This is a genomic window from Nocardia sp. NPDC004340 (genome assembly GCF_053602575.1).
Map to the genome: position 1 here is coordinate 1 of NZ_JBSGDW010000018.1, position 55738 is coordinate 55738.

Annotated in this window: 58 protein-coding genes (1 of these 58 cut by a window edge); 26 read left to right on the plus strand and 32 right to left on the minus strand. The window is 69.5% G+C overall.

The genetic code is table 11. From position 1 onward, the window contains the following. Positions 1–191 precede the first annotated feature (191 nt). Together ACWEOI_RS34390 and ACWEOI_RS34395 are read right to left on the minus strand one after the other, a co-directional pair. Positions 192–617, minus strand: a complete 426-nt coding sequence (locus ACWEOI_RS34390) for a DUF3040 domain-containing protein (RefSeq protein ID WP_357286701.1) — start codon at positions 615–617, stop codon at positions 192–194. 125 nt (positions 618–742) lie between these two features. After that, positions 743–1183, minus strand: coding sequence for an SAV_6107 family HEPN domain-containing protein (locus ACWEOI_RS34395; protein WP_379106485.1), 441 nt, complete (start codon positions 1181–1183; stop codon positions 743–745). Between the two features lie 208 nt (positions 1184–1391). Between ACWEOI_RS34395 and ACWEOI_RS34400 the strand changes: the two genes are divergently transcribed. The 5 genes from ACWEOI_RS34400 (at position 1392) to ACWEOI_RS34420 (ending at position 6418) form a co-directional block, all read left to right on the plus strand. Beyond that, on the plus strand, positions 1392–2003 hold the full coding sequence (locus ACWEOI_RS34400; RefSeq protein ID WP_357286695.1) for a GNAT family N-acetyltransferase: 612 nt from the start codon (positions 1392–1394) through the stop codon (positions 2001–2003). Further along, positions 2000–3616 carry a phytoene desaturase family protein gene (locus ACWEOI_RS34405; RefSeq protein ID WP_452362278.1) on the plus strand — a complete coding sequence of 539 codons (1617 nt, stop codon included), beginning with the start codon at positions 2000–2002 and terminating at the stop codon, positions 3614–3616. Before ACWEOI_RS34400 ends, ACWEOI_RS34405 begins: the two co-directional genes overlap by 4 nt. A 98-nt stretch (positions 3617–3714) precedes the next feature. Then, on the plus strand, positions 3715–4494 hold the full coding sequence (locus tag ACWEOI_RS34410) for a carotenoid biosynthesis protein (protein ID WP_452362279.1): 780 nt from the start codon (positions 3715–3717) through the stop codon (positions 4492–4494). A 21-nt stretch (positions 4495–4515) separates the two neighbouring features. Further along, positions 4516–5265: an LppM family (lipo)protein gene (locus ACWEOI_RS34415; protein ID WP_433666805.1), complete on the plus strand. Its 750-nt coding sequence runs from the start codon at positions 4516–4518 to the stop codon at positions 5263–5265. 10 nt (positions 5266–5275) lie between these two features. Next, positions 5276–6418, plus strand: coding sequence for a glycosyltransferase (locus ACWEOI_RS34420; protein ID WP_452362280.1), 1143 nt, complete (start codon positions 5276–5278; stop codon positions 6416–6418). A gap of 7 nt (positions 6419–6425) precedes the next feature. Here ACWEOI_RS34420 and ACWEOI_RS34425 read toward each other — a convergent pair whose 3' ends face one another. Together ACWEOI_RS34425 and ACWEOI_RS34430 are read right to left on the minus strand one after the other, a co-directional pair. Continuing rightward, positions 6426–7277, minus strand: coding sequence for a hypothetical protein (locus ACWEOI_RS34425; RefSeq protein WP_452362281.1), 852 nt, complete (start codon positions 7275–7277; stop codon positions 6426–6428). 113 nt (positions 7278–7390) lie between these two features. Next, the gene (locus tag ACWEOI_RS34430; protein ID WP_379280355.1) at positions 7391–8389 is read right to left on the minus strand and encodes a methylenetetrahydrofolate reductase; all 999 of its coding nucleotides are present in this window, start codon (positions 8387–8389) and stop codon (positions 7391–7393) included. A 259-nt stretch (positions 8390–8648) separates the two neighbouring features. Here ACWEOI_RS34430 and ACWEOI_RS34435 point away from each other — a divergent pair, with 259 nt between their 5' ends. The 4 genes from ACWEOI_RS34435 (at position 8649) to ACWEOI_RS34450 (ending at position 14075) form a co-directional block, all read left to right on the plus strand. Next, entirely contained in the window at positions 8649–9758 is a 1110-nt protein-coding gene (locus ACWEOI_RS34435; protein WP_452362321.1) for a polyprenyl synthetase family protein, read from the plus strand. A 40-nt stretch (positions 9759–9798) separates the two neighbouring features. Beyond that, positions 9799–11412 carry a phytoene desaturase family protein gene (crtI, locus tag ACWEOI_RS34440; protein WP_452362282.1) on the plus strand — a complete coding sequence of 538 codons (1614 nt, stop codon included), beginning with the start codon at positions 9799–9801 and terminating at the stop codon, positions 11410–11412. Positions 11413–11475: 63 nt separating this feature from the next. Continuing rightward, positions 11476–13158 (plus strand): alpha-(1->6)-mannopyranosyltransferase A, encoded by a 1683-nt coding sequence (locus ACWEOI_RS34445; protein WP_452362283.1) that lies wholly within the window; start codon positions 11476–11478, stop codon positions 13156–13158. Continuing rightward, the gene (locus ACWEOI_RS34450; protein WP_433666810.1) at positions 13158–14075 is read left to right on the plus strand and encodes a squalene/phytoene synthase family protein; all 918 of its coding nucleotides are present in this window, start codon (positions 13158–13160) and stop codon (positions 14073–14075) included. The genes ACWEOI_RS34445 and ACWEOI_RS34450 overlap by 1 nt, the downstream gene beginning before the upstream one ends. Positions 14076–14097: 22 nt before the next feature. Here the strand turns inward: ACWEOI_RS34450 and ACWEOI_RS34455 are convergent, their stop codons facing one another. Further along, a complete protein-coding gene (locus tag ACWEOI_RS34455) occupies positions 14098–14466 on the minus strand; it encodes an Rv2175c family DNA-binding protein (protein WP_433666811.1) in 369 nt (122 codons plus the stop codon). A gap of 108 nt (positions 14467–14574) precedes the next feature. Here ACWEOI_RS34455 and pknB point away from each other — a divergent pair, with 108 nt between their 5' ends. Continuing rightward, positions 14575–16602: a Stk1 family PASTA domain-containing Ser/Thr kinase gene (pknB, locus tag ACWEOI_RS34460; RefSeq protein WP_452362284.1), complete on the plus strand. Its 2028-nt coding sequence runs from the start codon at positions 14575–14577 to the stop codon at positions 16600–16602. A gap of 92 nt (positions 16603–16694) precedes the next feature. Here the strand turns inward: pknB and ACWEOI_RS34465 are convergent, their stop codons facing one another. Both ACWEOI_RS34465 and ACWEOI_RS34470 read right to left on the minus strand, forming a co-directional pair. Beyond that, positions 16695–18083 (minus strand): class II 3-deoxy-7-phosphoheptulonate synthase, encoded by a 1389-nt coding sequence (locus ACWEOI_RS34465; protein ID WP_357094978.1) that lies wholly within the window; start codon positions 18081–18083, stop codon positions 16695–16697. 169 nt (positions 18084–18252) lie between these two features. After that, entirely contained in the window at positions 18253–18465 is a 213-nt protein-coding gene (locus tag ACWEOI_RS34470; RefSeq protein ID WP_452362285.1) for an HNH endonuclease, read from the minus strand. Between the two features lie 376 nt (positions 18466–18841). Between ACWEOI_RS34470 and ACWEOI_RS34475 the strand changes: the two genes are divergently transcribed. Next, entirely contained in the window at positions 18842–19339 is a 498-nt protein-coding gene (locus ACWEOI_RS34475) for a polyadenylate-specific 3'-exoribonuclease AS (protein ID WP_433666814.1), read from the plus strand. A 75-nt stretch (positions 19340–19414) separates the two neighbouring features. On the opposite strand, the gene ACWEOI_RS34480 is transcribed toward ACWEOI_RS34475, so the two are convergent. From ACWEOI_RS34480 to ACWEOI_RS34525, 10 genes are all read right to left on the minus strand, one after another. Continuing rightward, positions 19415–20140 carry a lysophospholipid acyltransferase family protein gene (locus ACWEOI_RS34480; RefSeq protein WP_379279610.1) on the minus strand — a complete coding sequence of 242 codons (726 nt, stop codon included), beginning with the start codon at positions 20138–20140 and terminating at the stop codon, positions 19415–19417. Positions 20141–20316: 176 nt separating this feature from the next. Next, positions 20317–21321: an ROK family glucokinase gene (locus tag ACWEOI_RS34485; RefSeq protein WP_433666815.1), complete on the minus strand. Its 1005-nt coding sequence runs from the start codon at positions 21319–21321 to the stop codon at positions 20317–20319. Beyond that, positions 21318–22208 (minus strand): hypothetical protein, encoded by an 891-nt coding sequence (locus ACWEOI_RS34490; protein WP_452362286.1) that lies wholly within the window; start codon positions 22206–22208, stop codon positions 21318–21320. The genes ACWEOI_RS34485 and ACWEOI_RS34490 overlap by 4 nt, the downstream gene beginning before the upstream one ends. After that, complete coding sequence (locus tag ACWEOI_RS34495; protein WP_452362322.1) at positions 22205–23596, minus strand: ArsA-related P-loop ATPase; 1392 nt, start codon at positions 23594–23596, stop codon at positions 22205–22207. The genes ACWEOI_RS34490 and ACWEOI_RS34495 overlap by 4 nt, the downstream gene beginning before the upstream one ends. Continuing rightward, positions 23593–24030: an SRPBCC family protein gene (locus ACWEOI_RS34500; protein WP_357286651.1), complete on the minus strand. Its 438-nt coding sequence runs from the start codon at positions 24028–24030 to the stop codon at positions 23593–23595. The genes ACWEOI_RS34495 and ACWEOI_RS34500 overlap by 4 nt, the downstream gene beginning before the upstream one ends. Before the next feature lie 19 nt (positions 24031–24049). Next, positions 24050–24442, minus strand: coding sequence for an SRPBCC family protein (locus ACWEOI_RS34505; protein ID WP_357094963.1), 393 nt, complete (start codon positions 24440–24442; stop codon positions 24050–24052). 62 nt (positions 24443–24504) lie between these two features. Next, a complete protein-coding gene (locus ACWEOI_RS34510) occupies positions 24505–25659 on the minus strand; it encodes a glycosyltransferase family 4 protein (RefSeq protein ID WP_452362287.1) in 1155 nt (384 codons plus the stop codon). 35 nt (positions 25660–25694) lie between these two features. Then, on the minus strand, positions 25695–26699 hold the full coding sequence (locus ACWEOI_RS34515) for a peptidase MA family metallohydrolase (RefSeq protein WP_452362288.1): 1005 nt from the start codon (positions 26697–26699) through the stop codon (positions 25695–25697). A gap of 13 nt (positions 26700–26712) precedes the next feature. Then, entirely contained in the window at positions 26713–27711 is a 999-nt protein-coding gene (locus ACWEOI_RS34520) for an NlpC/P60 family protein (RefSeq protein ID WP_452362289.1), read from the minus strand. Between the two features lie 256 nt (positions 27712–27967). Beyond that, complete coding sequence (locus tag ACWEOI_RS34525; protein WP_452362290.1) at positions 27968–28591, minus strand: C40 family peptidase; 624 nt, start codon at positions 28589–28591, stop codon at positions 27968–27970. Positions 28592–29164: 573 nt separating this feature from the next. Here ACWEOI_RS34525 and ACWEOI_RS34530 point away from each other — a divergent pair. Both ACWEOI_RS34530 and ACWEOI_RS34535 read left to right on the plus strand, forming a co-directional pair. Then, positions 29165–30892: a DEDD exonuclease domain-containing protein gene (locus tag ACWEOI_RS34530; RefSeq protein ID WP_452362291.1), complete on the plus strand. Its 1728-nt coding sequence runs from the start codon at positions 29165–29167 to the stop codon at positions 30890–30892. Between the two features lie 36 nt (positions 30893–30928). Beyond that, positions 30929–31528, plus strand: coding sequence for a class I SAM-dependent methyltransferase (locus ACWEOI_RS34535; RefSeq protein ID WP_452362292.1), 600 nt, complete (start codon positions 30929–30931; stop codon positions 31526–31528). Positions 31529–31585: 57 nt separating this feature from the next. Here ACWEOI_RS34535 and qcrB read toward each other — a convergent pair whose 3' ends face one another. From qcrB to ctaE, 4 genes are all read right to left on the minus strand, one after another. After that, positions 31586–33208: a cytochrome bc1 complex cytochrome b subunit gene (gene qcrB / locus ACWEOI_RS34540; RefSeq protein WP_433666823.1), complete on the minus strand. Its 1623-nt coding sequence runs from the start codon at positions 33206–33208 to the stop codon at positions 31586–31588. Then, entirely contained in the window at positions 33205–34353 is a 1149-nt protein-coding gene (qcrA, locus tag ACWEOI_RS34545) for a cytochrome bc1 complex Rieske iron-sulfur subunit (protein ID WP_433666824.1), read from the minus strand. The genes qcrB and qcrA overlap by 4 nt, the downstream gene beginning before the upstream one ends. Beyond that, positions 34350–35210: a cytochrome bc1 complex diheme cytochrome c subunit gene (qcrC, locus tag ACWEOI_RS34550; RefSeq protein ID WP_357094943.1), complete on the minus strand. Its 861-nt coding sequence runs from the start codon at positions 35208–35210 to the stop codon at positions 34350–34352. Before qcrC ends, qcrA begins: the two co-directional genes overlap by 4 nt. Before the next feature lie 100 nt (positions 35211–35310). Next, on the minus strand, positions 35311–35922 hold the full coding sequence (gene ctaE / locus ACWEOI_RS34555; RefSeq protein WP_357094941.1) for an aa3-type cytochrome oxidase subunit III: 612 nt from the start codon (positions 35920–35922) through the stop codon (positions 35311–35313). Positions 35923–36106: 184 nt separating this feature from the next. Between ctaE and ACWEOI_RS34560 the strand changes: the two genes are divergently transcribed. After that, complete coding sequence (locus tag ACWEOI_RS34560; protein ID WP_357094938.1) at positions 36107–36514, plus strand: hypothetical protein; 408 nt, start codon at positions 36107–36109, stop codon at positions 36512–36514. A gap of 112 nt (positions 36515–36626) precedes the next feature. Beyond that, positions 36627–37682 (plus strand): anthranilate phosphoribosyltransferase, encoded by a 1056-nt coding sequence (gene trpD / locus ACWEOI_RS34565; protein ID WP_452362293.1) that lies wholly within the window; start codon positions 36627–36629, stop codon positions 37680–37682. Here the strand turns inward: trpD and ACWEOI_RS34570 are convergent. Continuing rightward, positions 37679–38218, minus strand: a complete 540-nt coding sequence (locus ACWEOI_RS34570) for a phosphoribosylanthranilate isomerase (protein ID WP_452362294.1) — start codon at positions 38216–38218, stop codon at positions 37679–37681. The genes trpD and ACWEOI_RS34570 overlap by 4 nt on opposite strands. 106 nt (positions 38219–38324) lie before the next feature. Here ACWEOI_RS34570 and ACWEOI_RS34575 point away from each other — a divergent pair, with 106 nt between their 5' ends. Then, positions 38325–38636 (plus strand): hypothetical protein, encoded by a 312-nt coding sequence (locus tag ACWEOI_RS34575; RefSeq protein ID WP_452362295.1) that lies wholly within the window; start codon positions 38325–38327, stop codon positions 38634–38636. Between the two features lie 9 nt (positions 38637–38645). Here ACWEOI_RS34575 and ACWEOI_RS34580 read toward each other — a convergent pair whose 3' ends face one another. Together ACWEOI_RS34580 and ACWEOI_RS34585 are read right to left on the minus strand one after the other, a co-directional pair. Continuing rightward, complete coding sequence (locus ACWEOI_RS34580; protein WP_213560441.1) at positions 38646–38921, minus strand: Lrp/AsnC family transcriptional regulator; 276 nt, start codon at positions 38919–38921, stop codon at positions 38646–38648. Further along, positions 38918–39376 carry a MarR family transcriptional regulator gene (locus ACWEOI_RS34585; protein ID WP_433666828.1) on the minus strand — a complete coding sequence of 153 codons (459 nt, stop codon included), beginning with the start codon at positions 39374–39376 and terminating at the stop codon, positions 38918–38920. Before ACWEOI_RS34585 ends, ACWEOI_RS34580 begins: the two co-directional genes overlap by 4 nt. An 85-nt stretch (positions 39377–39461) precedes the next feature. Here ACWEOI_RS34585 and ACWEOI_RS34590 point away from each other — a divergent pair, with 85 nt between their 5' ends. The 3 genes from ACWEOI_RS34590 (at position 39462) to ACWEOI_RS34600 (ending at position 42401) form a co-directional block, all read left to right on the plus strand. Then, positions 39462–40313 (plus strand): NAD(P)H-binding protein, encoded by an 852-nt coding sequence (locus ACWEOI_RS34590; protein ID WP_452362296.1) that lies wholly within the window; start codon positions 39462–39464, stop codon positions 40311–40313. A 102-nt stretch (positions 40314–40415) separates the two neighbouring features. Next, the gene (locus ACWEOI_RS34595) at positions 40416–40595 is read left to right on the plus strand and encodes a hypothetical protein (RefSeq protein WP_452362297.1); all 180 of its coding nucleotides are present in this window, start codon (positions 40416–40418) and stop codon (positions 40593–40595) included. Positions 40596–41111: 516 nt separating this feature from the next. Beyond that, the gene (locus ACWEOI_RS34600; protein WP_452362298.1) at positions 41112–42401 is read left to right on the plus strand and encodes an ATP-binding protein; all 1290 of its coding nucleotides are present in this window, start codon (positions 41112–41114) and stop codon (positions 42399–42401) included. Between the two features lie 155 nt (positions 42402–42556). Here the strand turns inward: ACWEOI_RS34600 and ACWEOI_RS34605 are convergent, their stop codons facing one another. Further along, the gene (locus tag ACWEOI_RS34605) at positions 42557–43024 is read right to left on the minus strand and encodes a carboxymuconolactone decarboxylase family protein (RefSeq protein WP_452362299.1); all 468 of its coding nucleotides are present in this window, start codon (positions 43022–43024) and stop codon (positions 42557–42559) included. Between the two features lie 348 nt (positions 43025–43372). Between ACWEOI_RS34605 and ACWEOI_RS34610 the strand changes: the two genes are divergently transcribed. Then, entirely contained in the window at positions 43373–44149 is a 777-nt protein-coding gene (locus ACWEOI_RS34610; RefSeq protein WP_433666834.1) for an ElyC/SanA/YdcF family protein, read from the plus strand. Between the two features lie 64 nt (positions 44150–44213). On the opposite strand, the gene ACWEOI_RS34615 is transcribed toward ACWEOI_RS34610, so the two are convergent. The 5 genes from ACWEOI_RS34615 to ACWEOI_RS34635 are packed head-to-tail and all read right to left on the minus strand — an operon-like array spanning position 44214 to position 49264. Continuing rightward, a complete protein-coding gene (locus ACWEOI_RS34615; RefSeq protein WP_433666835.1) occupies positions 44214–44666 on the minus strand; it encodes a MaoC family dehydratase in 453 nt (150 codons plus the stop codon). An 11-nt stretch (positions 44667–44677) separates the two neighbouring features. Continuing rightward, positions 44678–46162: a long-chain-fatty-acid--CoA ligase gene (locus ACWEOI_RS34620; RefSeq protein ID WP_452362300.1), complete on the minus strand. Its 1485-nt coding sequence runs from the start codon at positions 46160–46162 to the stop codon at positions 44678–44680. Then, entirely contained in the window at positions 46163–47320 is a 1158-nt protein-coding gene (locus tag ACWEOI_RS34625) for an acyl-CoA dehydrogenase family protein (protein ID WP_433666837.1), read from the minus strand. A gap of 17 nt (positions 47321–47337) precedes the next feature. Continuing rightward, a complete protein-coding gene (fabG, locus tag ACWEOI_RS34630; protein WP_452362301.1) occupies positions 47338–48087 on the minus strand; it encodes a 3-oxoacyl-ACP reductase FabG in 750 nt (249 codons plus the stop codon). A 25-nt stretch (positions 48088–48112) separates the two neighbouring features. Further along, entirely contained in the window at positions 48113–49264 is a 1152-nt protein-coding gene (locus ACWEOI_RS34635; protein ID WP_452362302.1) for an acyl-CoA dehydrogenase family protein, read from the minus strand. A gap of 141 nt (positions 49265–49405) precedes the next feature. Here ACWEOI_RS34635 and ACWEOI_RS34640 point away from each other — a divergent pair, with 141 nt between their 5' ends. Continuing rightward, positions 49406–50053, plus strand: a complete 648-nt coding sequence (locus ACWEOI_RS34640) for a TetR family transcriptional regulator (protein ID WP_433666840.1) — start codon at positions 49406–49408, stop codon at positions 50051–50053. An 81-nt stretch (positions 50054–50134) separates the two neighbouring features. Beyond that, the gene (locus ACWEOI_RS34645) at positions 50135–51214 is read left to right on the plus strand and encodes an alkaline phosphatase family protein (RefSeq protein WP_433666841.1); all 1080 of its coding nucleotides are present in this window, start codon (positions 50135–50137) and stop codon (positions 51212–51214) included. Positions 51215–51281: 67 nt separating this feature from the next. Here the strand turns inward: ACWEOI_RS34645 and ACWEOI_RS34650 are convergent, their stop codons facing one another. Beyond that, the gene (locus ACWEOI_RS34650) at positions 51282–51884 is read right to left on the minus strand and encodes a dihydrofolate reductase family protein (RefSeq protein WP_452362303.1); all 603 of its coding nucleotides are present in this window, start codon (positions 51882–51884) and stop codon (positions 51282–51284) included. Positions 51885–52087: 203 nt separating this feature from the next. Here ACWEOI_RS34650 and ACWEOI_RS34655 point away from each other — a divergent pair, with 203 nt between their 5' ends. The 3 genes from ACWEOI_RS34655 to ACWEOI_RS34665 all read left to right on the plus strand — a co-directional run bounded on the left by ACWEOI_RS34655 (position 52088) and on the right by ACWEOI_RS34665 (position 53468). Next, the gene (locus tag ACWEOI_RS34655; RefSeq protein ID WP_379278321.1) at positions 52088–52231 is read left to right on the plus strand and encodes a hypothetical protein; all 144 of its coding nucleotides are present in this window, start codon (positions 52088–52090) and stop codon (positions 52229–52231) included. 255 nt (positions 52232–52486) lie between these two features. Then, complete coding sequence (locus tag ACWEOI_RS34660) at positions 52487–52990, plus strand: DUF2231 domain-containing protein (protein ID WP_452362304.1); 504 nt, start codon at positions 52487–52489, stop codon at positions 52988–52990. 34 nt (positions 52991–53024) lie between these two features. After that, positions 53025–53468, plus strand: a complete 444-nt coding sequence (locus ACWEOI_RS34665; RefSeq protein WP_433666845.1) for a hypothetical protein — start codon at positions 53025–53027, stop codon at positions 53466–53468. A gap of 8 nt (positions 53469–53476) precedes the next feature. Here the strand turns inward: ACWEOI_RS34665 and ACWEOI_RS34670 are convergent, their stop codons facing one another. Then, positions 53477–54466 (minus strand): SDR family NAD(P)-dependent oxidoreductase, encoded by a 990-nt coding sequence (locus ACWEOI_RS34670; RefSeq protein WP_452362305.1) that lies wholly within the window; start codon positions 54464–54466, stop codon positions 53477–53479. Positions 54467–54597: 131 nt separating this feature from the next. Between ACWEOI_RS34670 and ACWEOI_RS34675 the strand changes: the two genes are divergently transcribed. Beyond that, positions 54598–55738 carry the 5' portion of a sensor histidine kinase gene (locus ACWEOI_RS34675; RefSeq protein WP_452362306.1) on the plus strand. 29 nt of this gene lie beyond the right edge of the window, so the window shows 1141 of its 1170 coding nt (coding positions 1–1141); its start codon is at positions 54598–54600; its stop codon lies beyond the right edge, outside the window.

Below are 55738 nucleotides of genomic sequence, written 5' to 3' on the forward strand. Positions count from 1 at the left end.
GGGCCCCGCGGGGGGTTGGTGTGGTCTATGGGGCCCCACACCCCCCCCCCCCACCCCCCACAACCAACAACCGCGGTCCCCCCACACCTCAAATCGGTGTGGCGTCACGGCGTGTCGTGAAGATCTTCAGTTGGTCGATCGTGGTCCGCTACCGTGCCGGTCCGAAAGCCGTCGGCCGCACGGTAGCCCGGTCAACTGTCCTGTTCGAACCTCTTGCGGAACCGGTCCTCCATCCGCGCGGAGAACCCGCCCTGCTTGCGGGGCTTGCCGCGGCCGGCGCCGGGAGCGCCGCCCTGGCTGGGATGAGCGTCCGAGGCCCGACCGGCCGAACCACCCATGCGGGGGCCACCGATCAGCAACAGCACACCCGCGCCGAACATGACGATGAAGCCGACGAGACTGATGATCGGGAAACCGCCGGGCTTGAACGGCGCGGCGATGCCGGCCACCAATAGAAACAGGCCGAGGACGAACAAGGCCGCCGCCTGGAGTCTGCGCCGACCGGTGGCAGAACGTAACCGTCCACCCCGAACAGTCGAGGCGAACTTCGGATCCTCAGCATAGAGCGCGCTCTCGATCTGTTCGAGCATGCGCTGCTCGTGCTCGGAGAGTGGCACGGTACCTCCCCCGGCACTAGGTGGTGGCTGTCGCCTCCGGGTAGACGACGGGTAGCCGACCTTGGCGGCTATCTGCCACCAATAATACGAGTTCGATCAGAACCGGACCACCTACTCGCCGATACTCACGCCAGCATTCCGTTCACCCACCCTGAACTGGGCCGGAGCCGCGACGCGGCGGCCAGCAGATCGGCCACGTCGTGCAGGAATGCGCCTACCCGCGAAGCGAACTCGTCGGCGCGGTGGTCGTCGATGGGCCGGGACAGGCCCGCTTCGAGCGCCGCGCGGGTCTCGGACTGGCCGGTGAAATAGTCCGTCCACATGACGAATTCCGGTGCCGCGCGCTGCATCAGGACCCAGGCGTTGCGCGAGCGGGCCCGGGGCGCCCGGTCGGCCCCCGTCAGTGCCAGCACCGCGCCCGCCCCGCGTAGCGCGGCCAGGTAGGCGATGCGGAAACGCTCCGCCGGATCGCGTTCTCCCCGTGCCTCCGACAGCAGCCCGTCGGCCTTGCGCAGCAGGTCGCCGGCGCGGCCCGGGTGGCCCGGACGTTCAGTTTTCCCGGTCATTTCGCGTACCTCCCCACTCGCACACCCGAATCACATCTATAAGGACAACGCGTCCCGATCAGGCATTTCACCCGAGTCGATGATCGAACAGGCATTCGAAGGTTTCTGTTGGGTTTGAATATAGAGAGACCCACCGACAAGTTGAGGCACCCACCGTGGCGCTACTGTCGATCCATCCGTCCGCGCCAACGAGAGTTGCGTCCAGCCGATGACCGCAGTCACCCCCAAACCGACGCCGGCACCCGTCGTGGTCGATCTGTCGGCCGCGACCCTGCGGCACCGGCTGCACGACGCCCTGGCGGTCTACGTCGCGGCCATGGACTACCCGCGCGGCACCGAACATCAGCGCGCGCCCATGTGGACCGAGCACACCACCCGCCCCGGCTGGCAGGCCGTGGCCGCGGTGCTGCCCGACGACGACGGACGACTGGACCTGCGCACCGCGCCCATCGTGGCCATCGCGTACGGCTATCACGGCGCGCCGCACCAGTGGTGGCATCAGCAGGTGTACAGCGGTATGCGGCGTACCGGCTGGCCCGAATCCGGCGCGCGGGAACTGCTTTCGGATTACTTCGAGCTCACCGAACTGCACGTGCACCCCGCCGCGCAGGGCCGCGGGCTCGGCGAGATCCTGCTCACCCGGCTGCTGCAGAACCGGCCCGAGCGCACCGTGCTGCTGTCCACCCCCGAGGTGGACCGCGAGTCCAACCGGGCCTGGCGGCTCTACCGGCGCCAGGGGTTCGGGGATGTGGTGCGGCACTTCATCTTCTCCGGCGACACCCGGCGGTTCGCGGTGCTCGGGCGGCGGCTGCCCCTGTGAGCAGGCGCGACAACGGTTCCCGCACAGTCGTAGTCGTCGGATCGGGGCACAACGCGCTGGTCGCGGCCTGCTACCTGGCCAAGGCCGGGCATCGGGTCGAGGTGCTCGAACGTGACACCGTGCTCGGCGGGGCCGTCTCCACCGTCGAACGGTTCCCCGGCCATCTGGTCGACCGGGGGTCCTCGGCGCACATCATGATCCGGCACACCGGGATCATCGAGGAGCTGGAGCTGGCCCGGTTCGGGCTGCGCTACATCGACTGCGACCCCTGGGCTTTCGCGCCCGCGCCCGCCGGGAGCGGGCCGGCGCCCATCGTGTTCCACCGGGATCTGGACCAGACCTGCGCGTCCATCGCCGCCGCCTGCGGGCAGCGTGACGCCGACGCGTACCGGCGGTTCGCGACCGTGTGGGGTCCGCGCAGCGCGCGGGTGATGCGGGCGTTCTCGGGCACCCCGACCGGCGGGCATCTGCTGAAGTCGTTCTGGGGCATGGATCCCCGCGAGGCGGCCGGGGCCACCGGGCGCGCCAGCGGCGGGGCCTTGTCCCGGGAGATGATGCAGACCGGAGACGCGCTGCTGGACAGCCTGTTCGACAGCGAACGGCTGAAGGCGGCGCTGGCCTGGTTCGGCGCGCAGTCCGGGCCGCCCATGTCCGAACCCGGGTCCGCGCCCATGGTGGGGTTCGCGGCGCTCATGCACACCTTGCCGCCCGGGCGCGCGGTCGGCGGCAGCGGCGCGCTGAGCGCGGCACTGGTGGCGCGGCTGGAGTCCGACGGCGGCGTCGTCTCCCCCGGCGACGCGGTGACCGCCCTGACCCGCCGCGGCGACCGGTGGGAGGTGCGCACCGCGAGCGGGCGAAACCTGTCCGCGGACACCGTGATCGCGGGCAGCCACATCCTCACCACCCTGAACCTGCTGGAACAGGGCGGATTCGACACCGCGACGATCGCCGACTGGCGACGCCGCATCCGGGTGGGACCCGGCATCGGCATGGTGGTGCGCGCCGCGATCAGCGAACTCCCCCACTATCCCGGGGCCGAGACCGCCGAATCAGCGCACGGGCTGCAACTCCTCGTCACCGACCGCCGCGAGCTGCGGCGCGCTCACGGCGCGGCCCTGGCGGGCGACCTTCCGCCGCGCCCGGTCGTGCTGGCCATGACGTTCAGCGCCCTGGACCCGACCATCGCCCCCGCGGGCGAACATCAGGTCACCCTGTGGTCGCAGTGGCATCCCTACGACCTCGCCGACGGCAGCGACTGGTCCGCGCACGCCGAGACCGAGGCCGACCGCATCATCGCCGAAGTCGACGCCCTCGCACCGGGATTCGCCGCCTCGATCACCCAGCGTCACATCCAGACCCCCGCCGACCTGGAACGCGAGATGGGCCTGCTCGGCGGCAATGTCATGCACGTCGAGATGTCCATCGACCAGATGTTCATGTGGCGCCCCCTGCCCGAGCTCGCCAACCAGCGCGTCCCCGGCGCCCCCGGCCTCTACCTCACCGGCGCCTCCACCCACCCGGGCGGCGGCGTCTCCGGCGCCAGCGGCCGCAGCGCCGCCCGCCTCGTGGAGCGAGACCTGCGCCCCCGCCGCCTCTTCCCGCCCCGCCGATGACCGACCCCGCCCTATCGGGCCCCCGCCACGAAACCCATCGCCGGCCTGCCACGACTGCCTCGCCGGAACGGACCACCCTCTCGACCGAGCGACGGGCGGTGACGATCTCGGCGGTGCCCGCGGTGTTGTTGGTGCTGGTGCAGATCGCGTATCCGCTGGCGCACGGGGTCGGGCGGGATCGGGTGACGGTGGCGGTCGTATTGCTCTCGGCCGGTGCGGCTTTGACGCACGCGGCGGTGACGCGCGGGGTGCGGTGGGCGGCCGGGGTGCTGGTGATCGTGTCCGGGGTGGGGTTGGTGGCCGAGGTGGTGGGGACGGCTACCGGGATTCCGTTCGGCGGTTACGACTACGCGAGCGGGCGGTTGGGGCCCGAGGTGCTGGGGGTGCCGGTGGTGGTGCCGCTGGCGTGGACGGGCGGGTTGTACCCGGTGTGGGTGGTGGCCGGGCTGCTGGCGAAGGGGGCGGCCGGGCGGGTTTCGCTGACCGCGGCGGGGGCGGTCGGGTGGGATCTGTTCCTGGATCCGCAGATGGTGGCCGATGGGCAGTGGACGTGGCGGTCGCCGATTCCCGGGCTGCCGGGGCTGGGTGAGATTCCGGTCAGCAACTATGTCGGCTGGTTCGCGGTGGCGGCGGTGATGGCGGGACTGCTGGAGTGGTGGGATCGGACGGCCGCGGGTTCGGGTGCGGCGCGGGCGGTTCCGGTGGCGGTGTTCGGGTGGACGTGGCTGGGGTCGACGCTGGCGCACGCGGTGTTCCTGGGGCTGCCGGTATCGGCGGTGTACGGGTTCTGCGGGCTCGGGGTGCTGGGGATTCCGCTGGTTCGGGGGCTGAAGGCCCGTCGAATCACGCTGTGGCCCGGGACGCATGGCACGATGTGAGCCGTGCAGCCGAGTCCGAACATGTCGACAGCAGAGGGAACACTCGAATCCGCCCCACCCCGGCGACGATCGCGGCGATGGGTGCGGACCGTGGCCGTGGTCCTGTTCGCGGGGCTGGCGGTCCTGTTGACCGGATGCCTGCGGGTGCAGGTGTCGATGGGCGTGTCCTCCAACGACCGGGTGTCCGGCCGCATCGTCGCCGCGGCCGTGCCGCAGCACGAGAAGGACAAGGGCCCGCAGCTCAAGGCCCCCGACGGCTTGTCCGGCAAGGTGCGGGTGGACTCCTACGCGCAGGACGGCTACGTCGGCAGCCAGGTGTACTTCGACGATCTCACCTTCGGTGAGGTGCAGCAGCTCGGCGGCCTCTCCGACCAGACCTCCGGCATGTTCAACCTGCTCTTCGCCCGCACCGGCGACCTGGTCACCCTGACCGGCCGGGTGGACCTGAAGTCGCTGCCGCCGCAGGGCTCCGACGTGCAGCTGACCGTCGCCTTCCCGGCGCGCGTCGCCACCACCAACGGCACCCGCGAGGGCGACTCGGTGGTCACCTGGAAGCTGCCGCCCGGCGATGTCAGCACGCTGCGCGCCGAAGTCGGCTACGCGGACCCGAACACGCGGTCCTTCGCCGGATGGGCGGGCATCGTCGGCGGCATCACCCTCGCGGTGGCCGCGGTGGTCGCGGTGCTGGCGTACATGACCCGCAACCCCGATCCGCCGGCCTACGTGCGCGCCGCGCGCTGGCTGCGCCCCGATCGCACCAACACGCGTTAGCACCCACCCCATGACTCTTGCCCCGAAGGCGGTGACGGCCGCGAGCGCCGTCGCCGCCTTCGGCGCATCGGTCGCCCTCGCCAATCGCCTCACCGTCCCCCGGCTGCGGCGCGGCGGGCCCACCGTCATCGAACCGGTCACCGTCTGCATCCCGGCCCGCGACGAGGCCGACCGGCTGCCCGAGCTCATCGCGGATCTGCGCGCCCAGCCCGATCTGCCGCGCCTGCGGGTCCTCGTCCTCGACGACGGCTCCACCGACGACACCTTCGAGGCGGCGCGCGCGGCCATCCGCGGCGACCACCGATTCCTGCTTTCCCGCAGCGACACCGATCCGGCGCCCGGCTGGACCGGCAAGACCGCGGCCTGCGCCCGGCTGGCCGAACTCGCCGACACCGCCGACGGCGTGCTGGTCTTCCTCGACGCCGACGTGCGGCTCGCGCCCGGCGCGCTGTCGGCCGCGGTCCGTGAACTGCGGTCGGCACGAACCGATCTGCTCTGCCCGTGGCCCCGCCAGCTCGCGGTCTCCCCCGCCGAACGCCTCGTCCAGCCGCTGCTGTGCTGGTCCTGGGCCTCGACTCTGCCGGTCGCGCTGGCGAATCGCACCCGGCGGCCGTCGATGGCCGTGGCGTGCGGGCAGTTCCTGGTCTTCGACGCCGCCGCCTACCGGGCCGTCGGCGGGCACGCCGCGGTCGCGGACAGCGTCACCGAGGATCTGGCCATCGCCCGCGAGCTGCGGCGCGCGGGGCGGCCCACCACGCTGGTCGCGGCCGGACCGCTGGCCGAGACCCGGATGTACCGGGACGCGGCCGAGGTGAGCGAGGGCTACACCCGCTGGCTGTGGTCGGCCTACGGCGGGCCCGCGGGCAGTCTCGCGATCGGTTCGATTGCGGCGCTGGCCTTCTGGGTTCCGCCCATCGCGGCGGTGTGCGGGCGCGGACGGATCCGCCGGACGGGGCTGCTCGGCTGTACCGCCGCCGTCACCGCCCGCCTGCTGGCCCGCTCCACCGAGAACGGCGGGCCGGTCGACGCCACGGATGCCGTTGCGGCGCTGGCACACCCGTTCTCGGTGGCCGCCTACCTGGCCCTGTCGGCCCGGTCCCACCGCGCGCACCGCACCCGCGCGCTGCGCTGGAAGGGCCGGACCGTCGCCTGAGTCCCGATCAGGGAACCGGCGTCATCCCGATGGTCGGCAGGAAGAAGCAGGTGGCGTCGCCATTGCGGACCGTGCCGAACATGGCCGCCAGCACCGTGCCCGATCCCGTGTTCACCGGCACCGCGCGGACGCCGCCGGCCGGCAGGGCCGCGGTGAAGTAGTCGTGCACGGCCTGTTCGACCATGGGCCGCAACTCGTTCGGGACCTGCGGCGGGATCATCGCATTGAGCACCTGGTTCAGCGGGCCCATCGGCACCAGGCCGCCGCGGCCGGTGGTGGTGTTGAACCAGGCGACCTGCATGCCGGAGGTGTCCGCGCCGTCGGGGGCGATGCCGTAGGGCACGAAGGCGAACATGGCCTGGCCCGCCTTGACGGCCGAAAGATCCAGGCCGGGAATGGAGATCGCGTAGTGCGGCCACGGGCCCGGGATGCTGCCCGCCATGGCGGGGGACAGGCCCAGGGTGGTGCCGCCGAGACAGAACGGCGCGGCGGTCGGGTACAGGAAGGGCTTGATGCCCAAGGTCTGGAGTCCTTCGACGGCCTGACCGTAGGCCGACAGCCAGTCCGTCGGAGCGGCCGCCGGCCCGGCGGCATCGGACCGGCCGGTGGTGTCGGGGCGAGCAGCGGCGTCGGGACGGGCGGTGGCATCGGCGCGGCCGGTGGTCTGGTTCACCGCGGTGATGGCGGCCAGCGCGGCGGCGGCCTCGGGGCTCACCGCGGCGACCGCTGCGGCGCCGGTATCGGCCTGCGCCGGGGCCGCGGCGGCGGGTCCCGCCAGGGTTGCCGGTCCGGCGGCGGCGAGCACGGCGCAGGCGCTGACAGCGCCGGCCACCCGGGCGAAGTGGTGGAACACGGACATGAAGGGCTCCCCTCGAGGTCACGAGTCGTGAGGGGAAGGTACTCCGCTGACCAGTGCATTCCGGTGATTTGCTCCGGCATGCCGGAGCCGATTCACGGTGCGAACCGGTCCGTTCAGGCGTTCGCCGGAGCGGCCGAGACCGAATAGCCCAGATTCGCCAGCACTTCGCTGGTGGCCTTGGCGAAATTCAGGGTGATGAAATGCAGGCAGGGCGCGCCCTCGGAGATCAGGCGCTGCGCCATCTCCGTGGCGATCTGGATGCCCTCGGCCCGGACCGCCGCGCGATCCTCCTCCGGCCCGGTGCCCGCGGCCTTGCGCAGCCGCTCGATCACCTTGGCCGGGAGCGGACGGCCCGACAGCTCCTCCGCGCGCTCGACCGTGCGCAGCGAGGTGACCGGCATGAGCTCGGGAATGATCGGCTTCGCGCCCTCGATCGGATCGGCCGCGATGGCCCGATCCCGCAGGCGCAGATAGTGATCCACGTCGAAGAACATCTGGGTGATCGAATACTCCGCGCCCGCGCGCAGTTTCGACACCAGGAAGCGGGTGTCGTCGTCGAGGTCGGTGGAGCGCGGGTGGCCCTGCGGGAACGAGGCGACACCCACGTGGAAGTCGCCCAGGTCGCGGACGATGCGCACCAGTTCCTCGGCGTATTCGACGCCCTCGGGGTGCTTGAGCCACTCGCCCAGCACGTCGCCCGGCGGATCGCCGCGCAGCACCAGCAGATTGCGGATGCCCGAGTCGGCGTACGCGCCGACGATGGAGCGCAGTTCGGCGACCGAGTGGTCCACCGCGGTCAGGTGGGCGACGGTCAGCAGCGTGGTCTCGCGCGCCAGCTCGCCGGTGACCCGGATGGTGCGGTCGCGGGTGGAGCCGCCCGCGCCGTAGGTCATGGACACGAACGCCGGATGCAGCCGCTCGAACTCGCGGGCGGCCCGCCACAGGCGCGCCTCGCCGGCCGCGTCACGCGGCGGATTGAACTCGACCGAGAAGGGAATCGACCCGTCCGGACGGGGGCCCAGCTGCTGCACCACGGAGCGAGTTCCGGACACATGGGGTGTGCGGGAAACTCGGCCAGGGGTCGAATATCCCCGTACATTGTCGAAACTCACGCCAGTATTTTACGGGCCCGCACCCGGGCCCCGGACCCCGACCTGTGCCTATCCCAGCAGGTGGGACCGGACCGGGCCCGACCGATTCCCGGCCGCGACCCGGTGGTCGGTAGAGTCGGGGCGAACCCCGCGCGCGGACCTGACGCCCGCGCGATCGGGCCGGTCATCGGGGGCGTTCGCCATCGTCGCACGCGCACCGGGACCGATCACCGGGGGAATCGCGCTCGCGCCGCGCCGCGCACTCACCAAGGAGGCTCCCCTGTCCGCCGGACCCGGTACCCCGACCCGCCACCCGGTCGGCGCGGGATCACTCGTCGCCGCCGTGGAGGACCGTCTCACCGCCTTCTTCCGCACCCGCGAACCGATCGTCGAACCCCTCGGCCCGGTCTTCGTGGACGCGGCCGCGGCCCTGGAGGACTTCGTCATTCGCGGCGGCAAGCGCACCCGCCCCGCCTTCGCCTGGACCGGCTGGCTGGGCGCGGGCCGCAGCCCCGAGGACCCGGACGCCGACGCGGTGCTCACCGCCTGCTCGGCGCTGGAACTGGTGCAGGCGTGCGCGCTCATCCACGACGACATCATCGACTCCTCGCGCACCCGGCGCGGCTTCCCGACCGTGCACGTGGATTACGAACAGCGGCACCGGGATCAGCACTGGACCGGTGACGCCGACCACTACGGCGTCAGCGTCGCCGTCCTCATCGGCGACCTGGCCCTGGCCTGGGCGGACGACATGACCCGCGACGCCGGGCTGCCCGCCGACGCCGCCGCCCGCTTCGCCCCGGTCTGGGCGGCCATGCGCACCGAGGTGCTGGGCGGGCAGCTGCTCGACATCCACGGCGAGTCCGCGGGCGACGAGTCGGTGGAGGCCGCGCTGCGGATCAACCGGTTCAAGACCGCCGCCTACACCATCGAACGCCCGCTGCACATGGGCGCGGCGCTGGCCGGGGCCTCCCCCGACGTGATCGCCGCCTACCGCGAATTCGGCACCGAAATCGGCATCGCCTTCCAGCTGCGCGACGACCTGCTCGGCGTGTTCGGTGACCCGGCGGTCACCGGCAAGCCGTCCGGCGACGACCTGCGCGAGGGCAAGCACACCGTGCTCATCGCCGAGGCCCTGCGGCGCGCCGACGCCACCGCGCCCGCCACCGCCGCGCTCATCCGCACCAGCCTCGGTACCGATCTCAGCGCCGAGCAGGTCGCCGAATTGCGCACGGCCCTCACCGACCTCGGCGCGGTCGACGCCGTCGAGCAGCGCATCGCCTCGCTCACCGAGCAGGCCCTGACCGCGCTGGACGCCAGCACCGTGACACCGGACGCGGCCCGGCAGCTGCGCGGTATGGCGCTGTCGGCCACCGCGCGGCACTACTGACGCCGGATCCGACGGACAGCACGGGCCGCAGGAGGGTGGCATGAAAACGGTTGCGGGACCGACCGATCGGGTGGTCGTGGTCGGCGCGGGACTGTCCGGGCTCGCCGCGGCGCTGCACCTGCTGGCGGCCGGACGGCAGGTCACCGTGCTCGAACGCGACGACCGCCCCGGCGGGCGGGTCGGGTCCTACAGCGGACCGGACTACGAGATCGACTCCGGGGCAACGATTCTCACCCTGCCCGAACTCATCGACGAGGCGCTCGGCGTGGTCGGGCACACCCGGGAGTCGGTCGGCCTGACGATGCTCGACATGGCACCGGCCTACCGGGCGCGCTTCGCCGACGGCACCCAGATCGGCGTCTACTCCGACGAGGAGCGGATGGCCGACGAAGTCGCGCAGGTGCGCGGCCCCGCCACGGCCCGCCGCTACCGGCGGCTGCGCGGCTGGCTGAAAGGCGTGTACGAGGCCGAGTTCCGCCAGTTCATGGACACCAACTTCGAGTCACCCCTGGACATGGTGCGGATTCCGGAGAAGCGGACCGCACTGGCGCGGCTGGTACGGCTCGGCGCGTTCGGGCGGCTCGGCCCCAAGGTCGGTCGCGTGATCCGGGATCCGGACATCGCCCGGCTGTTCAGCTTCCAGGCGCTGTTCGCGGGCATGGCTCCGAACAAGGCGCTCGGCGTGTACGGCGCGATCCCGTACATGGACACCTGCCTGGGCGTCACCTACCCCGAGGGCGGCATGCGGGCCATCGCCGCGGCGCTGGGCCGCGCGTTCACCGCCGCCGGCGGGACCCTGGAACTGAACGCCGAGGTGATCGGCGTCGACTACACGGGCCGCCGCGCTACCGCCGTGCACACCGCCGACGGCCGCGTCTTCGACTGCGACGCCCTGGTGGTGACCGCCGACATCGGGTCGCTGACCCGGTTCGGGCTGCGGCATCGCCGCGGACTGCGGGCCTCCCCGTCCGCGGTGGTCGCGCACGGCACCATCCCCGCGGAGGTGGCGGCCGCCTGGCCGGTGCAGGCACATCACACCATCGACTTCGGCACGGAATGGGACCGGACCTTCGCCGAGATCGCGGCCCGGCGCGGCCGCGGCGCGCTGATGAGCGACCCGTCGCTGCTGCTCACCCGGCCCGCCCTCACCGATCCGACCCTCTACATCGACCGCCCCGAACAGCACATCGACGCCGCGGGACACCTGCGCGACACGGTCCGCTACGAACCGCTCTCGCTGCTCGCCCCCTGCCCGAATCTGGATGCCGCGCCGCTGGCCTGGGACGAACTCGGCCCGCACTACCTGCGCGAACTGCTCCAGGTGCTGGAAGCGCGCGGCTACCAAGGCATTTCGCGGCACTTCCGGGTCGACCACCTCGACACCCCGCGCACCTGGCGGGCCAAGGGCATGCTCGCGGGCACCCCGTTCTCGGCCGCGCACCTCTTCCGGCAGACCGGTCCGTTCCGGACCCGGAATCTGGTGGCCGGGCGCGCGAATGTCGTTCTCGCAGGCTCGGGCACCGTGCCCGGCGTCGGCGTGCCGACCGTGCTGCTTTCGGGCAGACTGGCGGCGGCACGCATCACGGGTGACGTACGACATGCCGGTATCGGATCCGCCGACACCGGGGCGGTGGCGTCCGCGCACACGCACTAGACTGACCGCGTCCTGAACCAACGCGGCTGCCGCCGCTGACCTTTCCGGGGGGAACGACCGCCTATGCCGACCCCCGATATGGACGCAGCCACCCCCGACACCGGCGCTGTCGCCACCCGTCCCGCCGGCGCTCCGAGCACCACGGATGCCGCCGACCCGGACGCTCCGTCTCCGAGTGCCCGGACGAGCTGGCAGACCCGGGTGCGCCACGCCGCCGACTTCGCCCGCACCCCCGAGGGACACGCCGCGACGCTCGGCTTCTTCGGCGCCCTGCTGATCACCTTCGGCGGCTTCGGCGCGGGCGGCGTGCGGCGCAGCGACCCGCTGCTCGAGGCCATGCACCTGTCGTGGCTGCGGTTCGGGCACGGCCTGGTGCTGTCGTCGATGTTCGTGTGGCTCGGCGTGATCGCCATGATCACCGCGTGGGTCCGGCTGGGGCGCATCGTGATCGGCGGCCAGCCCGGCGCCTCGGTCACCCTCAACGAACTGCGCGGCATCGTCGGCGTCTGGACCTTCCCGCTGCTGTTCGCGGTCCCCATGTTCAGCCGCGACGCCTACTCCTACCTGGCGCAGGGCGCGATGCTGCGCGACAACATCAACCCGTACCTGTACGGGCCGGTGGAGTTGAAGGCCAACGCCGCGGTCCTGCTCGACAATGTCAGCCCCGTCTGGACCACCACCACCGCGCCCTACGGGCCGGTCTTCCTGCTCATCGGGCGCGCCATCACCACCATCACCGGTGACAACGTGGTGGCCGGAACCATCGCGCTGCGGCTGGTGATGCTGCCCGGGCTGGCGCTCATGGTGTGGGCGGTCCCGCACCTGACCAAGCACCTGGGCGGCAAGCCCACCACCGCGCTGTGGCTGGCCGTGCTCAACCCGCTGGTGCTCGTCCACCTCATCGGCGGCGTGCACAACGAGATGCTCATGGTCGGCCTGATGGCCGCGGGCATCGCGCTGGTGCTCGAACACCATCACGCCGCGGGCATCGTGGTGGTCGCCATCGGCGTGGCCGTGAAAGCGACCGCGGGCGTGGCGCTGCCGTTCCTCGTGTGGATCTGGATGATTCACGAACGCGAACGCCGCGCCGCCCAGCACGAGGGCGAACTGCCGCATCCGTTGCGCACCTTCGCCAAGATCGGCGCGCTCGGCGTGGCGGTGTTCGCGGCCGTGTTCGCCGTCGCCACCTTCGCGACCGGGCTGCGCGATCACCAGATCGGCTGGCTCACCGCGCTGTCGGGCTCCAAGAAGATCATCAACTGGCTCTCGCTGCCGACCATCATGGCCCACGTCGTCACCTGGGTGACGCCGCTGCCGATGGACAAGGTGCTGCCGTGGACGCGCATGCTGTGCGCGATCGCCATGGTCGCCATCCTGGTGTGGGCCTGGTGGCGGTTCAAGAACAGCGAGAAGGAGGCCGTGCTCGGCATTCTGGTCGCGTTCGTGGCCATCGTGATCCTGTCCCCCGCCGCACTGCCCTGGTACTACTCGTGGCCGCTGGCCCTGGCCGCGGGCTTCGCGCTGTCCACCCGGACACTGCAGGTCCTGGTCGGGTTGTGCACCTGGCTCATGCTGATCTTCCAGCCCGACGGCGCACCCGTGTCCGACTATGTGCACGGCACCCTCGCGATCGTCGCCGCCGTGGTGGCCGCGGTCTCGCTGTGCAAGGTGGATCCGCTGAAACTGCGTGCCGGACGCCCGCATTCCGATCAGCTCGCCGGCGCGCCCGCGCCCAGCCCCGCGTGATGCTGGACCGCGCCTACCGCGACTGCCGCCGCATCGCCGCCGCCCACGGACGCACCTACTTCCTCGCGACCCGGCTGCTGGAACCCGAGCGAAGACCGGCCGTGCACGCGCTGTACGCCTTCGCCCGCCTGGTCGACGACATCGTCGACGCGAGCGACGCGCCCAGCCGCGCCGCCGAATCCGCGGCCCGGCTCGACCGGATCGAACACGAACTGCGGGCCCGGCTGGCCGACGCGCCCACCGAACCGGGCGACAGCCACGAACAGCGGGTGCTGCTCGCGGTCTCCGACACCATCCGCCGGTACTCGATTGCCGCCGAACACTTCTGGGTGTTCCTCGACTCCATGCGCATGGACATTCCGGGCGCGCCCCAATACCGCGACCGCTACCCCACCATGGGCGAGCTCGAGGACTACATGCGCGGCTCGGCGGCCGCCATCGGGCTGCAACTGCTGCCGGTGCTGGGCACCGTCGTCCCGGTCGCCGAGGCCGAACCGGCCGCGGCCGCGCTCGGGGAAGCCTTCCAGCTCACCAACTTCCTGCGCGATGTCGGCGAGGATCTGGGCCGCGGCCGGGTGTACCTGCCCGCCGACGAATTGGCGGCCTTCGGCGTGGACGACGAATTGCTGTTCCACTGCCGCGAATCCGGCCGCACCGAGCCGCGGGTGCGGCGTGCGCTCGCGCATCTGATCGCGATCAACAGGGGTGTCTACCGTCGAGCCACCCCGGGCATCGAACTACTGGCCCCGCGCGTGCGCCCGGCCATCCGGACGGCGGCCACCCTCTACGGCGGCATCCTCGACGAGATCGAGCGCGCCGACTACGCCGTCTTCACCGGCCGAGCGGTCGTCCCCCAGCACCGCCGGCTCCGGGTCGTGGCACGCGAATTCGTCGCGGCCAGTCCCCTCGGGAACTGACCGCGTCCGCGGTCGGGCTATGTCAGAAGGGGTCCGCGGCGGCGCGGCGGATCACTTCGCGGGCCAGCGGCCCGTGGATGGCGTCGATGGGACGGCCGGGCAGGGTTTCGTCCTCGGTGTAGATCCACTCGAGGATTTCCTGGTCGGTGTACTTGCCGTCACGCATGACCGTGATCAGCGGGGTCAGGTGCTTGGCGACGGCGCCGGTGGAGTCGAAGAACTCCTTCGGGATACCGGCGATACCGTCCCGGCGGACCGCGATGATCTGATGGTCACGCAGCATCTGATGGACCCGGGTCACCACCATGCCCAGCTGCTCGGCCACGTCGGGCAGCGGGATCAGGGTCACCGAATCCGGCAGGACGTCTTCGCTGCAAGGAAAGGCACTCACGCCGACCACGGTAGTCTCTCGCGTCGCCACAGTCGCATCACACCCCGACGCGGCTACCATCGGGTGAGCCGCGCTGGGCGGCATTGACGAAAATCGGAAGGGTCGCAGTTGATCGGCCAGATGCTGGAAGGGCGCTACCGCATCGACGCGCCGATCGCGCGTGGCGGTATGTCCATGGTGTTCCGGGGGGTGGACACCCGGTTGGACCGACCGGTCGCCATCAAGGTGATGGACCCGAAGTTCGCCTCCGACCCGCAATTCCTCACCCGCTTCGAACTCGAGGCGAGAGCGGTGGCCAAGCTCAAACACCCCTCCCTGGTGGCGGTCTACGACCAGGGCGTGGACGGTGACCACCCGTTCCTCATCATGGAACTGGTCGAGGGCGGCACCCTGCGCGAACTGCTGCGCGAACGCGGCCCCATGCCTCCGCACGCGGTGCGCGCCGTCGCCGAACCCGTGCTCTACGCCATCGGCGTGGCCCACGCGGCCGGGCTGGTGCACCGCGACATCAAGCCGGAGAACGTGCTCATCTCCGACTCCGGCGAGGTGAAGATCGCCGACTTCGGTCTGGTGCGCGCGGTCGCCGAGGCCAAGATCACCTCCGACAGCGTCATTCTCGGCACCGCCGCCTACCTCTCCCCCGAGCAGGTCACCAGCGGCAGCGCCGACGCCCGCAGCGACGTGTACTCCGCGGGCATCCTGATCTTCGAAATGCTCACCGGCCGAACCCCGTTCACCGGCGACAACTCGCTCTCGATCGCCCTGCAGCGGGTCGAGAAGGACGTGCCCGCGCCCGGCCGCCTGATCGGCGGCGTGCCCGCCGAGATCGACGAGCTGGTCGCGCACGCCACCGCTCGCGAACCCATGCACCGGTTCTCCAACGCCACCGAGATGGCCGACGAACTGCGCCGCGTCGCCCGCGAACTGCAACTGCCCGACTACCGGGTGCCCGCGCCGACCGAATCCGCCGAGCACCTCAGCGCCAAGTACCGGGTCGGGCCCACACCGGCCCCGCGCGGCCCCGTACATCCCCCGTCGCGGCCGATTCCGGGCGCGGCGGACCAGACCACCCGGTTCCAGGCCGATGCCACCACGCGGCTGCCTGCCGACCCGCCGACCGTGTTCGCGCCGCCGCAGCAGCCCCAGCACACCCGGGTCATGACCGCGGCGCGCGAGATCCCGGCCGAGTACCGGCAGAACGACTACGCCCCGCCGCCGGGCGCCCAGCACCCCGGCTCCGATCTGATCGAGGACCGCGGCAAATCGCGGCGCCGGGTCGTCGTGTGGCTGAGCATCGTGGTCGCGCTGGCGGTGCTGCTGGGCATCGGAGGCTGGTGGCTGGGCGTCGGGCGCTATTCGCCGGTGCCCACCATCGCCGGCATGGACACCCAGCGCGCGGTCTCCACGCTCGAGGACGCGGGCTTCGAGACCGAGACCCGCAACAAGCCCTCCGACATGATCCCGGTCGGCAATGTGGTCGGCACCGACCCGCCCGCCGGCACCCGCGTCACCAAGGGTTCCCTGGTCGCGGTGCTGGTCTCCAGCGGCAAGCCGAAGGTTCCCGACGTGAGCGCGGGCCAGGACGTCAGCTCGGTCAACAAGGCCATCCGCGACGCCGGGCTCACCCCCGTGGACGCGGGCGAGGTGGGCAGTTCCGCTCCGAAAGGCTCACTCGCCAAGGTGGATCCGGCGCCCGGCACCGTCCTCCCGGCCAACGGCCAGGTGAAGGTCTACCGCAGCAAGGGATCCCTGCCGGTCAAGGTGCCGGACCTGCGCGGCAAGACGCAGGAGGAGGCCAAGATCGCCCTGCAGAAGGCCGGACTCACCGTCAGCTCCACCCGCGAGCAGTTCGACCCGAAGATCAAGTCCGGCCAGGTGATCGGCACCGATCCGGCCGCGGGCACCAGCGCCGAAACCGGCTCCGGCGTGGTCCTGATCCTCAACAGCGCCCTCGACATGCCGAATCTGCTGGGCGCCAATGTCGGCACCGCGCGCGGCAAACTGCAGCAGATGGGGCTCTCGGTCACCGTGCGCCAGCTGGCGAACAATGACAGCTCGATCGTCATCTCGCAGAGCACCGCCCCCGGCGACGCGGTCGAACCCGGCTCCACAGTCACCATCGTCGCCATCCCCTGACTCCCGTAGCGCACGACAGCACTCATAGAGCTCGGAAAACGAAGGAGCCCGAACCGCTTTCGCGGTCCGGGCTCCTCTCGTATCGCCGCCTGCTAGCGCAGCATCTCCGCGACCAGGAAGGCCAGTTCGAGGGACTGCTGGGTGTTCAGGCGCGGGTCGCACGCGGTCTCGTAGCGCTCCTCCAGATTGAGGTCCGAGATGTCCTGCGCGCCGCCGAGGCATTCGGTGACGTTCTCACCGGTGAGCTCGATGTGCAGGCCGCCCGGGTGGGTGCCGAGCGCGTGGTGCACCTCGAAGAAGCCCTGCACCTCGTCGACGATGCGGTCGAAGTGGCGGGTCTTGTAGCCGGTGGACGCCTCGTGGGTGTTGCCGTGCATGGGGTCGCACTGCCAGATCACCTGGTGGCCGGTGGCCTGCACCTTCTCGATGATCGGGGGCAGCACGTCGCGGACCTTCTGGTTGCCCATGCGGGCCACGATGGTCAGGCGGCCGGGCTCGTTGTTGGGGTCCAGGCGCTCGACGTACTCCACGGCCTGCTGCGGCGTGGTGCTCGGGCCGATCTTGAGGCCGATCGGGTTGGCGATCAGCTCGGCGAACCCGACGTGCGCGCCGTCGAGCTGACGGGTGCGCTCACCGATCCACAGGAAGTGCGCCGACAGGTCGTAGAGCACCGGCTCGCCGGTGACGGGGTGCTCGCTCAGGCGCAGCATGGCCCGCTCGTAGTCGAGCACCAGCGCCTCGTGGCTGGCGTAGAGGCGGGCGCTGGACAGGTTCGGGTCGTTGACCCGGCAGGCCTTCATGAACGCCAGCGCGCGGTCGATCTCGGTGGCCATCTGCTCGTAGCGGGCCCCGGCCGGGGACTGCGCCACGAACTCGCGGTTCCAGTCGTGCACCTTGTGCAGATCGGCCATGCCGGCCGAGGTCAGCGAACGCACCAGGTTCATCGCCGCGGAGGCGTTGGCGTAGGCGCGGACCAGGCGCGACGGGTCGTGCTCGCGCAGCCCGGCGTCGGCGACCAGCGAGTTCACCATGTCGCCGCGGTAGGACTTGAGGCCCAGCGAATCGACGTCGGCGGAACGGGGTTTGGCGTACTGGCCCGCGATGCGGGCCACCTTCACCACGGGCAGGCTCGCGCCGTAGGTGAGCACCACCGCCATCTGCAGCAGGGTGCGGATATTGCCGCGGATGTGGGGTTCGGTGTTGTCGGCGAAGGTCTCCGCGCAGTCACCACCCTGCATGAGGAAGGCCTCGCCGCGCGCTACCTCGGCTAAGCGTAGGCGCAGTTCCTCGACCTCGGCGGGCACGCAGATCGGCGGCACGCTCTCGAGGACGGTGCGCATCTTCTCAGCCTGCTCGGGATCCCAGGACGGCTGCTGTAGGGCCGGTCGGGCGAGCGCCTCGTCGAGACGCCGACGGAGCTCGTCAGGCAGCGGAGGAAGTTCCGGCAGGCGATCGATCGGTACGTCGACGGTCCAGTTCACGTGTTCAGAATACGGATTGCTCTTGGACAGGCGAAGCACACCCAGGGCTGGTGTCCTCTCACCCGGCGCTCGGCCCGTACAGTTCGACAGAGGCAGACAGAGTCGAGGGAACCGATTGAAACGCGTTGACGAACGGAAGGGCTTCCGGTGGTTGCCGCCGAATGCTAAGTCAGCGCGCTCCTTCCGGGTCATACCGAGCGATAATTTCGCGCGCCCGATCGAGCATATCCTCGACTCGCTGCCCGATCGGCTGACCCGTGATCCACAGTTCCAAATTCTCGGGCCTATTATCGAGCTTGTCACCATTGATATGGTGCACGTTCTCACCCCGATACAGCTTTCGGCCGAGAACCTGCTCCATGATCAAGCGATGCTCCAGCATCCAACCGCCTTCCGGAAGCCGGAGCAGCCGATAACCGAACGAAGTAATGCGACTACGACCGTCATGCGTACTCTTACGACGTCGTCCGGGCGCGCCTCGTCCCGGCGCGGCCTCGACCGAACCCCACCGGCGAATCTGCGTCTGATGAGGACGACAGACACCGCGCTTCAGGATGGCCGGGCGCTCGCAACCCCGCAACCGAGCATCGCGGATACACCTCTTGGAGCTCCTTGACATAATGCCGATGACACATGCCACGCGAGTAGCGCTCCGGCACCGTCCGAGAGCAATCGGAAACAACACAAACTGATTCCACCTGAATACCCCACGATCGATTTTACGCACCGCTCTTCAGGTTACTCGAAAGGACCATCGCTTGAGGTATTTTTACGATTCCGAATTCATTGAGGATGGGGTCGTAATAGACCTGGTGTCCATTGCGGTGGTCTGCGAAGATGGCCGCGAATTCTATGCGATCTCGAACGAATTCAATGCCGACAAAGCGGGCCCTTTCGTCCGGCGAAACGTACTGCCGAAACTCCCGCCCACCTCCTCGCCGCTGTGGCGTTCCCGTCAGCGCATCCGCGACGACCTCTACAAGTTCCTGGTCCCGCGCCCCGGCGTGGAACCCGAGCTGTGGGCCTGGGTCGGCGCCTACGACCATGTCGCGCTGTGCCAGCTGTGGGGTTCGATGGTGGACCTGCCCAACGCGCTGCCCCGCTACACCAACGAACTGCGCCAGCACTGGGACCAGCACGGCCGCCCGCCGCTGCCGCCGGTGCCGAAGGACGCGCACGACGCGCTGGCCGACGCCCGCCACAACCTGGCCAAATTCGAGGCCATCGAAGCCCACCGGCGGATCCGAGCGGTCTGAGCCGCGACACCGGGCATGCGAAAGGCCCCGGGAGACTTGGTCTCCCGGGGCCTTTCCGATTCCATCCGACGGGGACTAGCCCGCCAGGGTCTCCGGGACGCGGTCGGCGTCGGGGCGGCTGCCCGAGGGCACGCCCTTCTTCAGGCTCGCGGCGTAGACGTCCACGTACTCCTGGTCGCCCATCCGCATCAGCTCGTACATGATCTCGTCGGTGACGGCGCGCTCGACGAAGCGGTTGCCGCCCATGCCCTCGTAGCGCGAGAAGTCGATGGGCGCACCGAACTTCACGGTCACCTTGCGCGGCCGCCAGCGGAACGGACCGGGCGGGCACACCTCGTCGGTGCCGATCAGGGCGACCGGGATCACCGGCACTCCGGTCTCCAGGGCGAGGCGTGCCACACCGGTCTTGCCCTTGTAGAGGCGGCCGTCGGGCGAACGAGTGCCCTCGGGGTACAGGCCGACCAGGCGGCCCTCACCGAGCAGCTTGCGCGCGGTGTTGAGCGCCGACTCGGCGGCGTCCGCACCGGAACGATCGATGGGATACTGGCCGGTGCCGGAGAAGAAGAACTTCTGCAGCCGACCCTTGAGACCGGGGGTGGTGAAGTATTCGGCCTTGGCCAGGTAGGTGATCCGGCGAGGACTCATCAGCGGGGTGAACAACCAGTCGGTGAACGACAGATGGTTGCCGGCCAGAATGGCCGCACCCTTCGGCGGAATGTTCTCGACGCCCTCGACCTCGGGCCGGTTGATGAGATGCATCAGCGGCCCCACCAAGACGAACTTCAGCAGCCAGTAGAACATCGCGTCCTTTCCCCTGTTTTCGATACCCGGGACCGGCCTCATTGCGGGCACCACCACTCGCTTGCCTACCCTACCGCCGAGACAACTCGGCAACCAACCGTGGTGACCCGTTTCTCTGATCCCGGGACCAAAGTCCCACGCTCCGGAATACCCAAGTCGGTGAGCAGGTCCCGCGCTCAGCGTCGCGCGGGGGCGACCGACACTGCGTTCGAGTCGGCGAGCACCGCCGCGCGCGCCAGTTCCGCCGCGCCGATCATGCCCGCGGCCTCACCCAATTGGGCGGTGCGGATACGGGCCAGGCGGCGGTGGCGGGCGCCTGTGATGGAACCGGCGTAGTGCTCGCGGGCCTCGTCGAGGAACAGCGGGGCCGAACTGCTGACGCCGCCCGCCACCACGATCAGGTCCGGGTCGAAGATGTCGCTCACGAACGCCAGGCCCAGGCCGAGCCAGCGCGCGAAGTCCGCCATCACCTCGAGGGCGACCGGGTCGCCGTCCTGGGCCGCGCCCGCCACCCGGCGACCGGTCAGCGAGCCCGGGTCCCGGCCCGCCTCCCGCGCCAGCACGGTGGAGCGCTGCGGATCGGTGGCCAGCAGTTCCAGCGCGGTGTCCACCAGAGCGGTTCCGCTGCAATACCGTTCCCAGCACCCGCGCTTGCCGCACGCGCAGGCCCGGCCGTTCGGGACCACCTGCAGATGCCCGAGTTCCGGTGCGACGCCGTAGCTTCCGCGATACAGCTGGCCGTTGATCAGGAGAGCCGCGCCGATGCCGGTGCCGATGGCCACCAGCACCACATTGCGCCCGCCCGCCGCCGCGCCGAACCGGTATTCGGCCCACAGCGCGGCATTCGCGTCGTGCTCCAGGATCACCGGCAGGCCGAGCCGATCGGTGAGCCGTTGCGCGACCGGGGCGTCCTCCCACGGCAGATGCGGGGCGAAACGCACGGTGGCGCGGTCCTCGTCGACGAAACCCGCTACCGCCAGCCCGACCGCGCCGATGGCGTGGCGGCCGCGCAGTTCGCGCACCGCGCGGGCCAGGCCGTCCTCGAGGGCGCGCGCCGAATGCGGGGTCGGCGCGGTCACGGTGTCGAGGACCTCGCCCGCACCGTCGACCACCGACGCCCGAATATTGGTGCCGCCCACATCGATACCCACGGTCAACGGCACATCCACACCGCCCGTCATGCCTTGATGGTTACGTCGATCGGCACATACTTGCCCCGTGTGGGCCGCCGCCCGGACTGCGAGGCGCGACCCGGTGCGGAGGCCTCACGACCGGACGGTCCCGCGGCCGGATCGCCGGAGGTCGCCGATCGGCCGGGGTCGTCGGCGGGGCGTGCCACCGGCGGCCCGAACGGTTGCGCGGCGGAGTCGACCCGATCGTCCGTACCGTTCGTGGCGCGAAAGCCCGTGCCCGACACCGGGTCCGGGTCCTCTGGGCGGCGTGCCGCGCCGGGGCCCTGCCCCATCGAATCTTCGGACTCGTCGTCGTCGTGGTGGTCCCGGGCGCGAGCCGCCGCACGACCCTGCGCACCCGCGACGAACCGCGCGAACACCGCCGCGAGGTTCGCGGCAGCGCCGTGGTGGCCGGCGGATTCGGCTGCGCTCGCGGTGGATTCGGGCCCCGTCGACCCGTGCTCCTCGTCGTGTTCGCCGCGGGCGTTCGCGTAGGCGTCGGCGAACGGCAGATCGCCTGCGCCGGACTCGGTCCCGGCTCCGTGCGAATACCGGTGCCAGGCTTGATATTCCGGCGATTCGGGATCCAGATCGGGCGGGATCACCGGGTCCACCGGCACCCCCGCGAGCGCCTCGCGCAGCACGGTCACGATGGCGGTGCCGTGTTCGGCGATGGCGGCCACCACGTCGTGGTGTTCGCCGCGCACGATCGCGGCGGCCGCGCACACCGGGCACCAACTGCAACTGGACCATTCGGTGCGCCCGTCGGACGCGGTGCGGCGCAACACCGGTTCCACGCGTTCGAGCAGGGCTTCGGCGAGCAGCCGTAACTCCTCGGCGAATTCGCCGAGGTTCTCCTCCGGGTGGCCGGGGCGGGGGTGGTGCGTGGTGGTCATTTCGGCCAGACCTGCGGGTCGGGCCGGAAGCGGATCACCAGGTGGTCGCCGTCGAGTTCGGCGGCGTCGACCGTGCACCGCCGCAATACCGGGGCCAGCCGCAATCGCCGCCGGACCCCGTCCGCTCCCACGATCAAATCGTCCTCCACTCGTCCCAGCCGCAGTGTCGACGCATCGACCACCGGCAGATGCATGCGCATCGCGAACACCGAAGCCACCCCCGCCCCGGACTCGAGCCGGACCACCGGTTCGGCGGCGACGGGCGGCGCCCCGTCCGCGTCTGTGCCAAGCATAGGGACCGGACGCCATCCCACCCAGTTACCACTCGCGTCCACCGCGTAGGACAGTGCGGCCAGCGAGCCCAACCCCACCGGTTCGGTCCCGGCATGGCCCACCACCTGCACCGGAACCTCGCTCAGCCGCTTGCGCAGCTCGGTCACCACGTCGAGTTGCTCACCGCGCCGGTTGAAATACCACTGCACCGCCGGATGCTGCGGCGCGGCCGGGTGCGGTTCGGGCATCTCCGGCAGCACCTTGTTGACCAGCACCGCGTCCAGGCGCAGGCCCAGCAGCGCGGCGGCCGAACGCACCCGCGCCGATTCCGCCACCGCCACCTGTTCGGCGACGGTCACCAGGCGCGCGCCGGTGCGAGTCCGATCCGCCAGCAGGTCACGGGCTTCGGTCACCGCGTCCACGATCTGTTCGACGGTCACCGCCAGCACCGCCTTGCGGAAGTCGGCGCCGATGGCCTCCATGGTGCGAGAGTGCGCGGGCCACACCCGTTCCAGATAGCCGAGCAGGGTGTCGGGGGCTGTCACGATGCGCAGCATGTCCGCCGAGGGCGGGCAGTCCAGCACGATCACGTCCCACCGCTGGTCCTTCGCGAACTGCGTGATCTCCAGCAGCGCCAGCAGTTCCTGCACCCCGGGCAGCCCGGTGAGCTCGGCGGGATCCAGTGCGCCCAGATCGAATCCGTGCTCGTGCCCGGCGCCGGAAGCTATCATCAGCACCTGCCGGAACCGATCCTCCAGCAGCGCCAGCGAATCCACCTCGATGACGTCGAGGGCCGGCGCGGCGGCGGACCCGACCACCGGCAGCCCCGGATCGGTGGCCTCGGGGTCGCGGGCGAGATCCGGTGCGGCCGTGGCGAACACGGGCAGCGGCACGCTGGCCACCGCCGGTTTCGCGCCGTGGCGCAACCGGTAGCCGAGCGCGTCGCCCAGGGAGTGCGCCTGATCGAGGGAGGCCAGCAGCACCCGCCGCCCGGTCCGCGCGTAGGCGATCGCGGTCGCGCAGGCGAGGGTGGTCTTTCCGACGCCGCCCTTGCCGATGAACAGCTCGACTCGGGCGACGGGGCGGGTCGGGCGTTCGGTACCGCCGGCGGTCAGCCTTCGACCCGTTTCTTGAGTTCCTTGAGAGCGGTGTCGGTGATGACCTTCTCCGCCTTGCGTTTGAACATGCCGATCATCGGAATGTTCAGGTCGACGGTCAGCTCGTAGACCACCTGGGTGGTGCCGTCGGGCAGGGCGATCAGTTCGTAGGTGCCGTCCTGCGCCTTCTGCAGTTCCCCGGCGACCAGGCTCCAGCTGACCGCGCGGCCGTCGGGCCGCCAGGTGTAGGCCAGAGTGTAGGTGTCCTTGACGACCCCGGCGTCCAGCACGAAGCGCGCGGTGCGGGCCCGGCCGTCGGGTAGTTTGTCGAGGACTTCGACCGAGCGGGCCGCGGAGACCCATTCCGGATACGACTCCAGGTCGGCGATGACGGCCATCACTCGGTCCGAGGGGGCGTCGATCACGATCGACCGCTGAGTTCGATCGGCCATGGGCGGCAACGCTTCCTTTCTAGTGAGCGGCCGCGGGCGCGACCCCGGCCTTGCGCCCCGCCTCCAGGCGGGCCTTGATCTCGAACGACATGACCTTGCCCGCGACCCGGCGGGTGCGGTTGAGCGCCAGCAGGTCACGCCCGGACATACCGGCGACGCCGCCGCGCGGTTCGGCGTGCATGAAGTAATGCATGAGGACGCCGTCCAGCATCGGCTCGAGCCAGAGTTCCATGGTGCCCTCGGCGCCCCCGCTGACGGTCCAGCGGATTCCCTTGTCGCCCCGATCTTCCCGCACGTCCAATTGCAGGTCCGGCCACCACTGACGCCACCGCCCGCGATCGGCCAAGATCTCGGCCACGGCCTCGCCCGGCGCGGCGATGAAAGTCATATCGGCAACCTGGATACTGCTCACGCGGGTGAGCCTATCGCAGGATGCGTCACCCCTCAGACCCCGCGCCGACCTGGACCGGCGGCTCAGCCCAGGTGACTGGGGCGCAGGTTCGGATCCAGCAGCTGCTGTAGTCGCTGACCCATGAGGTCCCAGCGCCACTGCTGCTGCACCCAGGCGCGGCCCGCCGCGCCCATGGCGGCCGCGGCGTCACGGTCGGAGAGGATGTCGACGATGGCGTCGGCGAGCGACTCCAGCTTGCGGCCGTTGACCACCCGGCCGGTCTCGCCCTCGCGCACGGTCTCGGGCGCACCGCCCGAATTGCCCGCGATCACCGGCACTCCCGTGGCCGAGGCCTCCAGGAACACGATGCCCAGGCCCTCGACGTCCAGGCCCGCGCCGCGGGTCCGGCAGGGCATGGCGAACACGTCGGCGATGGTGTGGTGGGCGGCCAGCTCCTGCGACGGCACCCGGCCGGTGAACACCACACTGTCGGAAACGCCCAGGGCCGCGACCAGTTCGCGCAGCTTCTGCTCATAGGGTCCGCCACCCGCGATCACCAGCACCGCGCCCTTGACCCGCTTGCGGATATCGGGCATGGCCGCGATCAGCGAATCCTGCCCCTTGCGCGGCACCAGCCGCGACAGGCACAGGATGGTCGGCCGGTCCCCCAGCCCGTAGCGCGCCCGCAATTCGGCGCGCGCGCCCGGATCCGGCTTGAACACCTCGGAGTCCACGGCGGGCGGCAGATACTCGAGCGCCGACTGCGCGCCGAACGCCGCCGCGAACCGCCGCCGCGTGTACTTGCTGACATAGGTGACGACATCGGTGTGATCGCCGATGACCCGCAACGCCTGCCGCGCGCCGGGCAGCATCGACCAGCCCACCTCGTGGCCGTGGGTGGACGCGAGAATCCGTTCGGCCCCGGCCTTGCGCAGCACCGGCGACATCAGCGCCAGCGGCGCGGCCGCCCCGAACCACACCCGATCGCACTGCTCGTCACGTAGAAGTTTCCTGGCGCGGCGCGCGACCAGCGGCGTCGGCAGCATCAACGTGGTGGGATGCCGCACCACCTGGAACGGCTGCTGCGCGTCGAACTTCCAGTGGCTGTCGCCCTTCCATCGCGGCGCGTACACCACCAGCTCGTCGGCGGGCAGCTGTTGGGCGAGCGCGTGCAGATACGACTGAATCCCGCCGGGTCGCGGCGGGAAATCATTGGTAACCAGCAGAGTTCGCCCCATGCCACAAACCTACTGCACCCGCGGACCAGGCGGCTTTACGCGCCCTCGGTCGTGCGGCTGGTGAGCCAGGCGCGCCAGCCGCCGACGAGGTCGGTGTAGGTGGTGCCGAGCGCGTCGCGCAGCACGGCCTCCACGGCGGCCCGGTCCTTCGGTCCGGAGGCCAGCTGCCGGTACAGGTCGACCAGGGCTTGATCGCCGTAGCGGTCGGCGATGAAAGCGCAGGCGGACCAGCCCTGTTCATACGCGAGCGAGGCCTTGCCGCTGGAAGGTTCGAACATCGCGTCGGCGGGGAGATCGGCGGGCAGGTCACCGGCGCGGGCGCGGGCTGTGAGGGTCGGGGCGATCTGGGTGACGGGGTGACGCATGCCGCGGTGCGCCGAATACTCGGCGAAACCCTCGAGCATCCACATCGGCGAACCGTCGACGGTCACCGCGCGGCTGGCCATGTGGGTGAGTTCGTGACGCAGCACCGAGCGCAGTCCGTCCGCGCCCAGGCGGCGTCCGGCGTCGGGCCCGAAAACCACGCGCTGCCCGGTCAATTGCGTGCCGGGCCGGTACGGGTCGGCGACGGTGGAGGCGGCGACCTCGGCGGGCACGTCACCGGTGGCGCGGGTCAGCGCCGCGAATTCCGAAGGGCTGGAGGCTACCACCACGACCGGCGCCCGATTCCAGTCCTGGCCCCACAGCGCGGAGACCGCCGCGGTGGATGCCGCGAGTTCGCTCGCCAGCACATCGAGGTCGGCGCGCTGGCCCGGATGGCCGAGCACGATGCCGGTCCGGCCCGATCCGGTCGGCACCGGTTCGGCGACCACCTTCCCGTAGGCGTCCATGGACCGCTTCACCAGCGGCACCTGCGGATCGGTGGCCTGGCTCGCGTCCTGGCCCGGCACCACCGCCCGCAGCGTCGGCAGCACCGAGTTCGGCAGCATGAGCAGCGCGCCGCACGCGCCGGTCAGGGCGCTGACCATGACCAGGGTGAGCACGAACTGGAACCGCCGTTTCGCCGACAGCCAGCCGCGGACCTGCCGCAGAGCGCTCATCGCCGCCTCTCGTTCAGTACCGACGAGCCGAATGGAACGGGGTCGAACCCAGCGGCGCGACCTGGACGGGAACGCCGAAAGTCGACGCGTGCAGCATCAACCCGTTGCCGGCGTAGATGCCCACATGCGAGATATCCGAGTAGAAGAAGACCACATCACCGGGCTGCAGGTCCTTCTCGTCGACCGGCGTGCCGTATCCGGCCTGCTGCTGCGAGGTGCGCGGCACGCTCTTGCCGACCTGATGGAAGGCCCACTGCACCAGGCCGGAGCAGTCGAACTGGTCCGGTCCGGTGGCACCCCAGACGTACGGATCGCCGACCCGGGTCAGGCCCGCGGCCAGCGCGCTGGTGCCCGAACCCGGGACCAGACCCTTGAGCAGGCTGTCGCGATCGAAGCCGGGCGGGAACATGGAGCCCGCGAGCGCGGACTTGTCACCGGCCGAGAGCTGGCCCCACGCGGCGATGACCTGGGCCATCGAGCCTTGCAGCGCAGCGCGTTTGGCCTCCAGGTCCATGCGGACCCGGTCGGCGGCGGCGCTGGCGGCGCGGGCGGAGTCGGCGGCGGCGCGGGCGCCGGATTCGGCGGCGGCGGCCGCGGTGGTGGCCTTCTGATACTGGGCCAGTTGATCATTGGTGCGCGCGCCCACCAGGTCCACGATGGACATCTGGTCGAGCAGCTGCTGCGGCGAATTGCTGACCAGTAGCGAGGTGATCCGGTTGGTGCGGCTGCCGAGCAGCGCGGAGGTCGCGGCGCGTTCGATGACCGGTTGGTAGCGGCGGATTTCGGCCTTGGCGGCGTCCAGCGTGGCGGCCGCGTCGGCGGCGCGCTGGTCGGCGGCGTCCGCAGTGGCGGACTTGGCGTCGAGATCGGCCTGGGCGTCGAGCGCCTGCTGATTCATCTGCTCGGACTGCCGGGAGAGGTCGATGAGCTTCTGCACCGCGTCGCCCGCGGAAGCCGGTGCGGCCACCGGATCGGCCCCGGCGAAGCCGTAGCCGCCGTAGGTGCCGACCATGAGGGCCCCGACCGTGAAGGCTCCTCCTACCAGTCGCCTGGTCCGCTCACTGTGTGTCCGCTGATGTCGCTGTTGCGCTGCCACCGCTGGTGTCGTCCCGTTCTCTTACCCCGAGCCGGTCAGAAGGTCTCGGTAAGATTACGAAACGGCGACCGCTTGTGTCCAGCAGGCCACGGAAGCATTACGGTCGCCGTTTCCCCCGCGGGTCGCCCGCCCGCGGTCGGCTGGGGGACGAATCCCCCGGTAGAGCAAGGGATCAGATGCGCGTGGCGCCCGAGAACGGCATCGACGAAATCGGGGCGACCTTGACGGGCTGACCGGAGGTCGACGCGTGCACGACATTGCCGTCGCCGATGTAGATGCCGGAGTGGCCGCCGCCGTAGAACGACACCACGTCGCCCGGCTCGAGGGCGTCGTAGGAGACCGGGCTGCCCGCACCGGCCTGCTCGTAGCTGGTGCGCGGCAGGTTGACGCCGGCCTGGGCGTAGGACCACTGGACCAGACCCGAGCAGTCGAAGGCGTTCGGGCCGGCGGCGCCGTACACGTAGGGGTCGCCGACGCGGCTCATGGCGGCGTCGACCGCGGCCTGACGGAAGCTGCGCTGCGGGCCGGGCGCCGGGACACCCGGGACCTGGATGCCGGGCAGAGCCGGGATGGTCACCGGCAGGGACTCGGGCAGGCCCGGGATCCCGGCGGGGAGCTGGATGGCGTCGGGCACGTCGATGACACCGACGGGGGTGTTGACCGGCTGAGCGGCCGCGGGCGTAGCGGGCAGCAGCAGCGCGCTCAGCGTGGCAGCGCCGACGGCGCCGGCCGCGGCGGCGCGACGCGCAGTGCGCTGCATGCCCCGGACCTGTCGCTTGACGGTGGTGGTCGCCATGGTGAGGTACTTCCAATCTGCCCCGCGACGCCGCACCCGGTGGTGCGTCGGACTCCGCGAGGTCTCAGGAAGATTACGAGGACATAACGGTGCTTTGTAAAGCCGAGGTGGCCGATGCCTGACTCAAAATTGTTGCGCACTCGCATTTCGGTGCGACAAACGTCACAGCAATCACGAAACGATAACAGCGGCCGTTTTTCTGAGAGCGTCCTGAGAGCTACCCGCCGGTAGCAAGCGCCCGTCCGAGGCCCCTCCGACCTTGGCAAATTCCGCATAACTCCAGGTCATCGCCATGGCCCGCGACCTGGGGGATTCCCGGACCGACACCCGGCGCGCCCGGGCGCGGGACACCGAGCCAGCACTCGCCACACGCGAATCCGGACCAACCGCCCTCCCCCACAAAATTGATCCATTTTGTGAATAACTGTGACCCTGGTCACAAACGCGCATATTCGCTCAATTCGGGGATTTCATCTCGAGAATCGTCATCGTATTTTCGAGCATTTCCCCAGGCCGCCTCGAAAGATCAACTTCGGGCGGAGTTGTCGGACCCTGCGCCTAGGCTTGCCCCTCGTGTCCGGACAGCTGGCCTTCGATGAGCTCGAAACCCCGCTCTATGACACAACGTTCGTGGTCGTGGACCTGGAGACCACCGGAACCAGCCCCGAGGGCGACTCGATCACCGAGATCGGCGCGGTCAAGGTGCGCGGCGGTGAGGTGCTCGGCGAGTTCGCGACCCTGGTCAATCCGGGCTGCGCCATCCCGCCACAGATCGTGCAGATCACCGGCATCACGACCGCCATGGTGATCGACGCGCCCCGGATCGAGCAGGTGCTGCCCGGGTTCCTGGAGTTCGCGCGCGGCGCGGTGCTGGTCGCCCACAACGCCCGTTTCGATCTGGGCTTCCTGAAGGCCGCCGCCGCGAAGTGCGAAGTGGCCTGGCCCGCCTTCCAACACGTGTGCACCGTCCAGCTGGCCCGCCGCGTGCTGCCCAAGGACGAGGCGCCCTCGGCCAAGCTCTGGTACCTGGCGCAGCTGCTCGGCGCGGAGACCCGGCCGACGCACCGCGCCCTCGACGACGCCAAGGCGACGGTGGACGTGCTGCACGCGCTCATCGCCCGGGTCGGCAATCAGGGCGTGCACAGTCTCACCGAGCTGCTCGACTATCTCCCCGAGGTGACCCGCCGCCAGCGCGCGAAACGCGTGATGGCCGCGGACCTTCCGGCGACCCCGGGCGTGTACCTGTTCCGCGGCCCCTCCGACGAAGTCCTCTATATAGGGACGGCGGTGAATCTGCGCCGCCGCGTCCGCAACTACTTCACCGGTTCCGACACCCGCCCCCGCATGCGCGAGATGGTGCAGCTGGCCACCCGCGTCGATCATGTCGAGTGCGCGCACGGCCTGGAGGCGGGCGTGCGCGAGCTGCGGCTGCTGATCGCCCACACCCCGCCCTACAACCGGCGCTCGAAGTTCCCGCAGCGCGCGTGGTGGCTGACCCTCACCGACGAGCCCTTCCCCCGCTTCGCCGTCTCGCGCACCCCCACCCGGGATGCGCTGGGCCCGTTCACCTCCCGCACCGACGCCCAGGAGATCGCGGCCACCCTCGCCGAGCAGTCGGGCCTGCGCACCTGCACCACCCGCATCCCGCGGACGGGCCGCCACGATTGCCAGCCCGCCATCGTCGGCGGTTGCCCCGCGGCCACCGAGAACAGCCCCCTATATATAGAGGAGTACGAACCGACCCCCGCCGCCATCCGCGCCCTGTTCACCGGCGTGGACGACGCACTGCTGCACGCCATCGCCGCGAGACTCGAAACCCTTTCCACCGCAGAACATTTCGAGGCCGCGGCCCGCCTCCGGGACCGCACCGTCGCGGTGGTCCGCGCCCTGCGCCGCACCCAGCGCCTCACCGCCCTGGCCGCCATCCCCGAGCTGATTGCCGCCCACCCCGACGGCGCCGGTGGCTGGCAGTTCGCGATCATCCGCCACGCCCGCCTGGCCGCCGCGGGCACAGCGGTCCGCGGCATCTCCCCTATGGCCGTGGTCGACCGCCTCGCGGCCGCCGCCGAAACCGTCCTCCCCCAACCGCTCCCGGACTCCGGCGACACCCCCGCCTTCCCCCCGCTGCGTGGCGCCCTCCCGGAGGAGGCGGGCCTGCTGGTCCGCTGGCTCGAACAGCCCGGCACCCGCATCGTCCGCACCACCGACGGCTACGGCGAACCCCGCCTCGGCGCGGGCCCCTGGCTCGACTGGGTCGACCGCGCCGAGGCCGCACGCTCGACCCTCGACGCATCGGACTGACGGGCCGCCGCACCCCATCGCTGCCAGAATGGCGTGATGTACGTGCCCGACGCCGAGCGCTGGAACCACAACATCGAGTACCACCCGCTGCTGGCCGACGCGGTCTCCGGCGCCGAGAACGTCCTGGATGTCGGGTGCGGGGAAGGCATGCTGGCCAGGCGAATCCGCCGATCGGGCGCGACGGTCACCGGCATCGACCCCGATCCCGCGAGCATCGCCCTGGCCCGCGAGCAGTCCCCCGACGACGACATCACCTACCTCGAGGCCGACTTCCTCGCCCACCCCTTCCCGCCGGAGTCCTTCGACGGCATCGTCTCCGTCGCCGCCCTGCACCACATAGACACCGTCGAGGCCCTCACCCGCATGCGGACCCTGCTCCGTCCCGGCGGCACCCTGGCCGTGATCGGCATGGCCCGCAGCACGTTTCCCGCCGATCTCCCCTGGGAGGCCGCCGCCCTCCTCACCAGCGTCAAGGACCGTCTCAACCGGGTCCAGTGGGCCCACCCCTCCCCCGTCGTCTGGCCTCCGCCCCAGACCTACCCGGAAACCCGCCGCACCGCAGCCGAACTCCTGCCCGGCGTCCGCTACCGCCGCCACGTCCTGTGGCGCTTCTCCCTGATCTGGACCAAGCCCTAGTAACGGGGAAGGCCCCGAGTCGAATTCGACTCGGGGCCTTCCCTGGTGACGATCCGATCAGTGATCGGTCTGCTTGCCGGAGGCGGCGTTCTGGGCCGCTTCCAGCACGGAGAGCATCTTGTGCTCTTCCTCGTGGGCGATGGCGACGTTCTCCGCCTGCTCCGACGCGGGGTCGGGACGCATGAACGAGCCGGTGCCGGGCTTGCCGGCGGAACCGAGCTTGGCCATCTTCTTGGGCACCGGGGCGCCCTGGTACTCCAGCGGGACCGGGTGGCCGTGCGAGTCGACCGGGCCGAGGGGCTGGTGGACCTCGATGTACTCACCGTGCGGCAGCCGCTTGATGACACCGGTCTCGATGCCGTGCTCGAGCACCGCGCGGTCGGACCGCTGCAGGCCGATGCAGAAGCGGTAGGCCACGAAGTACGCCAGCGGCGGGGCCAGCAGCAGCGCGATGCGGAAGAACCAGGTGGTGGCGTTCAGCGAGATGTCGAACTTCAGCGACAGGATGTCGTTGACACACGCCAGGGTCAGCACCATGTAGAACGCGATGGCCATGGCACCGATGGCGGTGCGGACCGGCACGTCGCGCGGACGCTGCAGCAGGTTGTGGCGAGCGGTGTCGCCGGTGAGGCGCTTCTCGATCCACGGGTAGGCGATCAGCACGGTGAACACCAGACCCATGATCAGGGCGACCCAGAACGGCGCCGGGACCGTGTAGCGGCCCAGGTACAGCTCCCACGGCGGCATGAGACGCGCCATGCCGTCGGTCCACATCATGTAGAAGTCCGGCTGCGAACCCGCGGAGACCTGAGACGGGTTGTAGGGACCCAGGTTCCAGATCGGGTTGATCTGGAAGACGCCACCCATGATCGCGACGATGCCGAGGGTGAGCGCGAAGAACGCGCCCTGGTCGGCGGCGAACACCGGGATGATGCGGGCGCCGACGACGTTCTTCTCGGTGCGGCCCGGTCCGGGGAACTGGGTGTGCTTCTGGTACCAGACCAGCGCGACGTGCGCGGCGATGAGCGCCAGGATGATGCCCGGCAGCAGCAGCACGTGCGCGATGTAGAGGCGCGGAATGATGATGGTGCCCGGGAAGTCGCCGGCGAAGATCAGCCAGTGCATCCAGGTGCCGATGACCGGCACGCCCATGGTGATACCACCGAAGGCGGCGCGCAGACCGGTGCCCGACAGCAGGTCGTCGGGGATCGAGTAGCCGAAGAAGCCCTCGAACATGGCCAGGATGAGCAGCAGCGAGCCGATCACCCAGTTGGCCTCACGCGGCTTGCGGAACGCGCCGGTGAAGAAGATGCGGAACAGGTGGATGATGATCGACGCCGCGAACAGCAGCGCCGCCCAGTGGTGCACCTGGCGCACGAACAGACCGCCGCGCACCTCGAAGGAGATGTTCAGCGCGGTCTCGTAGGCCCGCGACATGGTGACACCGCGCAGGGGCTGGTAGGCGCCCTGGTAGACGGTCTCGCTCATGGACGGGTCGAAGTACAGCGTCAGGTAGATACCCGACAGCAGCAGGATGATGAACGCATACAGCGCGATCTCACCGAGCAGGAACGACCAGTGGGTCGGGAAGACCTTGTTGATCGATCGCTTGGCGAACGCAGCCATGTGGTAGCGCTCGTCCATTTCGTTGGCCTGGACGGCCGCTTTGCTAGGGCTCATGAACGACGCTCCCAGAAGGCCGGGCCGAGCGGCTCGATGAAGTCGCCGGCGGCGACCAGGTAGCCATCGGCATTGACGGTGATCGGCAGCTGCGGCAACGCGCGGGCGGCGGGACCGAAGACCGGCTTACCCCACTCGGTCGCGGAGAACTGCGACTGGTGGCAGGGGCACAGGATCCGGTTGGTCTGCTGCTCGAACAGTGAGGTGGGGCAGCCGAGGTGAGTACAGATCTTCGAGTAGGCGAAGTAGTCGCCGTAGTTGAAGCTCTCCTGGCCCTTGCGCTTGATCGCGGTCTGGGCGTCGTGCGGGCGCAGACGGATCAGCATGACCGCGTTGCGGATTCCGCGCAGCGACTGCAGGGTCGCGTGCTCGTCTCCGCGCCAGGATTCCTTCCAGGGGAAGACGGTTTCCATGGCGCCGCCGTCGAGGTCCTCCGGCTTGACCAGGACGATGTCCTCGGGGCGGCCGGTGTCACGGCGCAGGAAGACGGTCTCGCCGGGGTAGTCCGGGGTCCAGCCCGAGACCCACAGCGGCGACTTGTCGCGCTTGGCCCACGGGTTCTTGATCATGCCGCCGACGAACAGGAACAGCGCGCCGACGCCGACCAGGCCCGCGCCCAGGCCCGCGGTGCGGGTGATGAGCTTGCGGCGGCCCAGGGTGGAGGTGTCGGCGGCGTCCTGCAGCTGCGCGACCAGGGTGCGCCGGTTGACCTCCGAGGACGGGCCGTCGTGGCGGTCCTGGATGGAGATCTCGGCGGGGATGAAGTGCTTGCGGATCAGCACGATCGCCACACCGACGGCCAGCACGGCGATGCCGAGGGTCAGGCCGTAGAGCGGGGTGGTGAGGGTGTACATCCCGTTGCCGTCCTGGTTGCGGCCCTTGTACTCCCAGGGCCAGAACAGGAAGACGCCGATCAGAGCGGCACCCGCGAGCGCGGAGATGCCGAACCACAGGGCCACGCGACGCTCGGCGCGCTTCTCGGCCCGGGTGCCCTCGACCGGCCAGCGGGGGGCGCGGTAGGCGACGTCGACGCCGTCGAGCTCGGTGCCGAGCTTGACCAGCTCGTCCCGCGACATGGCGTCGAGCTGCTCGTCGGTGGGTTCGGTGGGGTTGTCCCCCATGCTGTTTCGCTCCTGTTCACTCATGACCGGGAACCGATCCACATCGCGGAGCCGACCAGGGCCACGATGCCGACGACCCAGATCGCCAGGCCCTCGGTCGCGGGACCGAAGCCACCGAGGCCGTAGCCGCCCTCGGACTTGGTCTCCATGCGGTCCTTGATGTACGCGACGATGTCCTTCTTCTCGTCCGGCGTCAGCTGCCGGTCGGAGAACTTGGGCATGTTCTGCGGGCCGGTCAGCATGGCCAGGTAGATCTGCTGCTCGCTGGCTTCTTCCAGCGGGGGCGCGAACTTGCCGGAGGACAGCGCGCCGCCCTTGCCGGTGAAGTTGTGGCAGGAGGCGCAGTTCAGGCGGAACAGCTCGCCACCGCGGCCGAGGTCGCGGCCCTCGATGAGGGATTCCTGGGCGACCTCGCCGTTGGCGTCGCGCACGACGGTCGGGCCGCCGCCGTTGGCCTGGACGTAGGCGCTGATCGCGTCGGTCTGGTGCGCGTCGAACTTCGCCGGCTTGCGCACGATCTGCGCCTCGTTGCGGGCGGCGGGCATGCGGCCGGAGGAGACCTGGAAGTAGACCGCGGCCTCACCGACGCCGATCAGGCTGGGGCCGCGATCCGGGACACCCTGCAGGTTGACACCGTGGCAGGTGACGCAGGAGGTGTCGTAGATCTGCTTGCCCTCGCGGATCAGCGCGGACTGATCCTCGTGCGCGGTCGCCACCTGAGCCTGCGGGGTCAGGGCCGATGCCGCGAAGCCGGCTCCGACGAGGCCCATCAGGAGGACCAGCCCGCCGGCCAGCTTCCGGCGAATGCGGCGCTGCTTGCGGGTCTTGGTGGCCTGGCCGATCCCCTCGGGATCTGGCGCTGACGGGGGAGATGAACTCATCTGTGTCCCTTTGGAGTAGACGGAACCGACTTGTACAAGTTTGGGTTGCCGATGGCGGGCAGGCTCAGGGGGGTGGGTGCCGTGCTCGGCGTGTCCGTTGTTAGCGGACGAAGTAGATCGTCGCGAAGAGGCCGATCCAGACGATGTCGACGAAGTGCCAGTAGTACGACACGACGATCGCCGCGGTGGCCTGCGCCGGGGTGAACTTGCTGAGCTTGGTGCGCACCAGCAGGAAGATGAACGCGATGAGACCGCCGATGACGTGCAGACCGTGGAAGCCGGTGGTGATGTAGAACACCGAGCCGTACACCGAGCTGGAGATCGTGGTGCCCTCTTTGACGAGGTTGGTGTACTCGTAGCCCTGGCCGCCCACGAAGATCGCGCCCATGATGAAGGTGAGCAGGTACCAACGGCGCAGGCCGAACACGTCGCCCTTCTCCGCGGCGAAAACGCCCATCTGGCAGGTGAAGGAGGACAGCACCAGCACCGTGGTCACCGGCACGGCCAGCTTCAGGTTCAGCTCGGTCGGCTCCGGCGGCCAGACGCCGTGTGCCTGGGCACGAGCAACGAAGTACATGGCGAACAGGCCGGCGAAGAACATCAGCTCGCTCGACAGCCAGATGATGGTACCGACGCTGACCATGTTGGGCCGGTTCAGCGAATGCACACGCTGGGTAATGGCCGATCCTGGGGTCCCTACTGCGGTCGTCACGCCGGTAAGTATGACTTGTCGTAGTACGACAGGCGTAGGCGGGTACGAAACTTTGTCGTACGTGTCGGAAAGCCCAGGGCGAGCATGGCTCTCGCCGGGTCCCCGGCGTGTCCCCGCAGAGCCTAGATTGCGCAGGTAAGAGGAAGCTGAGGCCCCTTTTCGGGGCCCGCGAGAGGGAGTCGACGTGAAGTCGTGGTGGCGGCGGTGGCGAGGGCGCGGCGGCGCAACACAACTGGATCCGGCGCGCCCGGATCTGGTGGTGGTGGCATCGAGTTTCGATGACGCGGAGGCGTGCTCGGCGGCCCTCGGCAAGGCCTTGGACTGGACGGCGGATCAGCCGGTGGTGCTCAGGCACCATTTGCGCCTGCCCGCGGCCCAGGTGAATGCGGTGCAAGTCATTGCCGCGCAGGGCGGCTATGAAACCGCCTCGGTCTCCGCCGCGGACCCCGCGAAGCTGGTCTTGCAGCGCGTGCAGATCCTCGACGCCGTGCACTGCTCCCAGGAGCGTTCCCGGATGGCGGGCCTGGCCCAGCGTCACGACGGCGACGCTCTGGGCTGGGACGCCCTGCAACCCGCCGAACGGCCCCGATAGTCGGGGTTCGGGGGCGAAGCACCCGGAGAGTCCCGGGAGTCGGGTTCCCGGCACTAGGCTTGCCTCCGAACCACACTGGTGTCCGGGCATCCGGCAACGGGAAGAGAAGGCAATGAGCGCGCGCAGCTGGCGAGAAGTTCTCGGCATCCTCACCGACGGCAACGACCTGTCCTCGGACGAGGCCGCGTGGGCGATGAACGAGATCTTCACCGATAACGCCACCTCGGCGCAGATCGCCGCCTTCGGTGTGGCCCTGAAGATGAAGGGCCCGACCCCGTCGGAGTTGAACGGTCTGGCCGGGGGCATGCTCGCGCACGCGCGCCGGGTGCGCCACGACGGCGCGGCGGTGGACATCGTCGGCACCGGCGGCGACCGGTCGGGCAGCGTGAACATCTCCACCATGTCCTCGATCGTGGTGGCGGCCTCCGGGGTTCCGGTGATCAAGCACGGCAATCGCGCGGCCTCCTCCAAGAGCGGCGGCGCGGATGTGCTGGAGGCGCTGGGCGTGAAGATCGCCCTGGGCCCGGAGTCGGTCGAGGAGTGTGTGCGGCGGACCGGGATCGGTTTCTGTTTCGCGCCGGTGTTCCATCCGTCGCTGCGGTTCGCCTCGCAGGCGCGCGGCGAGATCGGGATTCCGACGGTCTTCAATATCCTGGGCCCGCTGACCAATCCGGCGCAGCCGGGCGCGGGCCTGATCGGCTGTGCGTTCCGGGAGCTGGTGCCGGTGATCGCGGGCGTGTTCGCCGAGCGCGGGGCCTCGGCCCTGGTGGTGCGCGGCAATGACGGCCTGGACGAGATCACCACCGCCGACACCTCCGACGTGTGGGTGGTGGCGGGCGGCAAGCTGCACGAAACCACCATCGACCCAACGACTCTCGGCATCGAGCGGGTGGATCCGTCGGCGTTGAAGGGCGGCGACGCGGTGATGAACGCGGCGATCGCGCGGGCGATGTTCGCCGGGGAGCCGGGTCCGGTGCGGGACGCGGTGCTGTTGAACTCGGCGGCCGCGCTGGTCGCGTTCGACCTGACCGCCGACGATGTGCACGCCGATCTGCACGGCAAGCTGGCCGAGGCCCTCAAGCGGGTGGCGGAGACGGTGGATTCGGGTGCGGCCACCGCGCTGCTGGAGCGCTGGGTGACCGTCTCCAACGAGCTCGGCGCGGACTAGCCGGCTTTCGTGGCCTCGATGAACCGGCGCATGGCATCGAAACTCTTGATGCCGGGCGCGGTTTCGAGGGAGCTGGACACGTCGACGCCGAAGGGCCGGTGGGTGGCGATGACCTCGGCGACATTGTCGGGGGTCAGCCCGCCCGCCAGCACCACCTGACCGGGGGCTTGCTCGAGCCAGTCGGGGAATGCGGCGAAGACGCCGGAGCCGTGGCTGGCGTCGTAGAAGAAGTACCGGCAGCTCTGGCCGGGTTCGGGCCGCTCGGCCGAGCAGTAGGCCAGGTTCGGCAGGTCGGTCCAGTGGTAGACCTGGATGATGTCGAAGTCGTCGATCACCTCGTCGACTTCGCTCTTGTCGAAGGCGACCACGAAGGATTCGATCCGGCCGCGCGCGTAGGCGGCGAGTTCGCGGGCCCGCGCGGGTTCGACGTACCGTTTGCTCTTGGTGGTGCCGACCACGCCGATGGCGGTGTAGCCGAGGTCGACGGCCCAGTCGATCTGTTCTTCGGTGGTCAGTCCGCAGACTTTCACGAACATGGGTTCCTGCCTTTCCCTGGGCGGATTGCTCAGAGTGTCCTGGGAGTTCGGGGCCCGCGGCGCCGCGTGGTCGTTCGGCCGCCCGCGGCGGCGTTACAGTTCGGCTATGCGATACGCGGTGGTGCTACCCGGCCTGGTGGTCGTGCTTCTGGGCCTCGGAGTCTCGGTGAGCGCCGCTCATCCCTCGGCTCGGGCCGAGTCCACCGATCCCGACGCGCTGTCGGTGGACGGCCGCAGCTACGGCGTGCCGTCCGATTGCGTGACCGTCCACCACTGGCCGCATCGACTCCATGTCGCCAATGCGACCGGGCGGCCGGCCAGCGTCTACCTGCTGCCGGGCTGCAAGGGCGGGGTCACGCACGTGATCGAACCGGGTCAGAGCGGCCGGGCGCTGGGCGCGTCGGTGCTGACCCGCTGATCCGGGCGGCTATTCGCCGATCGAGAATCCGGCTTCCACGTCCGCGCGCGAGTAGGACTTGAACGCGATGTGGGTGGCGGTGCGCAGCACGCCGGGCGTCTTGTTGATGTGCCCGGTGACGACGTCGGCGATCTCCTCGTGGTCACGGACCCGGACCTTGGCGATCAGGTCCACATCCCCCGCGCACGAATAGACCTCGGTCACCCCCTTGATGTCGGCCAGTTCCTGCGCGGTCTCCGGAATCCGATCCGGTTCGGCGGAGATCAACACGATCGCGGTAATCATGTGCCCAACTCTAGTGGTTCGCCGAGCAGGTCGGCGGCGGCGCGGTGGATCTTGGCGAGCGCGGACATCAGGTGTTCGCGTTCGTCGGCGGTGAGGTCGGCGGTGACCTTGTCCGACAGCGCCTTCCGACCGGCCTCGACGGGTTCGCGCAGTTCGCGGCCGTGATCGGTGAGCCAGAGCCGGACCAGCCGGTTGTCCTTGTCGTCCCGCCGGCGCGTGAGCAGTCCGGCCGCGGCCATCCGGGTGGCCATCTTGACCACGGTCGGCGTCGTGACGTTCAGCGCCGCGGCCATCTCCCCCGGCGTCCGCCCGTCCTGTTCCCACAGCGCGGCCAGCACATGGTTCTGCCCGAGATGCAGCCCGAGGCGCCGCATATCCCGATCAGCCAGGGCGCGCAGCACTTTCGAGGTGAGCCCGTGCAGATCGAGAAATTCGACTGAATCGCCGGCGGCCACGAAGCCTCCTTCACAGAGTGGCGTTGACGTTCGATCGTTAGCCGTCTAACGTTTTTCAATAGACGGCTAACGATCTGGAGAAGCCATGCTACTGCTGACCGGAGCGACCGGGAACATCGGCCGCGAACTCACCCGCATCCTCGATTCCCGCGACACCGATTTCCGCGCCCTGGTACGCGATCGGGCCCGTGCCTCGACCCTGCCCGCCCGCGCCGAGGCCGCGCTCGGCGATCTCGACGACCCCGCGAGCGTGGACCGTGCCATGTCCGGAGTCACCGCCCTGTTCCTCCTGGTCCCCGGCATCGGCCTCGACCACACCCGCACCCTGCTGCGCGCCGCCGAACGAGCGGACGTGCAGCGAATCGTCCTCATCTCCTCGGCCCACGTCCTGATCGACCCCCTGCCCGCCATGGGCACCTGGCACCGCGACCGCGAGAACCTGGTGCGCGACACCGGAATTCCCGCCACGATCCTGCGCCCCGGCGGCTACATGTCCAATGCCCTGGAGTGGATCCCCCATCTCCGCTCCGGCGACCCGATCCTGGACCCCTCGGGCCCCGGCCGTTTCGCCCCCATCGACCCGGCCGACATCGCGGAGGTCGCGGCCCGCTGCCTGACCGAGCCCGGCCACACCGGGCAGGCTTACCACCTCACCGGCCCGGACCCCCTGACCGCCGCCGAACAGGTCACGATCCTCGCCCGAATCCTGAACCGGGACATCAAGATTCGCGAGACGACGACACCCGAGGAGGCGATTGCCGCCCGATACCCCCACGGCGCTCCCCCGGCCCTGGCCGCCGCCATCCTCGAAGGCTTCGCACTACTGCGAGCAAATCGCGCCGACGCCCGGTCCGACACCGTCACCGAACTGCTCGGCCGCCCGCCACACACCTTCGCGGCATGGTGCGAGGCACACCGCGCCGCCTTCACCGACTGACGGACTCCCCGAATTCTCTTGCACCGGTCGCGGGATGCGAACCGCGACCGGTGTACTCGGAACCGCTACTTCCTGGCAGGCTCGATCGCTGATGTCGAGCGCATGGACGCGGTGCAGGTGCAGAAGAAGCTCGAGCTGTCTCCTGATGAGGACTTCATCCTCACGGTGTGGCAGTACCGGATGATGCAGCGCGACATCGCCGCATCGAAGGGCAAGCACCTGCCGTCCAAGCGCGAAATCCGCAATGCCTTCCGCGACGCCGCGGTTGCGGCGATCATGTAGCGCAGCGAGAAAGATTGGTCCCGCGCTATCGCTGAGGTTGTCAGCCAGATCCTGGTGGAGGGCGAGTCTCCGAATCTCGAGGCGCTCGAATCCGCTGGGCCAGAGATCTTCTCGGTCGTGACCCGAAGGTCACGAGCTCTGCTTCTGCTGATCGACTTGTATGGCTTCGAGCCATGGGTGGAGGGCAGGTGGGAGAAGGCTGTCCGCGCCGAGGCTCTCGTCGCAGCTCATGTCACGACTTCGAGCCCCGTCAGCTTCCGACAGCGCATTCCATCGAATCCGTCTGCATGGCCGCGCATTCCAGCCGAGGCGAACGAGCTGCTGCGCCCAATTGCGGTGGCGGGCACGACACCGGAAGCCATCCAAACCTGCCGTATCCACGAATCACAGTGGTGCAGGTGCGGAGACGATGTTCCGCAGATACGGAGGAATCCTGCGTGAAAACGCGGAAGAAATCAGTGTGTAAATGCGGAAAATATTACCCCGGAAAGCCGCCTTGTAGTGCATAGTAACGGCATGGATGTCCTGCTCACAGGAATCGCGCCTCGTCGGCTCTGCAACGTGCTTCAGGCTCGGGTCGCCGAGGAGCCCGTTGTCGTTCTCAATGGACCTCGCACTGTCGGCAAGAGCACCCTGTTGGCGCACCTCGCGGCCGCCACCAATCGGAAGGTCATCGACTGTGATGATCCAGCGACCCGGGCCGCGGTCCGCAACGACCCGGGGCGATTCGCCGGGGGAGACGACTTGGTGCTGATCGACGAGTATCAGCTTGTCCCGGAACTACTCGATGCGATCAAGGCCGAACTCAACCGCGACCTGCGGCCGGGACGGTACGTACTCGCAGGGTCCACTCGCTATTCAACGCTCCCCCAGGCCGGCCAGTCATTGACCGGCCGAGTCGACATCCTCGACGTCCTACCCTTGTCCCAGGGCGAAATCGCCGGCACACGAGAGGGTTTGATTCGCAGCCTCCTGGAGGGCGACCTGCCGGACTTCAGCGGCTTCACATCCGATACCAGCCGGGACGAGTACGCACGCCGGATCACCTCCGGCGGCATGCCGGTCGCCCTGCGCCGCCCGCCGGGACGATCACGAAACCGATGGTTCGCGAACTACCTCGAGCTCGTCCTCGAACGGGATGTGATCGAACTCAGCCGCGTTCGCCAACGAGAGATGCTGCCACGTCTGCTCGAGCAGCTCGCCGCCCGCACCGCGCAGGTGCTCAACATCTCCACGGCAGCACAGAACATCGGCATGGAGAAGTCCAGCGCCGAGAACTATGTCCGGCTGCTCGAAGCCGTCTTCCTCGTCCACCGACTGCCAGCCTGGGGAACCACCCTTGGCTCACGGATTGCCCGCCAGCCGAAGCTGCATGTCGTCGATTCCGGCGTCGCGGCCTGGCTGCTCGGCCTGACACCGGGCAAGATCGCCGCGGCAGATCCAGCAGTCCTCACCCAATACGGCCATCTCACCGAAACCTTCGCGGTCGGAGAGATTCTCAAACAACTCAGCTGGTGGGATGCCCCGGTCACGGTCGGCCACTTCCGCACCGGTACCGGTGATGAAGTCGACCTCGTGGTGGAGGCGGACGACGGCTGCGTGATCGCGTTCGAGTTCAAGGCCGGAACCCGAATCCACGGCGAAGATCTCCGCGGCATCCGCGCGCTCCGAACCAAACTCGGCAACCGCCTGACGACCTCGATCATCCTCTACACCGGCCCACACGCCTACCGCCATGAGGAAGGCAGCCTGGTGCTCCCGCTCGATAGTCTGTGGACCGCGTCGAGTGGACACGGAGCCCCCTGAAACTCCTTGCGCCAGTGGCGGGATTCGAACCCGCGACTTCTGCCATCACACCGGCTGGACCACCCCACGTCCTGCGCGCCAGGGCGTCGGTGGCGACAAGGACAGTAACCGCCCGCCGCGGAAATCGGTATCGAATTTCCGCGGCGGGTGGGCGGTCACCACTGGCCGGGGGTGTATTCGCCGCCCAGTTGCCCGGAGATGACGTTGAGGCGGTTCCAGGCGTTGATGGTGGCGATGAGGGAGATCAGGGCGCCGATCTGGTCGTCGTCGTAGTGCTTGCGGACCTGGGCCCAGGTGTCGTCGGAGATGGCGGTGGAGGTGTCGGCCAGGCGGGTGCCTTCCTCGGTGAGGGCCAGGGCGGCGCGCTCGGGGTCGGTGAAGACGGTGGATTCGCGCCAGGCCGCGATCATGGCCAGGCGGACGGGGGTCTCACCGGCGTGGGCGGCGTCCTTGGTGTGCATGTCCAGGCACATGCCGCAGTTGTTGATCTGCGAGGCGCGGATCTTGACGAGTTCCTGGGTGGCCTTGGGGAGGCTGGAGTCGTCGATGACGCGGGCGGCGGTGACGATGCGCTTGCTGAACTTGGCGGCGATCTCGTTCTCGTACAGGGCGAAGCGGGTCATCGTTCTCTCTTTTCTGGTGGGTGTTCGTTGGCTTCATGAGGTTGACGATGTGGCCCGCACAGGTGTGACATCGCCTCGCGTGTGAGGCCGGTCACCCCCGGAAAGAGGGGTCTGGCGCGAAAAGTGAATCTGGATTTCACCAATTCGCCTCCGCGCGGCGCGATCCCACGCGATCATGAATCGGTAGATTGTGAACCGACCGGTAGTCACATCCCGGCTACCTAGGGGGTTGCGATGCTCGAATCAGGCAGACACCGCCGCGTCTCGTCCGCGAGCCAATGGCAGTGGGTTGTTCCGCAGCTGCGGCGCACCCCGCCCGGCCGACATCATCGGCAGACACCGAACACCTTGCGCACCAAAACCTTACAGGCGCTGCTCCCCGGAGCGACGGTCGTCGCCCTGGCGGCGGTGTCGACCCCGGCGCACGCCGAGGCGGTGAACCCGCCTCCCGCCGATTCACCCGCCCCGCCGCTCGCAGACTCGGGCACCCAGCCATCGGCCGAGTGGGAGGCGCCGCAACAGGTCGCCTCGGAGACCCGGCTAATACCGGGCGACTCGGCGGACCGGCCGCCGCAGGTCGATCCGGTGTTCGGCCTGTCCCAGGACCTGCCGGAGGCCTTCGACGCGGTCAAGTCGATCAATATTCCGGGCATGGATCTGCCGGGCCTGGATCTGCCCGCGCTGTTCACCCCCGACACCGCGATCGTGGTGCTCGGCTACGGCCTGCTCGCCGACGGCCAGATGCGCCCGGAGCTCATGGCCCGCCTCTCCGCGGGCTACGTCTCGGCGCTGCTGTCGCCGCAAGCCCCGGTCATCGTGACCGGCGGCAATCCGCAGAACGGCGTCACCGAGGCCGATGCCATGGCCGACTGGCTGGTCGAGCGCGGCATCGACCGCAATCGCATCCACACCGAGACCAAGGCGAATTCGACGGTCCAGAACGCCGCCTTCTCGGCGCATCTGATGGATGTCATCGGCGCGCACGCCGCGATCCTGATCACCTCCGCCGATCACATCGCGCGGGCGCTGACGAATTTCCGGGCTGCCGGAATCTCGGTGGTGGCCACCCTGACCCCGGATTCCGCGCCGCTGTCGGCGCAGCCGTTCGGGCCGGGCGCGAAGTAGGCCGGTACGGAACTCGAAGGCCCGCCGATCGATTCGATCGGCGGGCCTTCGGCGTGCGATGGGCTCAGGCGAGGTAGCGGGCGATGCTCTCGGCGACGCAGGCGGGCTTGTCCGCGCCCTCGATCTCGACGGTCATGGTGCGCACGGCCTGCACACCGCCGGGAATATCGGTGACGGTGTCGAGGGTGAGCCGTCCGCGAATGCGGCTGTCGACCAGCACCGGATTGATGAAGCGAACCTTGTCGAGCCCGTAGTTGATCGCCATGTTCGCCGCGCTGACGGTCATGATCTGCCCGGTCATCGGCACCACCAGCGACAAGGTGAGGAACCCGTGGGCGATGGTGCGCCCGTAGGGTCCGGCGGCGGCGCGGGCGGCGTCGACGTGGATCCACTGGTGGTCGTCGGTGGCGTCGGCGAAGGTGTCGATGCGCTGCTGGTCGACGGTGATCCAGTCGCTGACACCGAGTTCGGTTCCGGCGGCGGCCCGCAGTGCGTCGAAGTCGCTGAAGTCGATCATGGTCCTGCCCTTCAGAGGTATCGCTGCTTCAATTCGCGCTTGAGGATCTTGTGGGTCGGCCCCATCGGCAACTCGGTGACGAACTCGACGCGACGCGGGTACTTGTACCGGGCCACATGCTCTTTCGCGTACTCGATGACGTCCTCGGCGGTGAGTGGTCCCGACGGCACGACGACCGCGAGGATCTCCTCGCCGTAGTTCTCGTCCGGTACCCCGATCACCGCGACCTGCGAGATGTCCGGGTGCCGCAGCAGCGCGGCCTCGACCTCGGTCGGGTACACGTTGAACCCGCCGCGGATGATCATCTCCTTGATCCGGTCCACGATCCGCAGGTAGCCGTCCTCGTCCTTGACGCCGAGGTCGCCGGTGCGGAACCAGCCGTCCACCATGACTTCCGCGGTGGCGTCGGGTCGTCCGGTGTAGCCGCCGAACACATTGTGGCCGCGGATCACGACCTCGCCGATGGTGCCGGCGGGTTGCAGGTCGATGCGTTCGCGGACGGCGGCGTCGGCGATCTCGACGTCGACGCCCCACACCGGGTGCCCGACGGTGCCGGTCTCGGGGCCGAGCAGCGGCTGGTTCACCGTTGCGGTGGGCGAGGTTTCGGACAACCCGTAGCCCTCGAGGATGTGCGCGCCGAACACCTTCTCGAACTCTTCGATGATGACCGGCGGCATGGCCGCGCCGCCGCTGATGCACAGCCGCAGCGCGGGCAGCGTGGTCGCGGTCGCCGCGGCCTCGAGCAGCCCGTGGTACATGGTGGGCACGCCGTGGAAGGTGTTGACGTTCTCGGCGACCATGAGCTCGATGGCCTGTGCCGCATCGAATCTCGGCATGAGGACCAGGGTCGCGCCGAGCCGCCAGTGCGAGTTCATGGACACGGTCTGCCCGAACACGTGGAACAGCGGCAGCGCGCCCAGCGCGATGTCCTCACGTTTGACCTCGTTGGCGTCGAAGGCGTTGACCGTCGCGCACATGACCATATTGAGGTGGCTGAGTTCCGCGCCTTTGGGGCGGCCGGTGGTGCCGCTGGTGTAGAACACGACGGCGGTGTCGAGCGGACTGCGGGCCACGAACGCCGGGATCGCTTCCCCGGTCAGCTCTTTCGGGTTCACGCAGGGGATTCCGGCGCGGCTCGCCGCCTCCTGGCCGACGGCCTCGACCATCGGATGGCACACCATCACCGTGGCCCCGCTGTCGCGCAGCACGTATTCGGCCTCGTCGGCGGTGAGCAGCAGATGCACCGGCACCACGATCGCGCCCGCCGCCAGGATGGCGAAGTACGCGCGCGGGAAGTCCGCGGTATTGGGTCCCATGAGCGCGACCCGGTCCCCCGGCCGGACCCCGAGTTCGATGAGGGCCCCGGCCTGTTCGCGCGCCTGCCGCCACAGTTCGCGGAAGGTGATGCGCTGTTCGCCCTCGATGAGGGCGAGTTGGTCGGGCCGCCGCCACGCCGGTTCGGCGAGGATGCTGGCCAGGGACAGGGTCGCGTTCATCTACAGCCCCATGTCCTTCGCGATGATCATCTTCATGACTTCGCTGGTGCCGCCGTAGATCCGGTTGACGCGGTTGTCGGCGTAGAGGCGGGCGACCGGGTATTCATTGATGAACCCGTACCCGCCGTGCAGCTGCAGGCAGCGGTCGATGACCCGGTGGGCGACCTCGGTGCAGAACAGCTTGGCCGACGCGGCGTCCGCGGCGGTCAGGGTGCCGGCGTCGAGGGCTTCCAGCGCCCGGTCGACCACGGCTTCGGCGGCGTCCACCTCGGCCTGGCAGGCGGCGAGCTCGAACTTGGTGTTCTGGAAGCTGGCGACCGGCTGCCCGAAGACATTGCGCTGCTGGGTGTATTCCTTGGCGAACCGAATCGCGGATTTGGCCTGCGCGTACGCGCCGACGGCGATGGACAGCCGCTCCTGCGGGAGGTTCTGGCCGAGGTAGGAGAAGCCCTTGTGCTCCTCGCCGAGCAGATCCTCGACCGGCACCCGCACGTCGGTGAAGTTGAGTTCGGCGGTGTCGGAGACCTTCAGGCCCAGCTTGTCGAGCTTGCGGCCGACACTGTACCCGGCGGACGTGGTGTCCACCACGAACAGCGAGATGCCGTGGCGGCGATCGTGCTCGGCGGGCGCGGCGGTGCGGGCGCACACGATCACCCGGTCGGCGAGCACACCACCGGTGATGAAGGTCTTGGACCCGTTCAGCACGTAGTGCGTGCCGTCCTCGGAAAGCTTTGCCGTGGTGCGCATTCCGGCGAGGTCGGAGCCGGTGCCGGGTTCGGTCATGGCGATGGCGAACATGATCTCGCCGGTGACGAAGCCGGGCAGCCAGCGCTGCTTCTGCTCCGCGGTGGCCAGGTTCTTGATGTAGGGCAGGCACAGACCCACGTGCACCCCGGAACCGCCGAACGACACCGCCGCCCGCGCGCACTCCTCCATCAGAATGGCCTGGAACTTGAACGATTCGATGCCCGCGCCGCCGTACTCCTCGGGCACCTCGATGCCGAAGACGCCGAGTTCGCCCAGCTTGTAGTAGAAGTCGCGGGGCGCGATCCCGGCGGCGTACCACTCCTCGTAGACCGGCACGACCTCCGATTCGATGAAGGCGCGCACGGTCTCGCGGAAGGCGTCGTGGTCTTTGTCGAAAACTGTTCTCTGCATGGAAATCTCTCTCGCGATTAGAGGCGACGGCCGCCGTCGACGTAGATGGTCTGCCCGGTGACGAACGAGGCGTCGTCGGAGACCAGGAACGACACCACGTTGGCGATGTCGGCGGGCTCACCCACGCGGCGCAGCGGCGTGATCTTGGCGGCCTCGGCGCGGAACTCCTCGGGCGAGACGCCGACGCGGGCGGCGGTGGCGTCGGTCATCTCGGTGACGATGAATCCGGGCGCGACGGCGTTCACATTGATGCCGAACGGCCCCAATTCCATGGCGAGCGTGCGGGTCAGGCCCTGGATGCCCATCTTGGCGGCCGAGTAGTTGGCCTGCCCGCGGGCGCCGAGCGCGGACACGCTGGAGGTGTTCACGATCTTGCCGGACTTCTGCTTCACCATGTACTTCTGCGCCTCGCGGGTGCACAGGAAGGCGCCCTTGAGGTGCACGGACATGACCAGATCCCAGTCGTCGACCGACATCTTGAACAGCAGGTTGTCGCGCAGCACGCCGGCGTTGTTGACCAGCACGTCCACCGAGCCCAGTTCCGCGGCGACGCGTTCGAACGCGGCGGCGACCTGGGCCTCGTCGGTGACGTTGCAGCCCACCGCGATCGCGGTCCCGCCCGCGGCGGCGATGGCGTCCACGGCGTCCTTGCAGGCGGCTTCGTCGAGATCGACGATGGCGACGGCGAATCCGTCGGCGGCCAGGCGGGCCGCGGTGCCCGCGCCGATTCCGCGGGCGGCGCCGGTGACGACTGCGACTTTCGACATCTTGGGTATCTCCCTGGGTGAGTGGTCAGTTGAAGGCGTTCACGCCGGTGAGGGCGCGGCCGATGAGCAGTTTCTGGATTTGGCTGGTGCCCTCGTAGAGGGTGAGGACACGGGCGTCGCGCAGGTACTTCGCGACCGGGTACTCGTCGATGTAGCCGTAGCCGCCGAACACCTGGATGGCATTGTTGGCGGCCTTCACCGCGGCCTCGCTGGCGAAGAGTTTGGCGACCGAGGCCTCGGTGCCGAACGGCTTGCCCTTCTCCACCAGGTCCGCGACCCGCCAGGTGAGCAGCCGCGCCGCCTCCACGTCGACGGCGATGTCCGAGATGAGTTCCTGGACCAGCTGATACGCGGCGATCGGCTTGCCGAACTGCTCGCGCTGCCCGGCGTATTTCACCGACTCCTCGAGGCAGCCGCGCGCGACGCCGACGCATCCGGCGGCCACACCCATGCGGCCCTTGTCGAGGGCGGCCATGGCGATCTTGAAGCCCTGGCCGAGGTCACCGAGCCGATTGGCGTCGGGCACCCGGACCTGGTCGAGAACCAGTTCGGCGGTGGCCTGGCCGCGCAGCCCGAGCTTGCCCTTGATCTCGGTGCGGGTGAAACCGGGTGCGTCCGTGGGCACCAGGAACGCGGTGACGCCCTTGGGTCCGGGCCCGCCGGTGCGCGCGAAGATGATGGCGACATCGGCCCAGGTGCCGTTGGTGATGAAGATCTTGGTGCCGGACAGCAGCCAATCGTCGCCGTCGGCAACGGCTTTGGTGATCAGGCTGCCCGCGTCCGAGCCGGTGCCGGGTTCGGTGAGCCCGAAGCAGCCCAGCGCCTGCCCGGCGCACAGCCGCGGCAGCCATTCCCGTTTCTGCGCCTCGGTCCCGTAGGTCTTGATCGACTTCGACACCAGGCCCAGGGACACCGACACGATGCCGCGCACCGAGCTGTCGCCGCGGCCGAGTTCCTCGAGCAGCAGGCAGTAGTCCAGGGCGGTGCCGCCGGAGCCGCCGTACTCCTCGGGGATCTCGATGCCGAGGAAGCCCATGTCGCCGAGTTTGCCGACGATGGCGGTGTCCACCGATTCGGCCCGGTCCCACGCGGCGGCGTACGGGACGACTTCCTTGTCGACCCAGGCGCGGGCCAGTTCGCGTAGTTCGCGCTGCGACTCGCCGAGTTCGAAGTCCATGGTTGCGATAGCTCCTAACCAAACGTTGTTAGGTTTATGACTCGAAGTTATCCTAACAGTGTTCGGTTTATCAAGGACCGGGTGTTAAATTCGACGTCCGCCGGTGTCGCACCGGCCGATCGACCGCAGGAGGTGAGCCCGATGGCCCGGCCGAAAGTGCCGTTGCTGAGCCGCGAACGCATTCGCGACGCGGCCCTGACCCTGATCGACCGTGACGGGCTCGGCGAGCTCTCCATGCGCAAGCTGGCCGCCGAACTGGGCGTGCAGGCGGCCTCGCTCTACACCCACTACCCCACCAAGGACGCGGTGCTCGACGACATCGCGGGCGGTCTGATGGCCCGCGTCGACGTCTCGGCGTTCGATCAGGGCTGGCGGGTCGGCCTCACCCACTGGGCGCACTCCTATCGCGACGCCCTGGTCCGGCACCCCAACTTCGTGGCCTACCTGGCGGCGGGCCCCGGCACCCGCGACGAGAATCTGCGCGCCGCCGACGCGGTCCATGGCGGTCTGGTCGCCGCGGGCTGGCCGCCGCGCGACGCCACCATGATCGGCGCGGCCACCCGCTATCTGGTCATGGGCGCGACCATGGGTTCCTTCTCGCGCGGCTTCGTCGACGACGTGCAGGTGTATCGGGACCGCTACCCGCATCTCGAGCAGGCGCACCTGCTGCGCGCCAAGGCCGACGAAATCGATGCCGAGAGTTTCGAATTGGCGCTGTCGGCCTTCACCGACGGTCTGCAGTTGCGTTTCGAGGCGATCGAGCAGCAGCGGGCCCGCCGGCGGCGGTAGCCGTTCACTATCAGCGGACCATTTTTGGTCAATTGTCCGAATTTGCTGCGGAAGTGCCGAACCCCCGCTAACCTGCCGCGCATGTCTGGAACTCGTGCATGGGTGGCCGCCGTCGCGCTGGCCGCACTCCCGCTGGCGTCGGCCGCCCCGGCGACGGCCGCTCCCGTGGTGAACAAGGTCGTGGTGATCGGCATCGACGGCACCCTGTGGAGCGAGGTGCAGGCGGCGAACGCGCCGAACCTGGGCCTGCTGGCCGCGCAGGGCACCCTGGCCCGGACCTCGATCGCCCCGCACACCACCATGTCCTGCGTCTCGTGGGCGACGGCGCTGACCGGCGTGTGGGACACCAAGCACGGCATCAAGGACAACGACGCCACCTGCAACCCCACGCCTTTCGCGCAGTATCCGACGGTGTTCACGCAGTTGGAGCGCTACAAGCCGAGTCTGGCGACGGCGTCGCTGGGCACCTGGGACAAGATCGGCATGATCGCGCGGACCGGAAGTCCGGCGGCCGACAAGGTGTCGGTGACGCAGGTCGACCCGACGGGCGCGGGAGTCTGTGAGACGACGGCGGATTCGGTCGCGGCGTCGAAGGTGGTGTCCTCGATCACCGACGACGGCGCCGATTTCACCTTCACCCACCTCGATCAGGTCGACATCGTCGGCCACACGCTGCGCGGGGTGTGGCCGCAGGCCTACCGTGACGCCATCGGCCGGGTGGACACGCTGGTCGGCAATATCACCAAGGCGGTGGACGACCGGGCCCGCACGCACGCCGACGAGCGCTGGACGATCCTGGTGACCACCGATCACGGCCACAAGCCCGAGGGCGGGCACGGCGGTCAGAGCGCCTACGAGACAGCGAGTTTCGTGATCGCGCGCGGCCCCGACTTCACCGCCGGCGCCCAGAACAACGGCTACGCGCTGGCCGACATCACCCCGACGGTGCTGGATCTGCTGGGCGCCCCGGCGGATCCGAACTCCGACGGCCGGTCCATGCGCCTGGGCGGTTCGGGCGATCCCGCCGCGACTCCGCCGAACACGCCCGCCCTCGATTCCGGGCTCACCGGTTCGTCGTCGGGTTCGGCGCAGATGCTGATGGTCAACAACCCGCTGTGCCTGGTGGCCAGCGGCTCGGCCGGTGGCTCCTACGGCAAGTAGGCCGCTCGACATCGAAAAGCCGGTCCCGGGTTCGGTTCCCGGGACCGGCTTTCGCGTCGGTGGGTGATCAGGAGATGAGACCCGCCGCCTCCGCGTATCCCGCGGGCGCGGGCTCCTCGGCCGGCCCGTACACCATGTGCACCACCCCGGTTTTGAACGGCGTGGCCGAGATCAACCGCAGCGGAACCGAATTCCCCTCGTCGAACAGCCGCACACCACCGTTGCGCAGCACCACCGGATGCACCAGCAGATGCAGCTCGTCCACGAGTCCGGCGGCGAGCAGCTGCACCACCACCGACGGCGATCCGCTCATCGCGATGTCCCCGCCGTCTTCCGCCTTGAGCGCCGTGACGCCCTCGACCAGGTCGCCGCGCAGCTGCTCGGAGTTCCGCCACGTGAACTCCAGCTCCTGGTGCGAGACCACGACTTTCCGCATATCGCCGAGCGCCTTCGCGAATCCGGCGTCCTCGCCGCCCGCGGCCTCCCGCTCGGGCCATGCTCCCGCGAACCCTTCATAGGTGGCCCGCCCGAACACCAGGGTGTCCGCCCCGGCGATCTGAGCCGAAACCGCTTCCCCCATCTCGTCATTGAAGTACGGGAAGTGCCAGTCCTGGGGCTCCGCCACGATTCCGTCGAGCGAAATGAACAGTCCCGCCGTTACCTTGCGCATCAGTGTGCTCCTTGCCGATCAGTAGTCGAATGTCTCGCGCGCTTACCTGATACGACGGCGTCCCGGCCCCGAATTCATCGCTCCCCTGCCCAATTCCCCCCGACTCGCCCCCGGGCGCCCCACCACCGCCACCACGCCGCCCATCCCATGGTGCGCCGGTCCCCGCCCCTCATACGGTTGAATCCCGCCTTGTGGAGCCAAACGTGAAGCGACTGCTCTTCATCACCGCCGCGGTCATCCTCGCCGCATCCACCTACACCTACGCCCTCTCCCCCGGCCACTACGGCGCCGGCATCGCCCTGGGCGCCGTCCTCACCCTCTGGTTCGTCGGCAAAGCCATGGACTAGCCCCCACCTCGAGACGTTCGCCGATGTCGATGGCGAGGGCACGCAGCTTGGTGAGGTTGACGCCGTGGTCGTCGCCGTGCCGCTCATCGACGGCGCGGGCCTTGGGTCCTCCAGGGCCGCCAGATCGGCCAGGGCGGCGGTCGGGGTCGGCTCGGAAGCGCTGGTCACGCGAACTCACGATAGCGCCGATCGTGATCTCCGAGCGGGAACGGGTATGCGGCAAGTAGCCCTGTCCGACCTGGTTGGGAGGTTGTCATGACCGCTGATCCCCAGCGGGCGAAGCGTCCGGTGAGTGCGGCGCTGGCCGGGCCCTACGGCCATCCGTTCCATCCGATCCTGGTCACCGTGCCCATCGGGGCGTGGGTGGCGAGCGTGGTCTTCGACCTGGCCTCACATGTGGCGGGAGATCCGGACGCGCTGGCGTACGGCGCGCGGTGGCTGATCGCCATCGGCGTGCTGGGCGCGCTGGCCGCGGCGACCGTCGGGTTCCTGGATTTCCTGGCCATTCCGGCCGGAACCACGGCCTTCCGCATCGGGTTGACGCACCTGAGCCTGAATCTGGCGGTGACCGCGGCGTTCGCCCTGGACTTCTGGTGGCGCGGCTCGCCCGACGGCGCGGTGCCGATCGGCCCGCTGGTGCTGTCGCTGGTCGCGCTGGCGACGTTGTCGGTCTCCGGCTATCTCGGCGGCAAGCTCGCTTACCGCTACGGCGTCCGGGTCGCCGACGAGTCCACCCAGGCGGAGGGTTTCCGCCGCTGAATCCCCATCCCCTCGCATACGACAGGAGTTCGTCATGGCCATCGCGGCACTGATCACCTGGCTGCTCACCGCAACGGGTGGCTTCGTCCTGCTCGGCACCTGGATCGCCAAAGGCGGTGTGCGCGAACCACGTACCAGCCACCTGCCCCCGCCCGTCATCTTCGGCCATTTCCTGCTGGCCGTGATCGGGCTGGTGCTGTGGATCATCTATCTCGTCGTCGATTCCGACGCTCTGGCCTGGGTCGCCTTCGGCTTCCTGGTGCCGGTGGCGGCGCTCGGTTTCGTGATGCTGCTGCGCTGGCTCCCGATCTACCGGGCGTCCCGCGTTGCCGACGCGGAACCGGCTCCGGTGTCGATCCCGGGCCGGGAACCGGCGGAACGGCATTTCCCCGTGCTGGTGGTCGGCGGCCACGGCCTGTTCGCCGTGATCACCGTCGTTCTGGTGCTGCTCACCGCGCTGGGGGTGGGAGCGAGCTGAGGGAATCATCAAGCGTGTGCGGTCTTTCCGCCGTCGATCACCAGTTGCGCGCCGGTGAGGTAGGGGAACTCGGGCGAGGCCAGGGTCAGCGCGAAGGCCGCGATCTCCTCCGGCGTGGCGAGCCTGCCCAGGCCGGGCACATTCGATGCGGCCCACTGCTTCATGGCGACCCGGTACGCGTCGTCGGGTAGGTGGCCGATCGGGCTCGCGTTGCGGACGAGGTCGGTGTCGGTGGTTCCCGGGACCAGGGCGTTGACGCGAATCCCGTGACCCGCGTAGTCCAGTGCCGCGGATTGGACCAGGCCGACGAGACCTCGTTTGCTCGCCGTGTAGGCGGCGCGGCCCGAATCGGTGGCAAGCGCGTTGCTCGACGCGGTGACCACGATCGTTCCGCCGCCGCGGCGGATCAGGTGCGGGATCTCGTATTTCGTGGCCAGGAAGCTGCCGCGCAGGTTGGTGTTCACGACACGGTCGAACTCGTCGGCGGAGTACTCGTGCAGGGGCTTCTGGATGGTGATGCCCGCATTGTTGAACGCGACATCGAGTCCGCCGTAGCGCTGCACCGCGGCGTCGACGAAGTCGCGGACGTCGGATTCGATCAGGACGTCGGCGTGGATGTAGGTGGCTTCGCCTCCCGCCGAGCGGATCTCGCGCTCGACGGCGCGACCCCGGTCGACGCGGCGTCCGCAGAACGCGACGCGCGCGCCCTCGGCGGCGAACAGGCGAGCCGCGGCGGCGCCGATCCCGGAGGTCGCTCCGGTGATCACGACGACCTTGTTCTCGAACCGTCGCGCCGAGGGGCGCAGGTGTGGCGGATTCGCGTCGGCCGCGAGCGCGACTCCGCTCGCGACCCCCGCGGCCGCGCCGGCCACCAGTCCCCCGGCCACCGCACCCAGGACCCGGCGGCGGCTGGGACCCCGCTGTGGTGACTGCGCGTCCGGATCAGAGGACTTACCCGTCTTCGCGTCGTCGTTCGTCGGATTGTCGTTGAGGCTCATGCCTTTCACCCTCGCCGCCGAACCGCCGCGAGGGATCCGACCACGGGCCCCTCCCAATGGCCCGATGTCGGAGAACGATCTCCTCCCTGCGGAGGAATCGCCACGCCCCGCGCGTGCGCCATCATGGGAACGTGGTTGGTTCCTCCGGCGTCACCCGAAGTGCCGAGTCGCTGCTCGGCGAGCGCATGCTGCCGGTCCGCCTCGCCATACTCGCGGTGCCGGCAGCCGGTTGCCTGCTGCTGCTCGGGAACCAGCCGACGGTCTTCGACTGGGCGACAGGCCTTCTCGCGGTGCTGGCGACAGCTCTCGGGGTGCGCCGCCCGATGGCGGCCTCTTTGCTGACGACCGGACTGCTGGTCCTCGGCTTCGAATTCGGCCATACCGGACCGATTGTCGCGAAGGTGGCGGCGGCATTCGCCCTCGCGGAGCTGACCGCTCGCCGCGGCGGCTGGCGCTCATGCCTGGCCGCGGTCGCCTTGGGGGCCGCCTACCTGCTGCATCCGGTCGGCGGAACGGCGGTGATGCTGTATCGCGCGGTGGTGATGGCCGTGTTGCCGTTGTTCATCGGCGGTCTGCTGCGCGCCGCGTGGGCCCACGCCGAACAGTCCGCCCGTGAGGCCGACGCGCTCGAGCAGCGCCGGGCGGGCGAGATCGCCGCAGCCCGGGAATCCGAACGGACCGCCATCGCCCGCGAACTCCACGACCTGATCGCCCATCATGTCTCCTCGACCGTGCTGCGGGTCGGAGTCGCCCGCCACGCGGTACCGGACGCGCCGCCCGTACTCCTCGAGGTCCTCGACGACATCCACGCCACCGGCAAGCAAACCCTCACCGATCTGCGGAAATTGGTGACGATCCTGCGCGATCCGGCAAGTGACGGCGCATCCTTCCTGGCCCCGGCGGACCTGCCCGCCGCGCTCACCGAGACCGTCGAACGCGCCCGCCGTGGCGGCCTGGCCGTGACCACGACCGTGGCCGAGGACATCGCCGCGGTGGACGCCTTGCGCGCACTGACCGTGCTGCGCCTGACCCAGGAAGGGCTGTCCAATGCCGTCAAACATGCCGGACCGGAGACCAGCGTGTGGTTGACCATCTCCGTCGACAGCACCGGCGACCTCGATTTCACCTTGCGGGACAACGGCTCTCCACGACCGGCCCCGTCCCGGCTGCCCGGCGGGGTCGGCCTGATCGGGCTGCGCGAACGCGTCGAGCTGCTGGACGGCCTGTTCGACGCCGGACCGAACGGTTCCGGCTGGCGGATCACCGCCCGTC

Coding starts and splice junctions, on each gene's coding strand:
- ACWEOI_RS34395 (WP_379106485.1), bottom strand. CDS start 1,183: ATGACCGGGAAAACTGAACGTCCGGGCCACCCGGGCCGCGCCGGCGAC.
- ACWEOI_RS34400 (WP_357286695.1), top strand. CDS start 1,392: ATGACCGCAGTCACCCCCAAACCGACGCCGGCACCCGTCGTGGTCGAT.
- ACWEOI_RS34415 (WP_433666805.1), top strand. CDS start 4,516: ATGTCGACAGCAGAGGGAACACTCGAATCCGCCCCACCCCGGCGACGA.
- ACWEOI_RS34420 (WP_452362280.1), top strand. CDS start 5,276: ATGACTCTTGCCCCGAAGGCGGTGACGGCCGCGAGCGCCGTCGCCGCC.
- ACWEOI_RS34425 (WP_452362281.1), bottom strand. CDS start 7,277: ATGTCCGTGTTCCACCACTTCGCCCGGGTGGCCGGCGCTGTCAGCGCC.
- crtI (WP_452362282.1), top strand. CDS start 9,799: ATGAAAACGGTTGCGGGACCGACCGATCGGGTGGTCGTGGTCGGCGCG.
- ACWEOI_RS34445 (WP_452362283.1), top strand. CDS start 11,476: ATGCCGACCCCCGATATGGACGCAGCCACCCCCGACACCGGCGCTGTC.
- ACWEOI_RS34450 (WP_433666810.1), top strand. CDS start 13,158: ATGCTGGACCGCGCCTACCGCGACTGCCGCCGCATCGCCGCCGCCCAC.
- ACWEOI_RS34470 (WP_452362285.1), bottom strand. CDS start 18,465: ATGCTGGAGCATCGCTTGATCATGGAGCAGGTTCTCGGCCGAAAGCTG.
- ACWEOI_RS34480 (WP_379279610.1), bottom strand. CDS start 20,140: ATGTTCTACTGGCTGCTGAAGTTCGTCTTGGTGGGGCCGCTGATGCAT.
- ACWEOI_RS34485 (WP_433666815.1), bottom strand. CDS start 21,321: ATGACGGGCGGTGTGGATGTGCCGTTGACCGTGGGTATCGATGTGGGC.
- ACWEOI_RS34490 (WP_452362286.1), bottom strand. CDS start 22,208: ATGACCACCACGCACCACCCCCGCCCCGGCCACCCGGAGGAGAACCTC.
- ACWEOI_RS34500 (WP_357286651.1), bottom strand. CDS start 24,030: ATGGCCGATCGAACTCAGCGGTCGATCGTGATCGACGCCCCCTCGGAC.
- ACWEOI_RS34510 (WP_452362287.1), bottom strand. CDS start 25,659: ATGGGGCGAACTCTGCTGGTTACCAATGATTTCCCGCCGCGACCCGGC.
- ACWEOI_RS34515 (WP_452362288.1), bottom strand. CDS start 26,699: ATGAGCGCTCTGCGGCAGGTCCGCGGCTGGCTGTCGGCGAAACGGCGG.
- ACWEOI_RS34520 (WP_452362289.1), bottom strand. CDS start 27,711: ATGGTCGGCACCTACGGCGGCTACGGCTTCGCCGGGGCCGATCCGGTG.
- ACWEOI_RS34525 (WP_452362290.1), bottom strand. CDS start 28,591: ATGGCGACCACCACCGTCAAGCGACAGGTCCGGGGCATGCAGCGCACT.
- ACWEOI_RS34535 (WP_452362292.1), top strand. CDS start 30,929: ATGTACGTGCCCGACGCCGAGCGCTGGAACCACAACATCGAGTACCAC.
- qcrB (WP_433666823.1), bottom strand. CDS start 33,208: ATGAGCCCTAGCAAAGCGGCCGTCCAGGCCAACGAAATGGACGAGCGC.
- qcrA (WP_433666824.1), bottom strand. CDS start 34,353: ATGAGTGAACAGGAGCGAAACAGCATGGGGGACAACCCCACCGAACCC.
- qcrC (WP_357094943.1), bottom strand. CDS start 35,210: ATGAGTTCATCTCCCCCGTCAGCGCCAGATCCCGAGGGGATCGGCCAG.
- trpD (WP_452362293.1), top strand. CDS start 36,627: ATGAGCGCGCGCAGCTGGCGAGAAGTTCTCGGCATCCTCACCGACGGC.
- ACWEOI_RS34570 (WP_452362294.1), bottom strand. CDS start 38,218: ATGTTCGTGAAAGTCTGCGGACTGACCACCGAAGAACAGATCGACTGG.
- ACWEOI_RS34575 (WP_452362295.1), top strand. CDS start 38,325: ATGCGATACGCGGTGGTGCTACCCGGCCTGGTGGTCGTGCTTCTGGGC.
- ACWEOI_RS34580 (WP_213560441.1), bottom strand. CDS start 38,921: ATGATTACCGCGATCGTGTTGATCTCCGCCGAACCGGATCGGATTCCG.
- ACWEOI_RS34590 (WP_452362296.1), top strand. CDS start 39,462: ATGCTACTGCTGACCGGAGCGACCGGGAACATCGGCCGCGAACTCACC.
- ACWEOI_RS34595 (WP_452362297.1), top strand. CDS start 40,416: ATGGACGCGGTGCAGGTGCAGAAGAAGCTCGAGCTGTCTCCTGATGAG.
- ACWEOI_RS34600 (WP_452362298.1), top strand. CDS start 41,112: ATGGATGTCCTGCTCACAGGAATCGCGCCTCGTCGGCTCTGCAACGTG.
- ACWEOI_RS34605 (WP_452362299.1), bottom strand. CDS start 43,024: ATGACCCGCTTCGCCCTGTACGAGAACGAGATCGCCGCCAAGTTCAGC.
- ACWEOI_RS34615 (WP_433666835.1), bottom strand. CDS start 44,666: ATGATCGACTTCAGCGACTTCGACGCACTGCGGGCCGCCGCCGGAACC.
- ACWEOI_RS34620 (WP_452362300.1), bottom strand. CDS start 46,162: ATGAACGCGACCCTGTCCCTGGCCAGCATCCTCGCCGAACCGGCGTGG.
- ACWEOI_RS34625 (WP_433666837.1), bottom strand. CDS start 47,320: ATGCAGAGAACAGTTTTCGACAAAGACCACGACGCCTTCCGCGAGACC.
- fabG (WP_452362301.1), bottom strand. CDS start 48,087: ATGTCGAAAGTCGCAGTCGTCACCGGCGCCGCCCGCGGAATCGGCGCG.
- ACWEOI_RS34635 (WP_452362302.1), bottom strand. CDS start 49,264: ATGGACTTCGAACTCGGCGAGTCGCAGCGCGAACTACGCGAACTGGCC.
- ACWEOI_RS34640 (WP_433666840.1), top strand. CDS start 49,406: ATGGCCCGGCCGAAAGTGCCGTTGCTGAGCCGCGAACGCATTCGCGAC.
- ACWEOI_RS34645 (WP_433666841.1), top strand. CDS start 50,135: ATGTCTGGAACTCGTGCATGGGTGGCCGCCGTCGCGCTGGCCGCACTC.
- ACWEOI_RS34650 (WP_452362303.1), bottom strand. CDS start 51,884: ATGCGCAAGGTAACGGCGGGACTGTTCATTTCGCTCGACGGAATCGTG.
- ACWEOI_RS34660 (WP_452362304.1), top strand. CDS start 52,487: ATGACCGCTGATCCCCAGCGGGCGAAGCGTCCGGTGAGTGCGGCGCTG.
- ACWEOI_RS34665 (WP_433666845.1), top strand. CDS start 53,025: ATGGCCATCGCGGCACTGATCACCTGGCTGCTCACCGCAACGGGTGGC.
- ACWEOI_RS34670 (WP_452362305.1), bottom strand. CDS start 54,466: ATGAGCCTCAACGACAATCCGACGAACGACGACGCGAAGACGGGTAAG.